The organism is Streptomyces sp. NPDC003635, from assembly GCF_053587635.1.
Genome location: NZ_JBSFOK010000013.1, coordinates 53,952 through 109,187, shown reverse-complemented (window position 1 = coordinate 109,187; position 55,236 = coordinate 53,952). Strand labels below are relative to the sequence as shown.

Annotated in this window: 50 protein-coding genes and 3 pseudogenes (1 of these 53 cut by a window edge); 24 read left to right on the top strand and 29 right to left on the bottom strand. The window is 71.9% G+C overall.

Annotated elements, in window-relative coordinates; translation table 11 throughout:
- The 3 genes from ACWDRW_RS15230 to ACWDRW_RS15220 all read left to right on the top strand — a co-directional run.
- A protein-coding gene (locus ACWDRW_RS15230; RefSeq protein ID WP_451723359.1) for a universal stress protein crosses the window boundary here: on the top strand, nucleotides 1-725 show its 3' portion. The gene continues 148 nt to the left of window position 1, outside the view; 725 of the gene's 873 nt are visible here — the last part of the coding sequence; its start codon lies off the left edge, out of view; it ends in the stop codon at nucleotides 723-725.
- Nucleotides 726-808: 83 nt separating this feature from the next.
- A complete protein-coding gene (locus tag ACWDRW_RS15225; RefSeq protein ID WP_451723356.1) occupies nucleotides 809-979 on the top strand; it encodes a hypothetical protein in 171 nt (56 codons plus the stop codon).
- Between the two features lie 39 nt (nucleotides 980-1,018).
- Nucleotides 1,019-1,321: a hypothetical protein gene (locus ACWDRW_RS15220; protein WP_451723354.1), complete on the top strand. Its 303-nt coding sequence runs from the start codon at nucleotides 1,019-1,021 to the stop codon at nucleotides 1,319-1,321.
- Between the two features lie 41 nt (nucleotides 1,322-1,362).
- Here the strand turns inward: ACWDRW_RS15220 and ACWDRW_RS15215 are convergent, their stop codons facing one another.
- Nucleotides 1,363-2,433, bottom strand: a complete 1,071-nt coding sequence (locus tag ACWDRW_RS15215) for a zinc-dependent alcohol dehydrogenase family protein (protein ID WP_451723353.1) — start codon at nucleotides 2,431-2,433, stop codon at nucleotides 1,363-1,365.
- 225 nt (nucleotides 2,434-2,658) lie between these two features.
- Here ACWDRW_RS15215 and ACWDRW_RS15210 point away from each other — a divergent pair, with 225 nt between their 5' ends.
- Nucleotides 2,659-3,072, top strand: a complete 414-nt coding sequence (locus ACWDRW_RS15210; RefSeq protein WP_451723351.1) for an STAS domain-containing protein — start codon at nucleotides 2,659-2,661, stop codon at nucleotides 3,070-3,072.
- 253 nt (nucleotides 3,073-3,325) lie between these two features.
- A complete protein-coding gene (locus ACWDRW_RS15205) occupies nucleotides 3,326-3,817 on the top strand; it encodes a hemerythrin domain-containing protein (protein ID WP_451723350.1) in 492 nt (163 codons plus the stop codon).
- A 400-nt stretch (nucleotides 3,818-4,217) separates the two neighbouring features.
- Here ACWDRW_RS15205 and ACWDRW_RS15200 read toward each other — a convergent pair whose 3' ends face one another.
- The 3 genes from ACWDRW_RS15200 to ACWDRW_RS15190 form a co-directional block, all read right to left on the bottom strand.
- Nucleotides 4,218-5,198 (bottom strand): acetate/propionate family kinase, encoded by a 981-nt coding sequence (locus ACWDRW_RS15200; RefSeq protein WP_451723348.1) that lies wholly within the window; start codon nucleotides 5,196-5,198, stop codon nucleotides 4,218-4,220.
- A gap of 569 nt (nucleotides 5,199-5,767) precedes the next feature.
- Nucleotides 5,768-7,942, bottom strand: a complete 2,175-nt coding sequence (locus ACWDRW_RS15195) for an FUSC family protein (protein WP_451723346.1) — start codon at nucleotides 7,940-7,942, stop codon at nucleotides 5,768-5,770.
- 80 nt (nucleotides 7,943-8,022) lie between these two features.
- Nucleotides 8,023-9,126 carry a hypothetical protein gene (locus ACWDRW_RS15190; protein ID WP_451723345.1) on the bottom strand — a complete coding sequence of 368 codons (1,104 nt, stop codon included), beginning with the start codon at nucleotides 9,124-9,126 and terminating at the stop codon, nucleotides 8,023-8,025.
- A 291-nt stretch (nucleotides 9,127-9,417) separates the two neighbouring features.
- Here ACWDRW_RS15190 and ACWDRW_RS15185 point away from each other — a divergent pair, with 291 nt between their 5' ends.
- Complete coding sequence (locus ACWDRW_RS15185) at nucleotides 9,418-9,867, top strand: DUF1931 family protein (RefSeq protein ID WP_451723344.1); 450 nt, start codon at nucleotides 9,418-9,420, stop codon at nucleotides 9,865-9,867.
- Between the two features lie 13 nt (nucleotides 9,868-9,880).
- Here the strand turns inward: ACWDRW_RS15185 and ACWDRW_RS15180 are convergent.
- The 11 genes and pseudogenes from ACWDRW_RS15180 to ACWDRW_RS15130 form a co-directional block, all read right to left on the bottom strand.
- Nucleotides 9,881-10,270, bottom strand: a pseudogene (locus ACWDRW_RS15180) (DUF2267 domain-containing protein); the annotation flags it as partial.
- Nucleotides 10,271-10,445: 175 nt separating this feature from the next.
- Complete coding sequence (locus ACWDRW_RS15175) at nucleotides 10,446-10,943, bottom strand: Hsp20/alpha crystallin family protein (RefSeq protein WP_451723342.1); 498 nt, start codon at nucleotides 10,941-10,943, stop codon at nucleotides 10,446-10,448.
- A gap of 85 nt (nucleotides 10,944-11,028) precedes the next feature.
- Entirely contained in the window at nucleotides 11,029-12,810 is a 1,782-nt protein-coding gene (locus tag ACWDRW_RS15170) for an FAD-dependent oxidoreductase (protein ID WP_451723341.1), read from the bottom strand.
- Nucleotides 12,810-13,073 carry a UBP-type zinc finger domain-containing protein gene (locus ACWDRW_RS15165; protein WP_451723340.1) on the bottom strand — a complete coding sequence of 88 codons (264 nt, stop codon included), beginning with the start codon at nucleotides 13,071-13,073 and terminating at the stop codon, nucleotides 12,810-12,812. Before ACWDRW_RS15165 ends, ACWDRW_RS15170 begins: the two co-directional genes overlap by 1 nt.
- Nucleotides 13,074-13,079: 6 nt before the next feature.
- A complete protein-coding gene (trxA, locus tag ACWDRW_RS15160) occupies nucleotides 13,080-13,535 on the bottom strand; it encodes a thioredoxin (protein ID WP_451723338.1) in 456 nt (151 codons plus the stop codon).
- Entirely contained in the window at nucleotides 13,532-16,171 is a 2,640-nt protein-coding gene (gene clpB / locus ACWDRW_RS15155; RefSeq protein WP_451723337.1) for an ATP-dependent chaperone ClpB, read from the bottom strand. The genes trxA and clpB overlap by 4 nt, the downstream gene beginning before the upstream one ends.
- Nucleotides 16,162-16,569 (bottom strand): chaperone modulator CbpM, encoded by a 408-nt coding sequence (locus ACWDRW_RS15150; RefSeq protein ID WP_451723336.1) that lies wholly within the window; start codon nucleotides 16,567-16,569, stop codon nucleotides 16,162-16,164. The genes clpB and ACWDRW_RS15150 overlap by 10 nt, the downstream gene beginning before the upstream one ends.
- Entirely contained in the window at nucleotides 16,569-17,522 is a 954-nt protein-coding gene (locus ACWDRW_RS15145; protein WP_451723334.1) for a DnaJ C-terminal domain-containing protein, read from the bottom strand. The genes ACWDRW_RS15150 and ACWDRW_RS15145 overlap by 1 nt, the downstream gene beginning before the upstream one ends.
- A gap of 6 nt (nucleotides 17,523-17,528) precedes the next feature.
- Entirely contained in the window at nucleotides 17,529-18,146 is a 618-nt protein-coding gene (locus ACWDRW_RS15140; RefSeq protein ID WP_451723332.1) for a nucleotide exchange factor GrpE, read from the bottom strand.
- Nucleotides 18,147-18,155: 9 nt separating this feature from the next.
- Nucleotides 18,156-20,057, bottom strand: a complete 1,902-nt coding sequence (gene dnaK / locus ACWDRW_RS15135; RefSeq protein WP_451723329.1) for a molecular chaperone DnaK — start codon at nucleotides 20,055-20,057, stop codon at nucleotides 18,156-18,158.
- A gap of 47 nt (nucleotides 20,058-20,104) precedes the next feature.
- A complete protein-coding gene (locus ACWDRW_RS15130; protein ID WP_451723328.1) occupies nucleotides 20,105-20,593 on the bottom strand; it encodes a general stress protein in 489 nt (162 codons plus the stop codon).
- Between the two features lie 219 nt (nucleotides 20,594-20,812).
- On the opposite strand from ACWDRW_RS15130, the gene ACWDRW_RS15125 reads away from it, so the two are divergent.
- Entirely contained in the window at nucleotides 20,813-22,591 is a 1,779-nt protein-coding gene (locus ACWDRW_RS15125; RefSeq protein ID WP_451723327.1) for a PucR family transcriptional regulator, read from the top strand.
- A gap of 157 nt (nucleotides 22,592-22,748) precedes the next feature.
- Here the strand turns inward: ACWDRW_RS15125 and ACWDRW_RS15120 are convergent, their stop codons facing one another.
- Nucleotides 22,749-23,927, bottom strand: a complete 1,179-nt coding sequence (locus ACWDRW_RS15120) for an acyl-CoA dehydrogenase family protein (protein ID WP_451723326.1) — start codon at nucleotides 23,925-23,927, stop codon at nucleotides 22,749-22,751.
- Between the two features lie 99 nt (nucleotides 23,928-24,026).
- Entirely contained in the window at nucleotides 24,027-24,401 is a 375-nt protein-coding gene (locus ACWDRW_RS15115) for a ferredoxin (protein ID WP_451723324.1), read from the bottom strand.
- Between the two features lie 71 nt (nucleotides 24,402-24,472).
- Between ACWDRW_RS15115 and ACWDRW_RS15110 the strand changes: the two genes are divergently transcribed.
- Complete coding sequence (locus ACWDRW_RS15110; protein ID WP_451723323.1) at nucleotides 24,473-24,838, top strand: DUF6479 family protein; 366 nt, start codon at nucleotides 24,473-24,475, stop codon at nucleotides 24,836-24,838.
- 132 nt (nucleotides 24,839-24,970) lie between these two features.
- On the opposite strand, the gene ppdK is transcribed toward ACWDRW_RS15110, so the two are convergent.
- A complete protein-coding gene (gene ppdK / locus ACWDRW_RS15105) occupies nucleotides 24,971-27,658 on the bottom strand; it encodes a pyruvate, phosphate dikinase (protein ID WP_451723322.1) in 2,688 nt (895 codons plus the stop codon).
- A gap of 14 nt (nucleotides 27,659-27,672) precedes the next feature.
- Entirely contained in the window at nucleotides 27,673-28,557 is an 885-nt protein-coding gene (locus ACWDRW_RS15100) for a universal stress protein (protein ID WP_451723321.1), read from the bottom strand.
- A 177-nt stretch (nucleotides 28,558-28,734) separates the two neighbouring features.
- Between ACWDRW_RS15100 and ACWDRW_RS15095 the strand changes: the two genes are divergently transcribed.
- From ACWDRW_RS15095 to hypE, 12 genes and pseudogenes are all read left to right on the top strand, one after another.
- Entirely contained in the window at nucleotides 28,735-29,550 is an 816-nt protein-coding gene (locus ACWDRW_RS15095) for a universal stress protein (RefSeq protein WP_451723319.1), read from the top strand.
- A 72-nt stretch (nucleotides 29,551-29,622) separates the two neighbouring features.
- Entirely contained in the window at nucleotides 29,623-30,102 is a 480-nt protein-coding gene (locus tag ACWDRW_RS15090) for a hydrogenase maturation protease (RefSeq protein ID WP_451723318.1), read from the top strand.
- Nucleotides 30,099-32,383 (top strand): annotated as a pseudogene (hypF, locus tag ACWDRW_RS15085) (carbamoyltransferase HypF). Before ACWDRW_RS15090 ends, hypF begins: the two are co-directional and overlap by 4 nt.
- A gap of 6 nt (nucleotides 32,384-32,389) precedes the next feature.
- Nucleotides 32,390-32,647 carry a HypC/HybG/HupF family hydrogenase formation chaperone gene (locus ACWDRW_RS15080; RefSeq protein ID WP_451723317.1) on the top strand — a complete coding sequence of 86 codons (258 nt, stop codon included), beginning with the start codon at nucleotides 32,390-32,392 and terminating at the stop codon, nucleotides 32,645-32,647.
- A 111-nt stretch (nucleotides 32,648-32,758) separates the two neighbouring features.
- The gene (locus ACWDRW_RS15075) at nucleotides 32,759-33,883 is read left to right on the top strand and encodes a 4Fe-4S dicluster domain-containing protein (protein ID WP_451723315.1); all 1,125 of its coding nucleotides are present in this window, start codon (nucleotides 32,759-32,761) and stop codon (nucleotides 33,881-33,883) included.
- Complete coding sequence (locus tag ACWDRW_RS15070) at nucleotides 33,883-34,347, top strand: Crp/Fnr family transcriptional regulator (protein ID WP_451723313.1); 465 nt, start codon at nucleotides 33,883-33,885, stop codon at nucleotides 34,345-34,347. Before ACWDRW_RS15075 ends, ACWDRW_RS15070 begins: the two co-directional genes overlap by 1 nt.
- Nucleotides 34,344-35,150 carry an FAD/NAD(P)-binding protein gene (locus ACWDRW_RS15065; protein ID WP_451723311.1) on the top strand — a complete coding sequence of 269 codons (807 nt, stop codon included), beginning with the start codon at nucleotides 34,344-34,346 and terminating at the stop codon, nucleotides 35,148-35,150. The genes ACWDRW_RS15070 and ACWDRW_RS15065 overlap by 4 nt, the downstream gene beginning before the upstream one ends.
- Nucleotides 35,150-35,953, top strand: a complete 804-nt coding sequence (locus ACWDRW_RS15060; RefSeq protein WP_451723309.1) for an NADH-quinone oxidoreductase subunit B family protein — start codon at nucleotides 35,150-35,152, stop codon at nucleotides 35,951-35,953. The genes ACWDRW_RS15065 and ACWDRW_RS15060 overlap by 1 nt, the downstream gene beginning before the upstream one ends.
- Nucleotides 35,950-37,311 carry a Ni/Fe hydrogenase subunit alpha gene (locus ACWDRW_RS15055; protein ID WP_451723307.1) on the top strand — a complete coding sequence of 454 codons (1,362 nt, stop codon included), beginning with the start codon at nucleotides 35,950-35,952 and terminating at the stop codon, nucleotides 37,309-37,311. Before ACWDRW_RS15060 ends, ACWDRW_RS15055 begins: the two co-directional genes overlap by 4 nt.
- Nucleotides 37,304-37,924, top strand: coding sequence for a CBS domain-containing protein (locus tag ACWDRW_RS15050; RefSeq protein ID WP_451723306.1), 621 nt, complete (start codon nucleotides 37,304-37,306; stop codon nucleotides 37,922-37,924). Before ACWDRW_RS15055 ends, ACWDRW_RS15050 begins: the two co-directional genes overlap by 8 nt.
- A 16-nt stretch (nucleotides 37,925-37,940) precedes the next feature.
- Nucleotides 37,941-39,044: a hydrogenase formation protein HypD gene (gene hypD / locus ACWDRW_RS15045; RefSeq protein WP_451723303.1), complete on the top strand. Its 1,104-nt coding sequence runs from the start codon at nucleotides 37,941-37,943 to the stop codon at nucleotides 39,042-39,044.
- Nucleotides 39,041-40,075 carry a hydrogenase expression/formation protein HypE gene (gene hypE, locus ACWDRW_RS15040; protein ID WP_451723301.1) on the top strand — a complete coding sequence of 345 codons (1,035 nt, stop codon included), beginning with the start codon at nucleotides 39,041-39,043 and terminating at the stop codon, nucleotides 40,073-40,075. Before hypD ends, hypE begins: the two co-directional genes overlap by 4 nt.
- Before the next feature lie 24 nt (nucleotides 40,076-40,099).
- Here the strand turns inward: hypE and ACWDRW_RS15035 are convergent.
- The 5 genes and pseudogenes from ACWDRW_RS15035 to ACWDRW_RS15015 form a co-directional block, all read right to left on the bottom strand.
- A pseudogene (locus ACWDRW_RS15035) lies at nucleotides 40,100-41,053 on the bottom strand (Acg family FMN-binding oxidoreductase); the annotation flags it as partial.
- A 19-nt stretch (nucleotides 41,054-41,072) separates the two neighbouring features.
- Nucleotides 41,073-41,570 (bottom strand): flavodoxin domain-containing protein, encoded by a 498-nt coding sequence (locus ACWDRW_RS15030; protein WP_451723299.1) that lies wholly within the window; start codon nucleotides 41,568-41,570, stop codon nucleotides 41,073-41,075.
- Nucleotides 41,571-41,595: 25 nt separating this feature from the next.
- A complete protein-coding gene (locus ACWDRW_RS15025; protein WP_451723298.1) occupies nucleotides 41,596-42,327 on the bottom strand; it encodes a CBS domain-containing protein in 732 nt (243 codons plus the stop codon).
- Nucleotides 42,328-42,339: 12 nt separating this feature from the next.
- Entirely contained in the window at nucleotides 42,340-45,030 is a 2,691-nt protein-coding gene (locus ACWDRW_RS15020; RefSeq protein ID WP_451723297.1) for a bifunctional acetate--CoA ligase family protein/GNAT family N-acetyltransferase, read from the bottom strand.
- A gap of 166 nt (nucleotides 45,031-45,196) precedes the next feature.
- Nucleotides 45,197-47,578, bottom strand: a complete 2,382-nt coding sequence (locus ACWDRW_RS15015) for a phosphoketolase family protein (RefSeq protein WP_451723295.1) — start codon at nucleotides 47,576-47,578, stop codon at nucleotides 45,197-45,199.
- Between the two features lie 50 nt (nucleotides 47,579-47,628).
- Here ACWDRW_RS15015 and ppk2 point away from each other — a divergent pair, with 50 nt between their 5' ends.
- Entirely contained in the window at nucleotides 47,629-48,432 is an 804-nt protein-coding gene (ppk2, locus tag ACWDRW_RS15010; RefSeq protein ID WP_451723293.1) for a polyphosphate kinase 2, read from the top strand.
- 5 nt (nucleotides 48,433-48,437) lie between these two features.
- Here ppk2 and ACWDRW_RS15005 read toward each other — a convergent pair whose 3' ends face one another.
- The 4 genes from ACWDRW_RS15005 to ACWDRW_RS14990 form a co-directional block, all read right to left on the bottom strand.
- Nucleotides 48,438-49,316 carry a universal stress protein gene (locus tag ACWDRW_RS15005; protein WP_451723291.1) on the bottom strand — a complete coding sequence of 293 codons (879 nt, stop codon included), beginning with the start codon at nucleotides 49,314-49,316 and terminating at the stop codon, nucleotides 48,438-48,440.
- The gene (locus ACWDRW_RS15000; protein WP_451723289.1) at nucleotides 49,313-50,335 is read right to left on the bottom strand and encodes a zinc-dependent alcohol dehydrogenase; all 1,023 of its coding nucleotides are present in this window, start codon (nucleotides 50,333-50,335) and stop codon (nucleotides 49,313-49,315) included. Before ACWDRW_RS15000 ends, ACWDRW_RS15005 begins: the two co-directional genes overlap by 4 nt.
- A 30-nt stretch (nucleotides 50,336-50,365) precedes the next feature.
- Complete coding sequence (locus ACWDRW_RS14995) at nucleotides 50,366-51,271, bottom strand: universal stress protein (RefSeq protein WP_451723287.1); 906 nt, start codon at nucleotides 51,269-51,271, stop codon at nucleotides 50,366-50,368.
- Between the two features lie 137 nt (nucleotides 51,272-51,408).
- Complete coding sequence (locus tag ACWDRW_RS14990) at nucleotides 51,409-52,038, bottom strand: hypothetical protein (protein WP_451723286.1); 630 nt, start codon at nucleotides 52,036-52,038, stop codon at nucleotides 51,409-51,411.
- Nucleotides 52,039-52,274: 236 nt separating this feature from the next.
- Here ACWDRW_RS14990 and ACWDRW_RS14985 point away from each other — a divergent pair, with 236 nt between their 5' ends.
- From ACWDRW_RS14985 to ACWDRW_RS14975, 3 genes are all read left to right on the top strand, one after another.
- The gene (locus ACWDRW_RS14985; RefSeq protein ID WP_451723285.1) at nucleotides 52,275-52,739 is read left to right on the top strand and encodes a cyclic nucleotide-binding domain-containing protein; all 465 of its coding nucleotides are present in this window, start codon (nucleotides 52,275-52,277) and stop codon (nucleotides 52,737-52,739) included.
- A 23-nt stretch (nucleotides 52,740-52,762) separates the two neighbouring features.
- Complete coding sequence (locus ACWDRW_RS14980; protein ID WP_451723284.1) at nucleotides 52,763-53,428, top strand: CBS domain-containing protein; 666 nt, start codon at nucleotides 52,763-52,765, stop codon at nucleotides 53,426-53,428.
- 83 nt (nucleotides 53,429-53,511) lie between these two features.
- Nucleotides 53,512-54,231 carry a response regulator gene (locus ACWDRW_RS14975; protein WP_451723283.1) on the top strand — a complete coding sequence of 240 codons (720 nt, stop codon included), beginning with the start codon at nucleotides 53,512-53,514 and terminating at the stop codon, nucleotides 54,229-54,231.
- Nucleotides 54,232-54,297: 66 nt separating this feature from the next.
- Here ACWDRW_RS14975 and ACWDRW_RS14970 read toward each other — a convergent pair whose 3' ends face one another.
- Nucleotides 54,298-55,179 (bottom strand): universal stress protein, encoded by an 882-nt coding sequence (locus tag ACWDRW_RS14970; RefSeq protein WP_451723282.1) that lies wholly within the window; start codon nucleotides 55,177-55,179, stop codon nucleotides 54,298-54,300.
- Between the last annotated feature and the right edge of the window lie 57 nt (nucleotides 55,180-55,236).

The following is a 55,236-nucleotide window of genomic DNA, read 5'->3' as shown; positions in this document are numbered from 1 at the left end:
CCTCGGAAGTCGATCAGAACTACTGGGCGAAGCGTTTTGTCCACAGCGCCCAGGCGGAACTCCAGGCACATCACCCGGGCCTGACCATCGTCGGGAACCTGGTCGCGGACGATGCCCAGAACGCCCTGCTCCAAGCGGCATCCGAGTCCGAGATACTCGTGCTCGGTTCACGGGGGCTGGAGCCCGTCCAGAGTTACTTCCTCGGCGACGTGAGCATGCCCGTCGTGGCACGGGCGGAGCGGCCAGTGGTCCTCGTCCGCGCCGGAACCGGGGAGGAAGGGGTGGTTCCGGCATCCGCAGGCCGTGTGGTGGTGGCCCTGAAAATGCACGGTTCGTCCGACGACCTGCTCGACTTCGCCTTCCATACCGCTGCCGCCAGAGGCCTTCCCCTCCAAGCCGTCCACGGCCGAAGCGTGCCGCTCCACGCGCACGTTCCCTGGGGTGTGGACCACAACGTCAGCGAGGAGATCACGCGGGACGCGTCGAACGAGCTGGGCAAGGCGCTCCACCCCTGGCGCGCGAAGTACCCGCAGGTGGACGTGGCCGACGACGTGCTTCTCGAAAGCCCCGCCAAGGCCGTCGTACGGGCTGCCGAAGGCGCCACTCTGCTGGTGGTCGGCCGACGCGCGCACCGTCCTGGAGGTATGGCTCCCCAATTGGGTCACGTGGCGCAGGCGGCCATCCATCACGGTCGCTGCCCCGTCGCCGTCGTACCGCATGACTGACCCCGCCGCCACGGGAGGCCAGTGGGACCAATGCCTTGAGCCAGGCGGGAACTCCGGCCCGGTGAACCTGGCGGAGCCGGAGGATGATCGCCGATCTGTCCGAGGGACCGGGTGCCGACATGGTCATCGAGGTATCAGGCGAACCGGACGGCTTCGTCCTGTGCACCCGCGCCGTCCGCGCGGGAGGGCACATCGACAACACCGGCACGCACGACAAGCCGGTCACGCTGCATTTCGAATCCCCTGTGGCGTAAGAACGTGATGATCAGCATGGGCCAGGTGGACGCGAACTGGTGAGGTTCGGCCGCCTGCACGTCTCACAGCTGGTCACGCACACCTTCGGCCTCGACCACACCCTGGAGTTGGCCGCCTGCGTCGCCCTCTACGCGGGACGTATCTGCACCGTCACGGCCCGCACCGCTCGGGCCGAGGCTCCCGACCGCCCGGATCGCGTCACGTCCGTGCGTGTCACCGTCGTCCCGCCGCCCGCCGCCTCCGCCCAGCGCCACGCGGCCATGTCGGCCGTCGCGTCCCCCTGCACGGTCCGCAGCACACTGCACCAACCGCCGGAGATCACCATCGCGCTGAAGGCGTGAAGCCCGATGGCCGGCACGGGCGGCCGGCAACACGTCGGTCGTCAGGCCGCCCGAGCCGGGACGACCTCGTGCTGCTCCCCGCCGAGCACAACCTTGAGCGCACCGGTGTCGGAGGCGTGGGCGAAGACGTCGTACGCCTCCTGCATGCGTGTCAGTGGGAAGGTGTGAGTGACCAGCTGCCCGGTGGGCAGCCGGCCGGCGGCCGCCATCCGGAGCAGGGTGGGGGTGGAGTACGTGTCGACCAGGCCCGTGGTGATGGTCACGTTCTTGATCCACAGGTCCTCCAGGTGCAGGGTCGCGGGCTTGCCGTGCACGCCGACGTTGGCCACGTGCCCGCCGGGCCGCACCATGCGCGTGCAGATCTCGAAGCTCTCCGGCACGCCGACGGCCTCGACGGCCACGTCCGCGCCGAGCCCGTCGGTGAGGTCCTCGATCAGCTGCTCGGGGACTTCCCGGGCGTCCGCCACCGCGTCCGCGCCGAGCTGCCTGGCCGCCTCCAGTCGCGCGGCGACGAGGTCCACGGCGACGATCCGCTCCGGTGCGAACAGCTTGGCCGTGGCGATGGCCGCGAGCCCGATGGGACCAGCGCCCACGATGACGACGGTGTCCCCGGGCCGTACGTGCCCGTTCAGCACACCGACCTCGTAGGCGGTCGGGAAGATGTCGGCCAGCAGCACCGCGTCCCTGCTGTCCAGGACGCTGGGCAGTGGGTGCACGGAGAGATCGGCGTACGGCACGCGCACGTACTCGGCCTGGGTGCCGTCGATCAGGTGGCCCAGGATCCAGCCTCCGCCGCCCCGGCACTGGCCGTACATGCTCTCCCGGCAGTACCGACAGCGGCCGCAGGCGGTGATGCATGAGACGAGAACTCGATCCCCCGGCCGCACGGTGCGCACGTCACCGCCGACGTCGACGATCTCACCGACCGCCTCGTGCCCCAGCACCGTGCCGGGGCGCACCTCGGGCACGTCGCCTTTGAGGATGTGCAGGTCCGTCCCGCAGATGGTGACGGTGTCGACGCGCACGATCGCGTCCGTCGCCTCCTTGATACCGGGGTCCGGGACGTCCTCCCAGGCGGACTGTCCGGGGCTGTGAAAAACGTAGCCCTTCATGGCGTTCCCACCTTCCGGCCGATGGCACGATGCCGGGACTGCACCGCCTATTCCAGCTTGTCGCGGCCCGGCGGACGGCGCATGGGCCGGACGGACCCGTCCGACGACCGACCGGAGTCTGTTCCGGCGGTCTGTCCACGGCCGCACCAGGCAGGCCCCACCGGACCCGGGTACCAGGACCGGTCGGCCCTGTCAGGGCACCTCTTCACCCGGTTTGCTGGGACCATGTCCGATCGTTCCATCGGAACCCCTCCGCATCTCACGGAGCGCGCGGTCGGCGGCACCACCGTGGTGACCGTGCGTGGTGAGATCGACCTGCTCACGGCACCGGGGCTGATGGCGCGCCTGGACGTACTGACCGCCGGTGGGCGCCCCGACCTGGTGCTGAACCTGGGTCCGGTGTCGTTCATGGACTGCGCCGGGCTGAGGGCCCTGTGCCGGGCACGGAACCGGGTCAGGGCACGACGCGGCCGACTACGCCTGGTCACCGACAGCACCTTCTTCCGGTGGACCCTCCGGCACGCCGGTCTGGCGGGCGTCTTCGAGTTGCTCCCGGCCCTGCCCGACGACGTGGCTGATACGCAGGCGGCGGACGCCGACAACGTCCCAACGGGCGGACGGACACCAGGGAGCCACTGAACGCCGGAGCTCCGGCCGGGTCTCCTTGGTGGTGAGACCCGAGCGCGTGGTCCCCGGAGGTCTTCGCCTCCGGCTTGGCGGGGATGCGGGGGCCGCGGTTCCGTGCAGTCGGACCGCCGTCTTCCCCCGAGGCTGTGCAGGCCGCCGTCCGAGGGATCGCTCGTCGTCCGATCGGGCAGTCCCGCTGAACCCCCGTGGACGGGGTAGCAGGATCTCGGCAAGCTCCCCCCGCACGAAAGTGAGGCTTGTTCCCATGGCGGAGACACGAGACGTCGTTGAACTCATTCTTCAGGACCACCGGAAGATGGAGGAGCTCTTTCGCCTGATGCGCAGCGTCGAAGCCGACCGGGCCGCCGCTTTGCGGGAGTTCTCCGATCTGCTGATCGCGCACGCACTGGCGGAAGAGGCGAAGGTCTATCCCGCGCTCAAGCGCTACAAGAAGATCGACGACGAAGAGGTGGAACACGGCGAGGAGGAGCACGAGGAGGGCAACAAGGCACTCCTGGAACTCCTGCAAGTCGACGAGGTCGGCTCCGAGGAGTGGGACGAGAAGCTGGAAGATCTCGTTCAGGCCGTCACCCATCACGCCGACGAGGAGGAGCGCACCATCCTCAACGGAGCGCGCGAGAACGTGGCCATGGAGCGCCGCGAGGAACTGGGCGAGGCGTTCGTGGAAGAGCGCGAGCGTCAGCTGAAGGAAGGTTGCGGTGCCGTCGACAACGTGCGCCGCATCGTCAACTCCTGACCGCAACGCCTGCCACGCCCCCGAACGGCCGGCGCTCCGTTCCCCGCTGGGTGCGGGGCGACGGCCGCAGACGGATCCGGATCCTCCTTGAGGTCAGGGCGGCCGGCCACGCGACGCTTCCCCGGTCGCCCAGGGCCGCCCGTCCGAGGAGGCCGCTTGACACAGCTCTGACCGGTGTGACGCTGGAGAAGAAGGGGCCAGGCACCCACCGGGTGAAAGTCTCCGGGACGCGAAGGGGGGCGATCGAATGGACCGGGTTCCCGAGGTGGCCGTAGTAGGAGCCGGCACGCGTACAGTGGCCTCGCCCAGGTGGTCGACCTCGAAGGCGACATCCGTTACCCGTTGACAACCCGACTGGCCATTCGCAAGGTGTGACAACAGACAGTCCGAATAGTGACAATTACCCCACCCCGTCAGCAATGCCGAGCACCCGTCGGGTCTCGGCGGCGATCTGGTGTGTCTCGCCGGTTGCGACCACGAGGACCGGGACACCTCTCCCCGCCTGATCGATGCGTCGGTGGCCTTCCCGCATCAGATCTTCCAGATCGGGGACGAGCAGCCCGCCTCGTACACCGAGAACGGTCAGGGCCGAGCAGATCTCCTCGCGTACCTCGGGCTGGTCCTCGCCGATCTCCCCGGTGAAGGCCAGCGCGTCCAGCCGATCCAGCGAGGCCGCCATCGAGGCGATGCCCCTGCGGCAGCTGAGTGTGAACGTCGCCAGCGCCAACGCGGCCGCGGCGTCGCCTTCCGCGCGGGCGCGCACCAGGTCCCGGGTGTCTCCCGAGGTGCCGGAGAGGCCGAGCAGACCGGAATGCCGGTGGAGTGCGTCATCCAGTTCGTCCGCGCTCAGACCGTGCCGCCGCTGCAGCCACAGCAGCGCGCCGGGGTCGACGCTGCCGCTGCGTCGGCTCATCACCAGGCCTTCCAGCGGAGTGAAGCCCATGGTGGTGTCCACGCTGCGTCCGTTCCGGACGGCGCAGGCCGAGCAGCCCCCTCCCAAGTGCACGAGCACGACCTGGAGATTGTCGAGGGGTCGGCCCAAAGCCTGCGCCGTCCTCCGCAGTGCCCACGAGTAGGAAAGCCCGTGGAAGCCGTACCGGCGCAGCCCGTATTCGGCTCGCCATCGCTCCGGCACAGCGTACGTGCGCGCCGGTGTCGGCAGATCCTTGTGAAAGACAGTGTCGAAGCAGGCGACATGAGGAACGTCGGGCAGGAGTTCTCGTGCGGCATCGACCATGTGCAGGGCAGGGGTCACATGCAGCGGCGCGAGATCGGCGACGTCCGCCAGCAGAGCCCGTACGCGTGCGTCGATCAGCGTGTGTCCAGTCAGGTGGGGACCGCTGTGAACGATGCGGTGACCCACCGCCGCGGGAGCGGGCACCTCGTTGAGGAGGTTCCGCAGTTCCGCCGCAGCAGCGGGCCCCGAGGGCTGTGAGGCGTCTCGATCCGCCACCCGTTCACCGTCCGCCGCGAACAGCGCGATGTGAAGGCTCGAAGAGCCGGCGTCGAGGACCAGTACGTCACCCTCACTCCTCTCGCGGTAGCGGTCAGCACTCATCACACACTCCCAGTGCGCCTGCGTCCTCCGGCACGGTGCGCCCGCCACGGAGTGCGACATCGTGCTCATGGTCGGCCTCGGCGCGTACCGGGCTGTGATCCGCGCGGCTCGGCAGGTCGGTGGAAAACACACTGAGGTCCCAGTCGCCGTCCTCCAGGCGGGTACCTCCGTTTCGGCCACGTCGGACTTCGGCCTGCTCCTTCGCCGCCAGGGCGGGCCGTAGGTTCCTGCCGTCCGTGTTCGAGTCGGGCTGCCTCATGACCCTCGTCCTGCCGCCTGGTAGGCCTCGGCGGTGATGTCGCGCCTCGCCGCTTCCCCCAAGGTGCCAGCACAGGGAGGGATCCGCTCGCCCAGCCGTTCAACAGCACGCCGCGCCCTCGTCGCCGGAGCCCTCACCCACTCCCTTGCGCCGGTCCTGATCGCGCACCTTCCGCAACCCCGGCAGCCCGCACCCGCCGCTCCTCGCGAGCGGAGCCGACGTCCCGTTCCAGAGGTGTACGACTTACGGCTGTCGCGAGGTTGTCCAAGGCCCTCTTCTGCAGTTTCGCACCGCGCCGCAGCACCGGGCTCCGGTCCCCGATGACGCCCTCCCACGCGTCGAGCGCCTTCGACAGGCGCCCCCAGTCCGGATTCCTGTGCTCGCGCACGTCTTCCGATGCCTGCGCGGTGTCCGCCTCCAAGGCCTCGGCGAACCGCTCCGCCTCGGGGACGAAACGGCTGTCGACCCGCGGGACTTGGCTCTCCATGAGCATCGCCGCCCGGTCGAACTCCTCGAGCGCCTCCTGCGCATCCGCCGCCTCGCGCGACGTCAGCCCCCTGGGGCCGACGGGTTCCTGCCTCGCCTGGTCATAAGCGTCCTGCCAGGCGGCACGTGCCTCCCTGCTCGCCAGCAGGGCCCTGCGCATGGCGGCTCGATGCTCCCGGGTCGGTTCGGCGTAGCTGCGGAGCACTGCGGCCGCGTAGCGGCCGTCGGCGGCGAGCCAGTCCGCCAGCCGGCCCGGCAGCCGAGGGGTCTCCCATGCGGGGAACACCACGTACGCCAGCATGGCCAGGGCCCCGCCGAGCAGGGTGAGCACTACCCGCTCCGGGACCGTCTGCTCCCATGCCTGGCCGCCCATGCCGAGCAAGAAGACGACGTACGCGGCGGTGAAGCACTGGGAGTAGGCGTAGCCGGTACGGAGCAGTGTGTACGACAGGGCCGCCGAGACCACCGCCAGCGCGCCGAACACCTGGGCGTCCGGGCCCAGGGCCCGCACCATCCCGGTGGCGAGCGCAACGCCCGCCAGCGTCCCCGCGAAACGCCCCACCGCACGCGCGTACGTCTGGTGGAAGTCCGGCCGCATCACCATCACCGAGGCGATGGGCGCCCAGTAGCCGTGTTCCAGGGGTAGCCGGGAAGCGAGCAGATAGCCGAGCGTGGCCACCGCCGCCAGGCGGACGGCGTGCCGGAACACCGGTGAGTCCCGCCGGAGTTCACGGCGGACCGCCCGAACGACGACCGGGAGCAGCCGGAACATGGTCGGGCGGACCAGGAACTGGGCGCTCGCGGGGCCGGGCGGCGTAGGCGCCTTGGCGCGCGCCTCGCCGCACCTGGCAATCTCCCACGCCTCGGCGAGCAGTTCCACGAGCCGTTCGGCGGCCTGCCGGGCGGGCCCCTCCAGCACCTCGCCCTCCTCGTCGAAGCACAGGACGTCCGCGCTCCGGGGCGGCATCTCGGCGGGAGTGCCGCGGCGGATCGAACGGGCGGCCGCGTCCAGGACGTCGGCGGCCGCGCCGAGCAACTCCCGTGCTCGGTCGCGCCCGGGTCCCTCCGCCGGGGCGCCGACGTCCGGATCGGCGAGCGCGGCGACCACCGGCAGAATGCGCTCGGCGAGGCCTCGGGGGCCGTGGAGGACGGGGGGCCGGGTGCGGGCCTGTGACGGCGTCACGGCGGCCGCGTCCCGGGCCGTCATCAGCGGCTCCGGGTCGAACGGGGCGGTCGGGTCGTGCCGCAGTCGGCGGGCGTGGTCGGCCACGGCGGCCAGAGCGTCGGCCAGCGCGTCCCGATGCGCCCCCCAGCGGCGAATCGGGAACAGCAGGATCAGCACGGCCTGCGCCACGCCTCCGAGCGCGATGACCCCGGCGTGTTCCAGAGCTCGCCCGATGCTCGTGGGCAGGGTGATGGTCACCAGCATGCTGCCCACCGTCGTCGCTGCGACGATCCCGGCGGTCGAGCCGAGGGCCCACGCCATCCCCGCGGCAAAGGCCCATACGGCCAGCAGCGGGAGGAACGTCACGAGTCGCCCGGCCGCCAGGTAGCCCACGAAGGTGCTGAGCGCCAGAACCGCGCCCGCGCCGAGCGCGATCACCTTGCGCGGACGCCAGGTGCGCTGGAAGGTGGCAGCACCCGCGGAGTAGGCACCGAGGGCGGCGGAGGCGGCGTACGCAGGGGAGACCAGCCACAGCGCCGGTCCGATGACGAGCGCCACCCCAGCGGCCGTGCGCAGCGCGAGGAGAGGCTCCAGCCGCGTCTCCTCGATCGTGAGCCCGGATCGCACGACCTCTCCGAAGGTCCGCAGCCACCTCACTCATGTGAGCCTAGCCGGAACCCCCTGCCGGGGCGCGTCGGCCGCGTCGCCGCCTCCTTGCTGCTTGTGCCGGTCTCGGTTCAGTTCGGGGGCTGGTCACCGTGGTCGCCCTGGAGCGTGTGACGACGTTCCTGTTCGCGCTTGGAGTAGGCGGCCGCCCTGATCGCCTCGTCGCTCTCCAGGCCTGATCCCAGTGCGCCGCCCACGGTGGCGACCGAAGCGACGAACCAGGCCAGCGTCACGTACTCCTCGGCGTTCAGCGGGTTTCGCGTCATGGAAGCGAACACCTGGTCGTTGAGGATGAACAGCGCCCACACCAAGTTGATGACCATCAGACCCACGTAGCAGACGAGCACCCCGATACCCACGGTCACGACCGTCGAGACGTTGTAGAGCCTGGTCCTCTGCCTCGCCTCAGGTGAGCCTTCTGTTGATCGATGCCACAGCTCCCCGTCCACGATCAGCCAGCCGATCATGAGCCCGACGGACCCGACCATGGCGATCACGAGGCGTGGCGCACTCAGGGCCTCGGCAAGGCTCCAGGTGGTGGAGTCCAGGGTGGCGATGGCCCCCGTCGCGAGTGCGGCCGCCAGGGCTTTCGACAGGCCCGTCACCAACCGCCACGGCCGGTTGGCGCGAACCATGCCGAAGAGCACTCGCAGGTAACCGCGCGGCCCGCTGACGACGTACCGAAGATCGTCGGTCTCCGCCTCGTCGGTCGGGCCCGGATGAACAGGCGCGAGACGATTGACGAAGGGCCTGAGCATCGTCTGACTTCGCGGAGGTGCCTCAGCCCCAGTGGTGTGCGGGCCCGCCAAGTCAAGGACTGCTTCTTCGACGGCTCGCCGGGCCCTCGTCAGCAGCCGCAGGCCCCCCAGTGAAGGAAGCGAGAGAAGGGCCAAGCCGTGTTCGTGATTCAGATTCACAGCGAGCCGGCGTCCGTGTGAGTGCAGCGGAAGGTCAGTGAGGGCCACAACGATGTCCCAGTTCTCCGCACTCCCACGCTCCATGATCCGGCGCATCAAAGTAGGCGGGTCCTCCGTCCCCGAGGTGAAGGGCTCGCTCACCACCTCGACGTCGAACCGTCGCGCCTGGCCCGACTGGTCGGCGAGCCGAGCGGAGAGTGTCCGGGCGATGCGCTGCGCGATCTCCGTCGGCGCATACGGATCCGCCAGCAGAGCCACGACCGTAGCGCCCTGAGACGACACCCGCATGCGTGGATCCTCCTCGTCGGCTGCCCCTCGATCCCAAGTGCCCACAGACGCCACCGGGGTAACGCCGAGGCCGCGTGGCGCGCTGACCTCCGTCTTCGGGTGCAACGACCCCGGGCAGCCGGTCACTAGGCCTGGCAGGGCAATACGGAGGGGCTAATTGGGCCCGGCATGCGCATGCGTTCGCGCGTCCGCGTCGGCCAGGCTGGCTGGGAAGCCCAGGGGCCGGGAGCCACCCGGGTCCCGCAGACGGAGGGTGCCACCATGACCGTGATGTCCATCGCCAGGTTCGAGAGGTTCTTCCGTGCGGCCGCGGGGCTGGACGTCGACAAGAACGATCTCAAGCGCTACAGCGACTTCGTCGATGCCAAGCTCTACGATCTGCTGACCGTCGCCCAGGCCACTGCCAAGGCCAACGGGCGCGACATCATCCAGACCTCTGACCTGCCGATCACGAAAGGCCTGCAGGAGAGCATTCACCATTTCCGGAAGATCGACCAGGAAGTGGAAATCAAGCCGATCCTGGAACAGCTCGCCACCCATCCCGCTCTGGACCGTACGCCCGACGAGGAGACCGAGGCGGCCTATCCGGACATCGTCGGCGGACTCAGCCTGGCCCTCGCCCAGAGTTTCAAGATCCTCCACCCCGACCTGAAAAATCCCCAGACTCAGCACTGGGACGAGGCTCGAGCCGTCTTCGACCTCCTGCTCTGAGGGGCGACGCTGAGTCCGCGAGGTCGGCCTTGCCGAACAGGACCGCGTAGCTGGAGGGGAGTTGACTGATGATCTGATTCAGTTCTCCGCCGGTGACGGCGTCGGCAACGGTGGTCAGGACCGCGCCGGCGTCCCACTCCGCCGTTCGCGGCCGGGCATTGGTGCGCTCGGCGACCCGGCGGTAGAACTCTTCGAGCCCGAAGCTCTGCGCCTGCTGCGGCGTGGCATGGTCCAGAACCCGTTTCAGCGGGCCGGGCAACTGGGATGCGAGGTCCTTGACCTCTCCCGGGCTGATCCGTTGGGCCAGCACTTCCAGCACGGCGTTGGTGACGTCCGCGGCTTCATCCTGGTCCTTGTATTCGCCTCGCTCGCGTACACGGGCGAGGAATCCGTCGTATTTCATCGCTGCCTCCTTCTGCCGCGCCTTGCGGTAGCTGCCGCCGGCAGGGATCTCGGGCCCTGGACTCCCGTTCGGACCCACGCGAGGCGCGGCGGAGTCGGCCGTGATGGTCATGCGACGCGATGCTCGGGCGCCGCGCGCGGGTGCGAAGCAGAGGAAGAGGCCCGGCGTTCGCGAGTCAGCCGCTGCTCCCGGGGCTTTCACTCGTCTCGCTGATCTCGACATGCCGGGGCTTTGCGACCTCGGCCTTGGGGACGTTGATGGTGAGCACCCCGTCCGACATCCGCGCGTTGATCTTTTCGGTGTCGACCTCTCCGGGCAGCCGCAGCCGGTACTCGAAGGCCCCGGTGCGGCGAGTGCTCCGGCGCAGGACACCTTTGCGTTCCTTCTCCTTGATCTCTCCGGTGACCACCAGCTCCTGGCCGTTCGCCTCGACGTCGATGTCCTTGCTCTTGACGCCGGGGAGTTCGATCTCGACGCGGAAGGCGTCGTCGGATTCCGTGACATCCGCGAGAGGTGTCCACGCGACCGCGGTCGCCGCGCTTCCCAGCGTGGATTCCATCAGCCCGCTCATTTCGCTGAGCAGTTGGTCGAACTCCGTCAGCGGATTGCGTGCCAAGCCGAGCGGCCTGGCCTGTATCGCGGCACCCCGTTGGTGCCGGACGGGCGCATTCATTCCCATCGCCTCCTGCTTCCTCGCCTTCTCCTTCGACTTCTCCCTCTCGACTTCTCCTTCTCTTGATCTCGTCGCTCTGGGGTGGTCATCCGAGCCAAGCGGACTCCCTCGGACGGGTGTGCGGGGAGCTGTCGGTGCCGCCGGGCGAGGCCGTGTGGCCCAGGTAGCGGTGCACGAAGTGGATGCTCATCGCGCCGTCGCCGACCGCGGAGGCCACGCGTTTGACCGAGCCGCTGCGGACGTCGCCGACGGCGAACACTCCAGGCAGGCTGGTCTCCAACGTCAGGCAGTCGCGGCCCTGGCTCTGCCACAGTCCGGGGACGGAACAGGCCTGCGCCTCCGCCCCGGTGAGCACGAAGCCGCGCGCGTCGAGGGCGAGCGCGCCTGACAGCCACTCGGTGTGGGGCTCGGCGCCGGTGAAGACGAACAGGGCCCGCACCGCGAGCCGGCGGTGCTCGCCCGTACGGTGGTCGACCACGGTGACCGCCTCCAGCACCTTGTCGCCGAGTGCCTCGGTCACCTCGGTGCGCAGCAGCACGCGCACCCGCGGGTGGCGCTCGACCTGATCGATCAGGTAGCGGGACATGTGCGCCTCGAGGCTCGGCCCGCGAACGAGCAGATACACCTGCGGTGCGAACCCGGCCAGGAAGAGTACGGCCTGGCCCGCTGAGTTGCCGCCGCCAACGACGGCCACCGGGTCGGTGCGGCACTGCTGGGCTTCGTAGACGGTCGCCGAGTAGTGGACGCTCGTTCCCTCCAGGCGTTCGATGCCGGGCGCATGGAGGCGGCGGTAGTGGGCGCCGGTGGCCAGGACGACGGTGCGGGCGGTGATCTCGCTGCCGTCGGCGAACCCGACGGCGTAGTGGCCGTCCCGCGGTTCGAGGCGGGCCGCCTCCGCCGGGACGCTGATCCGGGCGCCGAACTTGTCGGCCTGGAGCACGGCGCGGTCGGTGAGTTCGGCGCCGGAGATGCCGGAGGGGAAGCCGAGCAGATTCTCGATGCGGGACGACGTCCCGGCCTGGCCGCCGGTGGCCATCGCCTCGACCAGGGTCGTACCGAGGCCCTCCGAGGCGGCGTTTACCGCGGCGGCGAGACCGGCGGGTCCGGAGCCGACGATCAGGAGATCGCCGTGATGGTTTCCGGCGGGCAGCGAGGGCAGGCCGATGAGCCGGGCCAGTTCCGCGTTGCTGGGGTTGCGCAGCAGAGTGGTGTCCCGCCAGATCACGAGCGGTGTCTCTTCCGGCCCTACGCCGAAGCGGCGCAGCAGCTCCTCGGCCTCCTCATCCGTCTCCAGATCGATCCAGCGGTACGGCAGCCGGTTGCGGGCGGCGAACTCGCGCAGCCGCCGGGTGTCGGGTGAATAACGCGAGCCGACGATGCGGAAACCGGCGCCCTGCCCGACGAGCAGGGCACGGCGGCCCAGGCAGGCGCGCAGCACCAGATCGCCGAGGACGGAGTCCCGGGTCACCAGGTCACGCAGCTGATCCATGGACAGGGCGAGGACCTCACCGGGGTCCCTGACCGTAGCGGTGTAGAAGGCCACCTGCCCGTTCAGGAGGCCGAGTTCGCCGATGAAGCGGCCGGGGCCGTGTACACGCAGCAGACGTTCCTCGGGCGTGCCGTAGTCCTCGACGACGGCGACCGAGCCGCTGAGGACGACGTAGAACGTCTCGCACCGCTCCCCCTCCCGGATCAGCACATCGCCGGCGTCGACGGCTCGCCGCCGGCCACGCTGCGCCAGGCGGTCCATCTGGTCCTCCGGCAGCCGGGGATAGGCACCGTAGATGTCGGCGGTCTCGAAGGGGACGCTCGCCTCCGTCTCGTCCGGCACCTGTGCTGCGCTTGGCCGCCTCTTGTCGCCGGACATCACACGAACGCCTCGTGGACGAAGCACCAGCGCCAGTCCTCGCCGGGCTGGAATGACTGCACGATCGGATGGCCGTCGGTGGCGGCGTGACGGCGCGCGTGCCGGTTCGGCGAGGAGTCGCAGCAGCCGACGTGGCCGCAGGTCAGACAGAGCCTCAGGTGGACCCACGGGGAGCCGAGCAGCAGACACTCTTGACACCCTTCGGGGGTCAGTGGCTCGACCGGCCGAACGAGCGCGAGATGGGGGTCGGTTCGTACAGTCATGGCTGATCACCCTTTCCCGGGTTCGCGGCCCGCGATCGACTGCTCCACCCATCGCCGCAGCGCCGGGGCAGGCGCGGCACCCGCCTGCCGGGCGATGGTCTGTCCCTTGTCGAGGACCAACAGTGTCGGTACCGCCTGGACCTCGAAGCGCTGCGCCAGCCGAGGGTTCCTGTCGATGTCGACCTTGACGAGTTTGATCCGGCCGGCGAGATCGGCGGCGACCTTCTCCAGTGCGGGGCTCACCATGCGGCAGGGGCCGCACCAGGTGGCCCACAGGTCGACCACGACGGGCACGTCGGCCCGCTCGACGACCTCGGCGAAGTCGTCGTCACCCACGTCCACCAGCCACGGCAGCGGCTGCTTGCAGTTGCCGCACCGGGGGCGGCCCTCGGCGGACACGGGAACCCGGTTCCTGCGCCCGCAGTGCGGGCACGTGACGTTCGTGGCCCGAACGGTGCTCATGCCGCCTGCGCTCCCTTCACGTCCTCGGCCTGGTCATAGGTGACCACCAGCTCTCCCGCCTGGGCGTCGACTCGGACCGTGGCGCCGTCCTGTACGTCGCCGCGCAGCAGGGCGCGCCCGACCAGTGTCTCGACCTCGTGGGAGATGTAACGTCGCAGCGGCCGGGCCCCGTACACCGGGTCGTAGCCCTGGTGTGCGATCAACTCGCGCGCCGCCTCGGTGAGTTCAACGGTGATGCGGCGCTCGGCGAGGCGACGGCGCAGTTCGTCGAACTGCAGCTCCACGATCGTTTCGATCTGCCGCTCACCGAGCGGCTTGAACAGCACGATGTCGTCGACGCGGTTGAGGAACTCCGGGCGGAAGTGCCCGCGCAGCTCGCCCATCACCAGGGCGCGGGCGTCCGGCTTGATCTCACCTTCGGCGGTGGCGCCGTCGAGGAGGTGCTCGGAGCCGATATTGGACGTCATGATGATCACGGTGTTGCGGAAGTCGACGGTGCGGCCCTGGGCGTCGGTGATGCGGCCGTCGTCGAGGATCTGCAGCAGGGTGTTGAAGACGTCGGTGTGGGCCTTCTCGATCTCGTCGAACAGTACGACCGAGTACGGCTTGCGGCGTACGGCCTCCGTGAGCTGTCCGCCCTCCTCGTAGCCGACGTATCCGGGCGGTGCGCCCATCAGTCGGCTGACGGTGTGCCGCTCCTGGTACTCGCTCATGTCGAGGCGGACCATGTTCTCCTCGGAGTCGAACAGGGCCGCCGCGAGGGTCTTGGCCAGCTCGGTCTTCCCGACGCCGGTCGGGCCGAGGAAGATGAACGAGCCGATGGGGCGGCGCGGGTCCCGGATGCCGGAGCGGGCGCGGATGATGGCGTCGGCGACGAGCTGGACGGCTTCGTCCTGACCGATGACGCGCTCGCGCAGGATCTCGTCGAGGCGCAGCAGCTTCTCGCGCTCGCCCTCCTGGAGGCGGGCGACGGGAACGCCGGTCCAGGCGGCCACGATCTCGGCGATCTCCTCCTCGGTGACGACCTCGCGCAGCAGCCGGTTCTGCCCCTGCTTGGCGGCCAGTTGCTCCTCCTCGGCCTTCAGCCGTCGCTCCAGGTCCCGGAGGCGGCCGTAGCGGAGTTCGGCGGCGCGGTTGAGGTCGTAGGCGCGTTCGGCCTCCTCGGCTTCGTGGCGGACCTGTTCCAGTTCCTGGCGCAGTTCCTGCACGCGGCGGATCGCCTGCCGTTCGGCCTCCCACTGGGCGTGTTTGGCGTCGGCCTCGCCGCGCAGGTCGGCGAGTTCCTTGCGCAGTTCCTCCAGGCGGGTTTTGCTCGCCGGGTCGGTCTCCTTGGAGAGGGCGGCCTCCTCGATCTCCAGACGCGTGACGCGGCGGGTGATCTCGTCCAGTTCGGCGGGCATCGAGTCGATCTCGGTACGCAGCCGGGCGCAGGCCTCGTCGACGAGGTCGATGGCCTTGTCGGGCAGGAACCGATCGGTGATGTAGCGGTGGCTGAGGGTCGCCGCGGAGACCAGTGCGGTGTCCTGGATCTTCACTCCGTGGAAGATTTCCAGTCGTTCGCGCAGCCCGCGCAGGATGGAGATGGTGTCCTCCACGCTCGGCTCGTCGACCAGGACCTGCTGGAAGCGGCGTTCGAGGGCGGCGTCCTTCTCGATGTGCTTGCGGTACTCGTCGAGGGTGGTGGCGCCGATCATGTGGAGTTCGCCGCGGGCGAGCATCGGCTTGAGCATGTTGCCCGCGTCCATGGCTCCTTCGGCGGCGCCCGCGCCGACGACGGTGTGGAGTTCGTCGACGAAGAGCAGGATGCGCCCCTGGGCTGCCTTCACCTCGGACAGCACGGCCTTGAGGCGTTCCTCGAACTCGCCGCGGTACTTGGCTCCGGCGACCAGAGAGCCCATGTCGAGAGCGAACACGGTCTTGTCGCGCAGTCCTTCAGGCACGTCGCCGCGGACGATGCGCTGGGCCAGACCCTCGACGATGGCGGTCTTGCCGACGCCGGGGTCGCCGATGAGGACGGGGTTGTTCTTGGTCTTGCGGCTGAGGATCTGGGTGACGCGGCGGATCTCGGCGTCCCGGCCGATGACCGGGTCCAGCTTGCCGTTCCTGGCCTCGGCGACCAGGTCGCGGCCGTACTTCTCGAGCGCCTCGTACGCCACTTCGGGGTTGGCCGAGGTCACGCGCTGGTTGCCGCGGATCTGGGTCAGCGCGCTCAGGAACGAGTCCCGGGTGATGCCGTGCTCCTTGAGCAGGCGTCCGGCGGCGGTCGCCGACCCCTCTTCGGCCAGGGCCAACAGGAGGTGTTCCACGGACACGTACTCGTCCTTGAGGCGTTTGGCCTCCCGCTCGGCGGTGTCCAGCAGCCGGGACAGGCGCTGGGTGACGAACACCTGGCCCGGTGCCGCACCCGGGCCGGTCACCTTGGGCCGGCGGGAAAGCTCGTCACGCACGGCCGCACGGAGTTCCTCGGGCTCCCTTCCCGCCTGTTGCAGCAGCCGCGGGATCAGGCCGTCCTCCTGGTCGAGGAGCGCGAGCAGCAGGTGCTCACCGTCGACCTCGGTCTGGCCCATGCGGACCGCGGCGGTCTGCGCCTCCTGGAGGGCTTCCTGTGACTTCTGGGTGAGACGGTTCATGTCCATGGCGGTATGTCACTCCTCGTACCGGCGCGGCGCAGTGCGGCTTCGAGCAGGCTGATGCGGTCCAGCAGATCGAGCACCAGACCGATGGATGCGTAGTTGAGACAGAGACCGGAGCGCAGCCGCTGCACGCGGGCGATGACCGCCGGGGCCGCTGAGTCGAACACCAGGCGCCCCGCGGCGTCGCGCTCGGCGTCGACCAGGCCCAGGGCTACGAACCGGCGGACCAGGTCGGGATGGACGCCGGCGCGGCGGGCCACGGTGTCCAGGGAAAGCCTGGGAACGGGGACGAGCGCGTAACGCACGGCCGTTGAGCCGGAGCTCGTCCGTACGGGACGCCCGCCCGCGTCGGCCCGGGCGGTCCGACCGCCGGCGGCTGCCCCTGAGGGTCGTTCGCTCATCACGTCCTCCTGGGGTCGTACGAAGAGGTGGCGGCGAGCTCCTCGAACAGCTCGCGCTCCCGGTCGCTGAGCTTGGGAGGCACCATGACGCGGAGTTCGGCGTAGAGGTTGCCGTCGGCACCGCGCGGGTTCGGCATGCCCTCGCCGCGCAGCCGCAGCCGCCGACCGCTGGACGAGCCCGCGGGCACCGTGACCTTGGCCGTGCCGCCGCCCGGGGTGGGCACCGGCACCGTCGCGCCCAGGGCCGCCTCCCAGGGGGTGACGGGGACCTGTACGTGGATGTCGCGGCCGTCCAGCCGGAAGCGGGGGTGCGGTTGCATACGCACCCGCAGATACAGATCCCCCGCGGCGGCGTCACCGCTGCCCCGTCCGCCCTCGCCCGCGAGCCGGACGCGCTGCCCGTCGGTGACGCCGGGCGGTACGTCGACCTCGTACCGTCGCGGCTGCCCGGTGGGGCCGGCGAGCGTGACGGTGCGGCGGCCGCCCCGGTAGGCCTCCTCGACGGTGAGCGGCAGCTCGGCCTCCTGGTCGGCCCCCGGTACACCGCCGGGGGCGGCGCCTGCTCCGAAGAGCGAGCCGAACAGGTCCTCGATGTCGATGCCCTCACCTGCGAAGTCGTCGCCGAAGCCGGTGTACCGGACACGGGGGCCGCCCGCACCAGCGGTCCTGTGAGCGCGGAAGCCGCCACCGGGTCCCGCTCCGGCACCGACCCGCTCCTCCCAGTCCTCGGGGACCTTCCGGAAGTCCTCGCCGAAGCGGTCGTAACGGGCCCGGGTCTTGGGGTCCGAGAGGACGCTGTACGCCTCGTTGAGGTCCTTGAAGCGTTCCTCCGCCCCCGGGTCCTTGTTGACGTCGGGGTGGTACTTGCGGGCGAGTTTGCGATACGCCTGCTGGATCTCGTCCTGGCTCGCGGTCCGTGACACGCCCAGCGCGTCGTAGAAGTCCTGTGCCATGACCGGTCACTCCCGCTTCGCGACCGTCACGGCGGCGGGCCTGAGCTGGCGTTCGCCGTCCCCGTAGCCCGGCCGGAGCACCTGGACCACCGTGCCCGGTGGGGCGTCAGGGTCCTGGACGACGCCGATCACCTCGTGCCGGGCCGGGTCGAAGGCGACGCCGGTCTCCGCGTGCCGCGGGTAGCCCAGCAGTTCGAGGACGTTCACCCCCTGGTCGCGGACGGCCCGGACGCCTTCCACGATCGCGCCGGGGTCGGATCCGGCATGCGTCAGGGCGAGTTCGAGGTTGTCCAGGACGGGCAGGAAGGCGGCGGCCGTGCGGGACCGCTCGGACGTCCGCTCCCGCTCCAGTTCCCTGATGTGGCGCTTGCGGAGGTTGTCGAGGTCGGCGAGCGCGCGCCGCCAGCGGTCCTCCAGTTCCCTGAGCTCGGCCGTGTGCTCGTCCTCGGTCGGGGTGGGGCCGCCGGCCGCGTCGGGGCCGGGTTCCGCGTCCGTGTCGGGCCCCGGCCCGGTCGGCGGGCCCGAGCCCGGAAGATCCCGTCCGGGAGGGTGTACGGCGCCCTCCGGAGCCGGGTCGACCGGGTCCGGCACGGCCGGGTCGGATTCCCTGGGGTGGATCGGCATGGCGGTTCCTCAGTCCTTGTCGAACTCGGCATCGATGACGTCGTCGTCACCGCCACCGCCGGTCGTCCCGCCGTCGCTCGCGCCGCCCACCTGACCGGGACCGCCCGTAGTGGCGGCCCCCTGATGGGCCGCCAGCCCCGCCAGCACCTGCTGGAGTTCGGAGGTCAGGGGACGCACCCGCTCCACGCCTGCCTCCTCCTTGACCGCCGTCCGGGCGTCCGACACCAGCATCTCGGCGCGTGCCTTCTCGTGCGCGGGTGCGGCGTCACCCAGCTCGGCGAGGAGCTTGTCGACCTGGTAGGCGACGGCGTCGAGCTCATTGCGGGCGTCGACGGCCTCGCGCAGGGCCTGGTCCTCGCCCTGGTTGCGCTCGGCCTCCTGGACCATGCGTTCGACTTCGCCGCGGTCCAGGTTGGAGCTCTCGGTGATGGTGATGCCCTGTTCCTTGCCGGTGTCCTGGTCTCGGGCCTTGACGTTGAGAATGCCGTTGGCGTCGACGTCGAAGGTGACCTCGATCTGCGGTTCGCCGCGCGGCGCCGGGCGGATGTCGGTGAGCTGGAAGCGGCCGAGCACGCGGTTGTCGGCGGCCCGTTCGCGCTCGCCCTGGAGGACGACGATGTCGACGGCGGGCTGGTTGTCCTCGGCGGTGGAGAAGGTCTCGGTGCGGCGCACGGGGATGGTGGTGTTCCGTTCGATGATCTTCGTCATCACGCCGCCCCGTGTCTCGACGCCCAGCGACAGGGGCGTGACGTCGAGCAGCAGGACGTCCTTGACCTCGCCCTTGAGCACCCCGGCCTGGATCGCGGCGCCCAGGGCCACGACCTCGTCGGGGTTGACGCTCATGTTGGGTTCCTTGCCGCCGGTCAGCCGACGCACCAGCGCCTGGACGGCGGGAATGCGGGTGGAACCCCCGACCAGGATCACCTCGTCGATGTCGCTCTCGCCGACCTTGGCATCGGCCATGGCCTGCTGGACCGGCCCCAGGCACCGCTCCACCAGATCGCTGGTGATCTGCTCGAACGTGGACCGCATGACCGAGTCGGTCAGATGCTTGGGGCCGGAGGCATCGGCGGTGATGAACGGCAGGCTGACCTGTGTCTGCGTCACCAAGCTCAGCTCGGTCTTGGCCTTCTCCGCCGCCTCGAACAGGCGTTGCAGGGCCTGCGGGTCCTTGCGCAGGTCGATGCCGTTCTCCTTCTGGAAGTCGTCCGCGAGGTAATCGACCAGACGCCGGTCGAAGTCGTCACCGCCCAGGTGACTGTCGCCCGCCGTCGAACGCACCTCCACCACGCCGTCACCCACGTCGAGGATGCTCACGTCGAACGTGCCGCCGCCGAGGTCGAAGACCAGCACCGTCTCGTGCTGCTTCTTGTCCATGCCGTACGCGAGGGCGGCCGCGGTCGGCTCGTTGATGATCCGCAGTACCTCGAGGCCCGCGATCCGCCCGGCGTCCTTGGTGGCGGTGCGCTGGGCGTCGTTGAAGTAGGCGGGCACGGTGATGACCGCCTCCGTGACCCGTTCCCCGAGTTGCTTGGAGGCGTCGTCGGCGAGCTTGCGCAGTACCTGAGCGCTGATCTCCTCGGGCGCGTAGAGCTTGTCGCGCACGTTGAAGCGGGCGACGCCGCCCTCACCCTCGACGACGTCGTACGCCACCGCCCTGGCCTCGTCCGAGATTTCGTCGAAGTGCCGGCCGATGAACCGCTTCGCCGAGTAGATGGTGCCCTTGGGATTGAGGATCGCCTGGCGCCGGGCCAGCTGGCCCACCAACCGTTCCCCTGTGTCGGTGAAGGCCACCACGGACGGTGTCGTACGGTTGCCCTCGGTGTTGGGCACGACGGACGGCTCGCCGCCCTCCCACACGGCGATCACCGAGTTCGTGGTGCCCAGGTCGATGCCCACTGCCTTGGCCATGGGGACTCCTCCCGGTACGGCGGCGTGCGCCGTGCGGCTCCGATCGTTCATGTATGGGTGGGACGTCCGCCGGCGCCGGTGGCCCGCAGCCCGCCGAGCAGCCGTACGGCCTCATCGGCGACCGCTTCGTCCACGGCGACCTCGTACCGGCTGGGCTCCATCGAGCGGACCGAGGCGAAGTCCCGGCGGCCGCCCTGCAGGGCGTACAGCAGCAGACCGAACAGCGCGCCCACGATGGCCCCGAAAATCAGGCCGTAGAGGGCGACGAGCAGGGCGGAGACGAGCGGGTCCACCCAGTCGGCCAAGCCGAAGAGCCAGCCGATCAGCGCACCGGGAAGGGCACCGCTCGCCGCACCGTGCAGGGCGGCCCGGCCGTAGTCCATACGTCCGACGACCTGCTCGACGAGGCGGACGTCCTGGCCGATGATGGCCACCCGTTCCACGGGAAACCCCTGGTCCGAGAGGTGGTCGACGGCGCGTTCGGCTTCCTGGTACGTCTCGTACGTGGCAACGGGCCTGCGAGGCTGCTCGGTCATCGCGCCGTCCTTCCTCTCGGTATGCACGGCGGCCCCCGACAGGCCCCAGACTGGCGAACCGAGCGGCTCCACGCCTGCGCCCGGCAGGTCAAAGACTGCGAAACCGGTCGCCCCGCGAGCATGAGGTGGAAACTCCGAAGCTTGGGTGAGCCGGTGGCAGAGGGGTACACGAAGTCCACTCACTTCACTCTGTGAGGGCTCGGGAAAGGGAGTGACCCCATGGCCGGCCGCTGGGCCCGGAACATGCGCCGAGGCCGTCCCGTCCCGGAGGGCAGACTTCCACGGGGCCGTTCCGGGCGGCGCCCGACGGCCTCGTGGAGAGGCCCCCGCCCACACCTTCCCGGCCCGGCCGGCCCTCCCCACGAACTGCTGGCGGTCTCCCGCACCCTGTTCGACACCCGGAGCGAAGGCGAGATCCTGCGCCTGGCCATGGCCCATGTGTCAGCCGTCGGCCCGTACAGAGCAGAGGCGGGATACCTCAGGGTGCACGGTCACCTGGTCCCCAGCCCCCAGGACGGACGGGCCCATGCGTCAGCCCTCGACCGCACGGTGCGAGAGCTGACGGGGCGGGACGGCCCCGTGGCCGTTCCCGGCCGGTCACGGGGCCGGGCCCTGGCCCTGCACGGACCCGGTGGACTGCACGGCTACCTCGTGGTGACGTCTCGCTCGCGGCCCACCCAGGCCCAGGACGTCCTGCTCGCCACACTGGTACGACTCACCGCCGCGGCCCTTTCGGTCGCCGTCGCGCACCACCGCCGTCAGGAAGACGCGCTGGAGTTGCACCGACTGCGACGAGAGCGTGCAACCCTCCAGCGACGGCTGATCTCCCTCATGGTCGAGGCGGGATATCAACGGGCCGTGCACGAGGCGCTCGCCCAGATCGCGACCTCGGGCGGCGGCGAGGAGGCCATCACCAGCGCACTGCATGAGCTCACCGGATTCCCGGTACTGGTGGAGGACCGCTTCGGCCGATTGCGGTCCTGGACCGGCCCCGGCCGGCCCGACCCCTATCCGGACCCGGACCCCGCACGCCATGAGGAGATGCTCCAGGGGGTCGCCCGGAGAGGCGGACCCGTGCGCATCAAGGACCGGCTCACCTGCGTGATACGCCCCCGCGGTGAGGTCCTCGGAGTGCTGGCCCTGGTCGACCCCCGCGACGAGGCCGACGATTACACCGTGTTCGCCCTGGAACACGCCGCCACGTCACTCACCCTGGAACTGTCGCACCTGCGCCATCTCGCGGGGGTGGAGTCGCGACTACGCCGCGAACTGGTCGACGATCTCCTGGCGGGCACGGACGAGGCGAGCGCCTACGCCCGGTCCGAGGCGTTCGGACACGACCTGCACCGCATCCAGTACGTGGTCGTCGTGCAGTGGAGGAGCCAGGTCTCCGACGACGCTTTCGCGCGGACCGTGGGCCGGGCGGCTTCGGCCGTGGGCATGCCGTCATTGGTGGCTCGGCGTTCCGGACACGTGGTCCTGGTCGCCGAGGGCAGGCCCGACGACCACGCCTTGTACGCGGCGCTCGCCCGGGCGACCGGAACAACTGACGGGACCATCGGGGTGAGCGCCCGCTGCGACACCCCGGTCGGTATCCCCAGCGGCTACCAAGAGGCACTGCGTGCCCTGGAGGTACGCCGACGGTCCCGAAGCCGGTACGGCACGACGTTCTTCGACGATCTGGGCCTCTACCGCATCCTGGGGCCTGGGAACGACTACCAGCAGCTGGAGGGGTTTGTCCGGGAATGGCTCGGACAGCTCGTCGACTACGACAGCCGGCACAGTGCGGCGCTCGTGGAGACCCTGGCCCGGTACTTCGACTGCGGCGGCAACTACGCCGAGACCGCCGAAGCCCTCGCGATCCACCGCAGCACGCTTCGCTACCGGCTCCAGCGCATCCGCGAGATCAGCGGGCATGACCTCACGAACGTGGAGGACCGCCTCAACCTGCAAGTCGCGACCCGGGTATGGAAGATCATGCTGGGCGGACCCGGTTGAGGAGCCCACGGCGACGGGCCCGGCTCAGCTGTGCCCGTCGCCGTCGGGAGCAGGCCGCTCTCCGCCGGCCGCACAGACCCCGCGCCCTGCTTCGAGCGGTTCCTCCGCGCCACGGAACTCGTAGCCTCGCACGGCAGTGCTCGACACAGCCGGTCACTCACCGCCGCACCCGAGGCATCCCCAGGCCGATCCAGGAGATGATCTCCCGCTGGATCTCGTTGTTGCCGCCGCCGAAGGTGAAGATGACGGCGGAGCGGTAGCCGCGTTCGAGTTCGCCGTGCAGGACCGCGCCCGCGGAACCCTCCTTCAGGGCACCCGGCGCGGCGACGATCTCCAGGAGCCAGGCGTAGGCGTCGCGGCGGGCCTCGGAGCCGTAGACCTTGACGGCGGAGGCGTCCTGGGGGGTGAGGGTGCCGTCCTGGACGGCTTGCACCATCTGCCAGTTGAGGAGCTTGAGGGCGTCGAGGCGGACGTGGGTCTGCGCCAGGCGGCGGCGCACCCAGGGCAGGTCGACGACCCGGCGGCCGTCGGCGAGCTTGGTCTCCGTCGCCCAGCGCTGGACGTCGTGGAAGGCGCGGATCGCCATCGTGCCGTGGGCGGCGAGGGTGACGCGCTCGTGGTTGAGCTGGTTGGTGATCAGCCGCCAGCCCTGGTTCTCGGCGCCGACCCGGCGGGAGACGGGCACGCGGACGTTCTCGTAGTAGCTGGCGGTCGTGTCGTGGCCGGCGAGGGTGTTGATCAGGGTGCAGGAGTAACCGGGGGCGCTCGTCGGGACCAGGAGCATGGTGATGCCCTTGTGCGCCGGGGCGGACGGATCGGTGCGCACCGCCAGCCAGACCCAGTCGGCCGTGTCGCCGTTGGTCGTCCAGATCTTCTGGCCGTTGATCACGTACTCGTCGCCGTCGTGGACCGCACGGGTGCGCAGGGACGCGAGGTCGGTCCCGGCATCGGGCTCGCTGTAGCCGATCGCGAAGTCGATCTCGCCGGAGAGGATCCGGGGCAGGAAGTACGCCTTCTGTTCATCGGTGCCGAACTGCATGATCGTCGGGCCCACGGTGTTCAGTGCCATCAGCGGCAGCGGTACACCCGCCTGTGCGGCCTCGTCGAAGAAGATGAACTGGTCCATCGCGCTCAGGCCACGGCCGCCGTACTCCTCGGGCCAGCCGACGCCGAGCCAGCCGTCGCCGCCGAGGCGCCGGATCGTCTCGCGGTAGAACCGCTTCTGGGCGGCCGGGTCCGCGTGCCGTGCGTGGGCGGTGTCCGGCACCAGTTCGGCGAAGTAGGCGCGCAGTTCGGTGCGCAGCCGCTGCTGCTCGGGCGTGTGGTCGAGATGCACGGCGCCTCCAGGTCTCCCTCGGCCGGTCCTGACGGCGCACACCGTAGAACGTGTTCCAGAAATAGGGAATGCCGGGGACGCCCGCACTCGAGCACAGGTTCAGTTCAGCGACTCCAGGAAGTCCGTGCAGGCCTGCGCGCACTCCCGGCAGGCCTTCGCGCCGTCCTCGGCGCCGAGACGTCCGTCGAAGGCGTGCGCGCACTCCAGGCACACCGTGCGGCACCACTCCAGTTGCACGCGGATGCTCTCCTCGTCCATGAGGCCGTGCTCGGAGAGCACCCGGCAGGTGGCGTCGCACACCTCCGCGCACATGATGCCCTTACGCCGAACGAGTTCCTCCTCCGCCGACCCGTCGGGTGCCGCTTGGCTCGCGCGCAGCGCACAGGTGCGCGCGCACTCGGTGCACGCCTGCGCACACGCGAAGCGGTCCTCCAGGTACTGGAAGAGCTGCTGCTGCGAAGTCGTCGAGGTCACAGGGTGCGGGTAGCCGCCCCAAACGGCGTCAAACCCGGTTCGCGAGGTGCGCCGGGGGTACTCGCGCCCCCATGAACAACACCTGGCTGAACTTGGCCGCCGAGAGCGGCGCACTCGGGATCGGACTCATCGTCGCGGGCGTGGTCGTCGTGGCGCTGCTGCTGGGCGCCTTCGTCCTGGGCGCCCGGGTACGGCGCCGGGAACCGGGGCCGCCGCGCCCCGAGGACCAGCCCCATCTGCCCCCTGAGGGTGCCACGCGCGAGACGACCGAGATGCGGGAGCCGGACGAGATGCCCCGCAGCGACCACCGCACCCTGCCGCACGAGATGCCCGCCCACGGCAACATCCCCTCCCGCCCGAGCCCGTCGAAGAAGCGCCCGCGCTGGGGCGGGAGCAGCAGCGGCTCGTTCGGCAGCGGCGGCCCCGGACAGACGTGACCGCGGCGGGGACCGGCGGCGAGCCGGTCCCCGCACTTTCGCGGGCGTTTCTGCCACGCACCCCGGCCTGGCGCGGCCAGCCGAAGGGTGATCACAGGTGACTCTCCGTAGCGCTCTGTCGCCGCGTACGCCTCACCTGCTGTCGCTGGTCCCGGTGGTGTCGGCGAGGGCCGCCCGGCCCGCCTCCAGCCGGGCCGCCGGGATCCGGAACGGCGAGCAGGAGACGTAGTCCAGACCCGCCCCGTGGAAGAAGTGGATCGACTCGGGGTCTCCGCCGTGCTCTCCGCACACCCCGGTCTCCAGGCGGGGGTTGACGGCCCGTCCGGCCTCGACGGCGATCTCCACCAGCCTCCCGACACCTTCCCGGTCGATCGTCTCGAACGGCGACACCGCGAAGACGCCCTTCTCCAGGTACAGCGGGAAGAAGGAGGCCTCGGCGTCGTCGCGGGAGAGTCCCCAGGCCGTCTGGGTGAGGTCGTTGGTGCCGAAGGAGAAGAAGTCGGCGGCCTCGGCGATACGCCCGGCGGTCAGGGCCGCGCGCGGCAGTTCGATCATCGTGCCGATCGGGCAGTCGAGAGCCGTACCGGTCTCGGCGGCGACCTCGGCGAGAACGCGTTCCGCCTCGGCACGGGCCAGGCGCAACTCCTCGACCGTGCCGACCAGCGGGATCATGATCTCGGCGCGCGGAGCGCCGCCGGCCCGCAGCCGGGCGGTCACGGCCTCGGCGACGGCCCGCACCTGCATGGCCGTCAGGCCGGGTACGGCCAGGCCCAGGCGGACGCCGCGCAACCCGAGCATCGGGTTCTGCTCGTCCATCCGCTCGACGGCCGCGAGCAGTTCCCGGTCGCGCGGATCGGGGTCGTCGGCGGAGGCCAGGCGCACGGCCAGGTCGGTGCGGTCGGGCAGGAACTCGTGCAGCGGCGGGTCGAGCAGCCGGATCGTCACCGGCAGTCCGTCCATCGCCGCCAGGATCCCGGTGAAGTCCTCCCGTTGCAGCGGCAGCAGCGCGGCCAGCGCCCGCTCGCGTGCCGCGTCGTCACCGGCCAGGATCATGGCCTCCACCAGTCCCTTGCGCTCGCCGAGGAACATGTGCTCGGTGCGGCACAGGCCGATGCCCTGGGCGCCCAGGGCACGCGCGCGTACGGCGTCCTCGGGGGTGTCGGCGTTGGCGCGGACCTCCAGGCGGCGTACGGCGTCGGCGTGGGCGAGGGCGCCGAGGACCGCGTCGGTGAGCGCTCCGGTGGAGGTGCCCGACTCCAGGGCGCGGCCCACGTCGGAGGCGGTGAGCGGGAGTTCGCCGAGGTGGACGGTGCCGGCCGTGCCGTCGACGGAGATGGTGTCGCCCTCGCGGACGACGGTCCCGTCCGGGGTGGTGAAACGACGGGCGGCCGGGTCGACGGTGAGGGCCTCGGCACCGCACACGCACACCTTGCCCATTCCGCGGGCGACCACGGCGGCGTGGCTGGTCTTGCCGCCCCGGCTGGTCAGCACGGCCTCGGCGGCGATCATGCCGGGCAGGTCGTCGGGGGTGGTCTCCCGTCGGACCAGGACGGTGTGCTCCCCGGCCGCGGCACGCCGCACGGCTTCGGCGGAGTCGAACACGGCGACGCCGACGGCCGCGCCGGGCGAGGCGGGCACCCCGTGCGCGAGGGGCACGTCGTCCGCGCCGGTGTCGAAGCGGGGGAACATCAGCCGGGTCAGTTCGGCGCCGTCCACCCGGATCAGGGCCTCGTCGGCGCTGATCGCACCTTCCTCAGCGAGGTCGTGGGCGATGCGGAAGGCGGCCTCGGCGGTGCGCTTGCCGACGCGGGTCTGAAGGATCCACAACCGGCCGCGTTCGACGGTGAACTCGACATCGCACAGGTCGCGGTAGTGCTCCTCCAGGGTGCGCAGGTGGTCGCCGAGTTCGACGTACGCGCGCGGGTCGAGCGACTTCAGTTCGGTCAGCGGCAGCGCGTCGCGGACGCCCGCGACGACGTCCTCGCCCTGGGCGTCGGGCAGGTAGTCGCCGTACACACCGCGTTCTCCGGTGGCGGGGTCGCGGGTGAAGGCGACGCCGGTGCCGGAGTCGGATCCGAGGTTGCCGAAGACCATCGCCTGGACGTTGACGGCGGTGCCGAGGTCCTCGGGAATGTGTTCGCGGTGCCGGTAGATCCGGGCGCGTTCGCCGTTCCAGGAGTCGAAGACCGCGCGTACGGCGCGGGTGAGCTGGTCGGCCGGGTCCTGCGGGAAGTCCTCGCCGGTCACGTCGCGGACGATGGCCTTGAACTCCTCGGTGAGCTGGATGAGTTCGCCCGTGTCCAGGTCATGGTCGGTGGCGACCTCGCGCCGGGCCTTGTGGGCGGCGATGGCCTGTTCGAACAGCTCGCCGTCGACGCCCATCACGGTCCGGCCGAACATCTGGATGAGCCGACGGTAGGAGTCCCAGGCGAACCGCTCCTGCCCGGACGCCTTGGCGAGCCCGGCGACCGAGTCGTCGTTCAGCCCGATGTCGAGGATGGTCTCCATCATGCCGGGCATGGAGAAGCGGGCGCCCGAGCGCACGGACACCAGCAGCGGGTCGTCGGGGGCGCCCAGGGCGCGACCCATGGCCCGCTCCAGGCGGGCGAGGGCTCGGGCGGTCTCGACGCCGAGTTCGGCGGGCTCCTCCCCGGTGGCCAGGTAGAGCTTGCAGGCCTCGGTGGTGACGGTGAACCCGGGCGGCACGGGCAGCCCGAGCCGCGTCATCTCGGCGAGCCCGGCCCCCTTCCCGCCGAGCAGATCGGCCAGGTCCCGGCTGCCTTCGGCGAATTCGTACACGTACTTGATCGGCGCGGTCATCGTCGGTCGGCCTCTCACTCGTGGGGTACGACGGCCACGGGGCAGCCGACGTGATGGACGGCGGCGTGGGTGACGGGGCCGGTGCGCGGGCCGGTCCGGCGCGCACCGGTCCGGCGCCCGACGACGAGGAGGCTCGCCCCGGACCCGGCCCGCACCAGCACGGACTGGGCGCGCCCCTCGGTGACCGTCTCCACGACCTCCACGTCCGGGTACTTGTCGCGCCACACCCTGAGCACGGCGGTCATGAACCCCAGCCACTCCTCGGCCTGCCGGGGACCGTCGGCCAGGCCGATCTCACCGGGACCCAGCCCGAGCGGGGACGGGGACTGCCAGGCGTGGGCGACCTTGAGGCGGGCGCCGCGCAGCTGCGCCGCCTCGAAGGCGAACGCGATCACCTCGTCGCAGGGGTCCGCGAGGTCGAGGCCGAGCACGACGTCCCGGTAGCCGGTCCGGACGGAGGCGGTGCCGTCCGGTGCGGGCAGGTGCTCGTCGGCCGCCTCCTCGCCGGCGCGGACCAGGACGACGGGCCCGGTGGCACGACCCACCACGTCGAGGGCGACGGAGCCGACCAGGAACCCGGTGAAGCCGCTGAGGCCACGGGAGCCGAGGACGAGCAGCTCGGCTCCCTCGGCGGCACGCAGCAGGGCCGCGGGGGCGGGGCCCTCGACGTACGCGTCGTCGAGGGTGACGGTGGGGGTGGTGCGGCTGACCCGGTCCGCGGCCTCGCGCAGGGCACGCCGGCCCAGCTGGCGCCGGGCGGCGGGATGGCCGTACTCACGGCTCGACGCGTGCACCAGGCGCAGCGGTCGGCCCCGGCGTACCGCCTCGCGGGCGGCCCACTCGGCTGCGGCGAGGCTCTCGGCGGAACCGTCGACTCCGGCGACTACGGGCACCAGCATGGCGCGCACCTCCTGTGGTCGGTCTGCTCCTGGTGACCAGCCTGGGGCCGCGGCCCGCGGCCCGGCAGGGGCCACAGGGTGCCCGCCGGGGCCCGTTCGGCCCCTGCCCCGCGGCGGGCCGCGGGATCAGGCTGGCACCGTTCGGGCGACGCTCCCCCGGCCGGAAGGCGGCAGACCATGGAACAAGTGATCATCGCCGGTGTCGACCGGTCGGCCCGGAGCCGCGCGGCGGCCGACTGGGCCGCGCGGGAGGCGCTGCTGCGCGGACGGTCCCTCTCCATCGTGCACGCCGGGCCGCGTCGGGACGAACGGTGGCCCTATGGGCCCGAAGCCGTGGTGGACCACGCACTGGCCGAACTGCGCGAGCGGCACCCCGATGTGGTGGCCCGCGGCATGCTGCTGGCCGGGGCACCCGTGCCCGCGCTGCGGGCCGCGACCGTGGACGCGGAACTGCTCGTCGTGGGCCTGCGCGGCGAGAGCGAGCACGCCGGGGTCGCCGTCGGATCGACGGCCGCGGCCCTCGCCGCGGCCTCCGACGGGCCCGTGGTCCTGGTGCCCGGCACCCGCCTCTCCCCGGACCTTCCGCATCGCCCCGACGGGGTGGTCGTGGGCGTCGACGCGCGCGACCCCTCGGTCCCCGCCCTCGACTTCGCCTTCTCGGCGGCCCGGCACCACGGCAGGCGCCTGCACGCGGTGCACGGCTGGCGGCTTCCGGAGAACCGCGCGTGCCTGCCCTGGCCCGTGCCCGAGGAGACGCGCGCGACCTGGGAGGACCACGAGGTGCAGCTGCTGTCGGACGCGCTGAGGCCGTGGCGGGAGAAGTACCCCGACGTCGAGATCCTGGAGGACGTGGTCCTCCTCCCGGTGGCCGAAGCCCTCGCTCACGCCTCCTTGAACGCGGGGCTCGTGGTGCTCGGCCGGCACACCGGCCGCACCGCCGCGGCACTGCTGCCGCACGCCCGCTGCCCGGTCGCCGTGGTGCCGTCCCGGTGAGGGCACACCGGCCCCGGGGGTGGGTCGTTCGGCCCCTGTGACTCCGGGGAACCGCGGCACAGGGTGGAAGACATGACCCGGAGTGCGCGCATCGCCGTGATCGGCGTCGGGAACGACTACCGGCGCGACGACGGCGTGGGCTGGGCGGTGATCGCCGGGCTGCGGGAGCGGCCGCTGCCGCCGGGCACCGTGCTGGCCACCTGTGACGGCGACCCCGGCCGGCTGATCGGCCTGTGGGAGGGAGCCCGGCTCGCGGTGGTCGTGGACGCCGCCCACGCGCATCCGGCGGCCCCCGGCCGGGTGCACCGCCTCGCCGTCGACTCCGGCCGGCTCGCACAGCGGTCGGCCACCAGCTCCCACGGGCTGGGGCTCGGCGAGGCGGTCGAGCTCGCGAGGGTCCTCGGGCTGCTGCCGGAACGGCTCGTCGTGTACGCCGTCGAAGGCGCCGACAGCGACTTGGGCACCGGTCTGTCGCCCGCCGTCGCGGCGACCGTGGCGGATCTGGTCGAGGCGGTCGAGGCGGAGATCGAGGCAGGCGGGGAGCGGTCATGAGCGTGCGCCGGTTCCGCGTGGACGGCATCGTGCAGGGGGTCGGCTTCCGGCCCTTCGTCCATCGCACCGCCCGTGCCCTCGGCCTGGACGGCTGGGTGGCCAACGTCAACGGCCATGTGGAGGGCGAGGTCGCCGGCCCGAGCGCCGGGATCGAGGAGTTCGCCGCCCGGCTGCGCAGCGGCGCCCCGGCCCTCGCCCGCGTCCGCCAGGTCCGGCTCACCCAGGGCTCGGCGCCTTTGCCCTACGGCAGCGGCTTCGAGGTCCGCCCGAGCGCCCCAGGACCCGCGGACCCCTCCGTACGCGAGATCCCGCCCGACACGGCCCTGTGCGAGGCGTGTCTGCGCGAGCTGCGCGACCCGCGCGACCGCCGCTTCCGTTACCCGTTCATCAACTGCACCGACTGCGGACCGCGCGCCACGATCATCGAGGACCTGCCCTACGACCGTGTGCGCACGACCATGCACCGCTTCCCGCTCTGCCCGGCCTGCGCGGCCGAGTACGCCGACCCCGCCGACCGGCGCTTCCACGCCGAGCCCGTGGCCTGCCCCGTCTGCGGGCCCCGGCTCGCCTGGGAGGACCTGCGCGGCGAGGAGGCCCTGCGGGAAGCGGTGAAGTCGGTGGAGGGGGGCGGGATCATCGCTCTGAAGGGGCTCGGGGGCTACCAGCTGGTGTGTGACGCGGGCGACGCACAGGCGGTGGCGGAGCTGCGCCGACGCAAGCGACGCCCCGCGAAACCCCTCGCCGTGATGGTCCCGACCTGGCGACGGCGGCCCGTCTGGCCTCCATCGGCGCCGCGGAGCGGCAGACCCTGCTCTCCCCCGAACGCCCGGTGGTGCTCCTGGCCAGGCGCCGCCGCGGCAGCGCGCCGCTCGCCCCCGGAATACATCCGGGCCTGCACCGGATCGGCCTGTTCCTGCCCACCACGGGCCTGCACCACCTCCTGCTCGCCGACCTGGCCCGCCCCCTGGTGGTGACCAGCGGCAACCTCAGCGACGAGCCGATCGCGGTGGACGACGCCGAGGCCCGGCGGGCGCTGGGCCCGGTCGCGGACGGCTTCCTCACCCACGACCGGCCCATCCGGTCCCGCTACGACGACTCGGTGGTGCAGTTCGCCGGCCGGACCCGGATCACCGTCCGCCGGGCCCGGGGCCTCGCCCCGGCCCCGTTGCCCCTGCCCGCCCGGCAGCCGGTCGCGGGGGCCGGCGCGCAGCTCAAGCACACCTTCACCCTGGCCGCCGACGGACGAGCGCTGCTCGGACCGCACACCGGCGATCTGTCCGACCTGACGACGCACGAAGCGTTCCTGACCGCGTGGGACCACTTGAAGCGGCTCAGCGGAATCGAACCGACCGTCCTCGCCCACGATCTGCATCCCGGCTATCTCTCCACCCAGTGGGCCGAGGCACAGCCGCTGCGGCGGATGCCGGTGCAGCACCATCACGCGCACGTGGCCGCCTGCGCGGCCGAGCACGAGGTGCGGGGCGCGTTCCTGGGCGTCGCGTACGACGGCCTGGGCCTGGGGGACGACGGCACCCTGTGGGGCGGCGAGATCCTCGTCGCCGACCTGACCAGCTACCGCCGCGTGGGCAGGTTCGCGACAGCGCCCCTGCCGGGAGGCGACGCGGCGGTACGCCATCCCTCCCGCACCGCGCTCGGCCACCTGCTGGGCGGCGAGACCCTCGGCTCCCCGCGCCCCTACCCCTGGCTGACCCGCCCCTTCACCGAGCGACTCGACCCGGCCGAGGTGGCCGCCGTGGGCGCCATGGTCGCCCGGAACGTCAACTGCCCGCGGGCGTCCAGCGCGGGACGCCTCTTCGACACCGTGGCCGCGCTGCTCGGCCTCGCGGACGAGGTGAGCTACGAGGGCGAGGCCGCGGTCCTGGTCGAGGCGGCGGCGGGCGACACGCACGCCGTACCGCTCGCCCACCGCGTCGTACGAGCGCAGGGGCTGTGGGCGTACGACACGACGTCGACCCTGGCCGACCTGCTGGCGCGGCGGCTGGCCGGGGAGCCCGTGGCACGGCTGGCCGCGGCCTTCCACGTGACCCTGGCGATCGTCACCGCCGAACTCGTCGAGCGGGCCGTCGCGGAGGGCGCGCCGCGCACGGTGTGCCTGGGCGGCGGCTGCTTCGTCAACCGGCGACTGCTGACCGAGGTCCGGCGCCGGCTGCGCGCCCAGGGGCTGCGGGTCCTCGTCGGCGAACAGGTCCCGGTCGGGGACGGCGGCATCAGTTACGGCCAGGCCGCGGTGGCCGCCGCACGGCTGGCCGGGGAGAGGTGAGCGCGGATGTGTCTGGGTATCCCGGGGCGGGTGCTGGAGGTCCACGACGACGCCGGACTGCGCATGGCCACGGTCGATTTCGGCGGCATCCGGCGCGAGGTCTGCCTCGACTGCACGCCCGGGGCCGACGTCGGGTCGTACGTCATCGTGCACGTGGGGTTCGCGATCACCGAGGTGGACGAGGTGGAGGCGCACCGGACGCTCGCGGTGCTGCGGGCCATGGCCGACGCCGTCGAGCGGGAACTCGGGGAACCCCTCCCCTGATCGCCGACGGGACCCGGTCGGCCCCTCGACGGGGCCGGTCAGCCCCTGCCGGACGCCCCCTGCGAGGGCGGACGCTGAAGGTGAAGGACCACCTGTGTCAGGAGGACCGTCATGACCGTCACCGCAGGCCCGGCCGTACTCGACCGCGAAGGGCTGAACGCGCTGGTCACGGCTCTGGTCGCGCAGGGGCGGACGGTCGTGGGGCCGACCGTGCGGGACGGGGCGATCGTGCTCGCCGAGCTGGCGTCGGCGGACGAACTCCCCTTCGGCTGGGGCGTCGAGCTGGACGCCGGGCGCTACCGGCTGGTCCGCCGCGAGGACGGTGCCGCCTTCGCGCACAGCGCGGGACCGCAGTCCTGGAAGAACTTCCTGCACCCCGCGCGGGAACGGCTGTGGAGCGCGGACCGTACGCCGGACGGTGACGTGTCCTTCACCGCCGACGAACCGGACCCCCCGTCCTACGCCTTCCTCGGTGTCCGCCCCTGTGACCTGCGGGCCATCGCGATCCAGGACCGCGTACTGACCGGCGGACGGCACGAGGACACCCGTTACGGCGGGCGCAGGTCGAAAGCGTTCCTGATCGTCGCCGAGTGCACCGAGCCGGGCGGGACCTGCTTCTGCGTCTCCACCGGCGGGGGCCCCGCGGCCGATCCCGGGTACGACCTGGCGCTCACCGAGACGCAGGGCCGCTTCCTGGTGCGGGTGGGCAGCGAGGCGGGCGCGGCAGTGCTGGAGGGACTGCCGCACCGCGCGGCCGATCCGGACACGGAGGAAGCGGCCCGGTCCGCCGTGGACGCGGCGCGCGAGCGTATGGGACGCGCGCTGCCTCCGGTGAGTCTGCGGGACCTGCTGGGCGCGAGCCTGGACGCCGAGCGCTGGGACGACGTCGCCGCCCGCTGTCTGACGTGCGGGAACTGCACGATGGTCTGCCCGACCTGCTTCTGCACCACCACGGAGGAGGTCACCGATCTGACCGGTGACCACACCGAGCGGTGGCAGCGCTGGGACTCCTGTTTCGACCTGGACTTCTCCTACCTGCACGGCGGTCCGGTCCGCGCTTCCGGCCGCAGTCGCTACCGGCAGTGGCTCACTCACAAGCTCGGCACCTGGCACGACCAGTTCGGCACGTCCGGCTGCGTGGGCTGCGGGCGCTGCATCGCCTGGTGCCCGGCCGGCATCGACATCACCGAGGAAGTGGCGGCGCTGGACGCCGAACAACGGACGGAGACCCACTGATGCCCCCCTCGATCGCCCTGCGCATGAACCACGCGTTGCCCGCCGAGCACCGCGAGCGGCTGCTGCGGGTCGGCCGCGAGGTGGACTTCCCGCCCGGCACCCGGCTCTTCGACGAGGGCGGGCGCGCCGACCGGTTCTGGATCATCCGCTCCGGCACCCTCGCCCTCGACGTGCATGTGCCCGGCCGCCGACCGCCGGTGGTCGAGACGCTCGGCGTCGGCGATCTGGTCGGCTGGTCCTGGCTGTTCGAGCCGTACACCTGGCAGTTCGGCGCCGAGTGCGTGACCCCGCTGCGGGCCTACGAGTTCGACGCGGTGGCCGTCCGGCTGATGTGCCTGGACGACCCCGCGTTCGGGCGGGCCGTCGAGCACTGGGTCGGCCGGGTGCTGGCCCACCGGCTGCGCGCGGCGCGGACCCGGCTGCTCGATCTGTACGGGCCCGCGGGCGGAGGAGGTGCGCGATGACCGCCGTGCCCGCGCCCTACCGTGTGGTCGCCCGCAGGGCGGAGACCGCCGACACGGTGACGCTGCGACTGGAGCCGGTCGGCACGGCGCTCGGTGACTTCGCGCCGGGCCAGTTCGCGATGGTGCACTGCTTCGGACGCGGCGAGATCCCCGTGTCGGTGAGCTCGGTGCAGGCCACCGGCGGCCTCGCGCACACGATCCGCTCGGTGGGAGCCGTCTCGGCGGGGCTGTGCGCGCTGCGGGTCGGCGATGTCCTCGGCATCCGCGGGCCGTACGGCACGGGCTGGGACCTCGAGCGGGCGCGCGGCGGTGACGTGCTGATCGTCGCGGGCGGCATCGGTCTGGCCCCGCTGCGGCCGCTGATCCTGCGGGCGCTGGCCGAGCCCGAGCGGTACGGCCGCGTCAACGTGCTGATCGGGGCGCGCACCCCGGCCGATCTGATCGCACGCGAGGAGGTCGCCGGCTGGGCCACGGCATACACCGGCGTCACCGTCGACCGGCCCGACGACGACTGGCGCGGGGACGTCGGGGTGGTCACCGACCTGCTGGACCGGGCCGACTTCACGCCGACCGACGCCTGGGCGTTCGTGTGCGGCCCGGAGCCGATGATCCGGGCCACCGCCCGAGAGCTCGCCGCCGGGGGCATGGCCGCGGACCGGATCGGGCTGTCGCTGGAGCGGAACATGCGCTGCGCGACCGGCCACTGCGGGCACTGCCAGCTCGGGCCGCTGCTGCTGTGCCGGGACGGCCCGGTCGTCGCCTGGGAGCGGGTCGAACCCCTGCTGACCGTGAGGGAGTTGTGATGGCCCCGCAAGAGATGGTGCCTCCGAAAGCGAAGGCGCCTCCGAAGAAGAAGGCCCCCACGCTCGCGGTGTTCAAGCTGGCCTCCTGCGACGGCTGCCAGCTCACCCTGCTGGACTGCGAGGACGAACTCCTGGCGCTGGCGGGCGAGGTGGAGATCGTCCACTTCCTGGAGGCGTCCAGCGCGGTCGCACCGGGCCCCTACGACCTGTCGCTGGTGGAGGGCTCGGTCACCACGGCCGAGGACGCCGAACGGATCCGCGCGATCCGGGCCGCCTCCCGCCACCTGGTGACCATCGGGGCGTGCGCGACGGCGGGCGGTGTCCAGGCGCTGCGCAACTACGCGGACGTGGACGAATACCGGCGCGCGGTGTACGCCCACCCCGAGTACATCTCCACGCTCGCCGACTCCACCCCCGTCTCCGCCCATGTGGACGTCGACTTCGAGCTGCGCGGCTGCCCGATCGACAAGCGGCAGCTCATCGAAGTGATCACCGCGTTCCTGGCGGGGCGCAGGCCCGACGTGCCGAATCACAGCGTGTGCTTCGAGTGCAAGCGGCGCGGCACGGTGTGCGTGACCGTCGCCCACGGCACCCCCTGTCTCGGGCCGGTCACGCACGCCGGCTGCGGCGCGTTGTGCCCGGCCTACCAGCGCGGCTGCTTCGGCTGCTTCGGCCCGTCGGGGTCGGTGAACCTGCCCGCCCTGATCCCTCTGCTGCGCCGCGACGGCATGGATGAGGCCGCCGTGCTCCGGTTCCTGCACACCTTCAACGCCACCGCCTTCGAAGAGGAGTTGAGGAAGTGACTCACCGAGGCTCCCGTGTGCTGCACGTCGGCTCGCTGTCCCGGGTCGAGGGCGAGGGCGCGCTGTACCTCGGCGTGCACGACGGCACGGTCACCGAGGCACGGCTGGACATCTACGAACCGCCCCGGTTCTTCGAGGCGCTGCTGCGCGGCCGCTCCTACACCGAACCGCCCGACATCACCGCCCGGGTGTGCGGGATCTGCCCGGTCGCCTACCAGATGAGCGCCTGCGCGGCGATCGAGGACGCCTGCGCCGTGGTGGTCGACCCGGCCGTCCGAGGCCTGCGCCGGCTGCTGTACTGCGGTGAGTGGATCGAGAGCCAGGCCCTGCACATCTACCTGCTGCACGCCCCGGACTTCCTGGGTCGGGCGAGCGCGATCGAGCTGGCCCGCACGCACCGGGCCGACGTCGAACGGGGGCTGCGGCTGAAGAAGGCCGGCAACTCGCTGATGGAGCTGCTCGGCGGACGTGCCGTACACCCGGTCAACGTCCGCCTCGGCGGCTTCCACCGGGTGCCCGCGCGCGCGGAGCTGCGTCCGGTGGCCGAGGAGTTGAGGCGGGCGCTGGACGACGCGTGGGACACCGTGCGCTGGGTGTCCGGTTTCGAGTTCCCCGACGCCGAAGTGGAGGCCGACCTGCTGGCGCTGGCCGAGCCGGACACCTATGCCATCGAGGGCGGCACACCGACCGTCCTGCGCGCCGACGGCACCCGGGACCGCTTCCCGGTACGGGACTTCACCGAGCACGTCACCGAGATTCACGTGCCGCACTCCACCGCCCTGCACTCGCGGCTCGACGGGCGGTTGCACCTGACCGGCTCCCTCGCCCGGTTCGCGATCAGCGGGCCACGGCTGTCCGAGGTCGCCCGGCAGGCGGCCGTGGCGTCCGGACTGGGCGACCCGCTCACCGGCGCCGTCTGCCGCAACCCCTTCCGCTCCATCCTGGTGCGGGCCGTGGAGACGGTGTACGCCGTCACCGAGGCCCTGCGGCTGATCGACGCCTACGAGCCGCCCGCACTCCCGTACACCGAGGTCCCGCCGGTCGCGGGCGTCGGACACGGCGCCACCGAGGCCCCCCGCGGGGTGCTCTATCACCGCTACGCGCTCGCGGCGGACGGAACGGTGACCGACGCCGTACTGCTGCCGCCCACCGCGCAGAACCAGGGCGCGATCGAGGACGACCTGCGGCGTCTGGCCCAGCGGGCGATCAGCGAGAACGACCTGGACGACCAGGAGTTGACGGGTCTGTGCGAGCGGGCGATCCGCAACCACGACCCGTGCATCTCGTGCTCCACCCATTTCCTCGACCTGACGGTCGTGAGGACCTCGGGCCCGACCACAGGAGGCAGCGATGCCTGATTCCCCGTACACCGTGAGCGATGTGATGACGCACACCGTCGTCGCCGTCGGCAGCGAGGCACCCTTCAAGGAGATCGTCGCGCTGCTCGACGAGTGGAAGGTCAGCGCCCTGCCGGTGCTGGCCGGTGAGGGGCGGGTCGTCGGAGTGGTCTCCGAGGCGGACCTGCTGCTCAAGGAGGAGTTCCGGGACACCGAGGAAGGCGATCTGGCGGACCGTCTGAAGGCGGGCGCGGTGACCGCGGGCGAGCTGATGAGCGCCCCGGCCGTGACCGTGCACGCGGACGCCACGCTCGCCGAGGCGGCCCGGATCATGGCCCGTCGGCATGTCAAGCGGCTGCCCGTCGTGGACGGTGTCGGCCTGCTCCAGGGCGTCGTCAGCCGCAGCGACCTGCTGAAGGTGTTCCTGCGTGCCGACGAAGAGATCGCCGAGGAGATCCGCGGCGAGATCGTCGGACGGCTGCCGTTCACCACGCCGCTGACGGTCTCGGTGACCGAGGGTGTGGTCACGCTCGGCGGCGCCCTGCCCGACCGGACGCTCGTGCCCGTGCTGGCCCGGGCGGTGCGGGCCGTGGAGGGGGTCGTGGACATCCGGCTCGACCTGACCCACCGATGAAGGATCACGACCGCTGATGAAGTACCTCGACGAGTACCGCGATCCCGTGCTCGCCCGGCAGTTGCTGGAGGAGCTCCGGCGGACCGCCACGCGCCCCTGGCGGATCATGGAGGTGTGCGGTGGTCAGACCCACACCCTGGTCCGTCAGGGCATCGACGAGCTGCTGCCGGCCGGGATGCGGATGATCCACGGCCCGGGCTGTCCGGTGTGCGTGACCCCGCTGGAGACCCTGGACCGGGCCATGGCGGTCGCCGCCCGCCCCGGCGTGATCCTCACCAGCTTCGGCGACATGCTGCGGGTGCCCGGCACGGAAACCGACCTGCTGTCGCTGCGGGCGCGCGGCGCGGACGTACGGGTGGTCTACACCCCGATGGACGCCGTACGCCTGGCCGCCGCGCACCCCGAGCGGGAGGTCGTCTTCCTCGCAGTCGGCTTCGAGACGACCGCGCCCGCGAACGCGACGGCGGTGCTGCACGCGGCGCGTCTGGGGCTGACCAACTTCTCGATGCTGGTCAGCCATGTCCTCGTCCCGCCCGCGATGACCGCGCTGCTGGACGACCCGGACTGCGAGGTGCAGGCCTTCCTGGCGGCCGGGCATGTGTGCGCGGTGATGGGCTGGCGCGAGTACGAGCCGATCGCCGCCGCCCACCGGGTGCCGATCGTGGTCACCGGCTTCGAGCCGCTGGACCTGCTGGAGGGAATCCTCATGGCGGTACGGCAGTTGGAGTCCGGCCGGTTCGAAGTGGAGAACCAGTACGTGCGAGCCGTACGCCGCTGCGGCAACACCGAGGCCCAGGACGCGGTCCGTGAGGTCTTCCGGGTCACCGGCCGGGCCTGGCGCGGCATCGGGGCGCTTCCGGACAGCGGCCTCGCACTGGCAGAGAAGTACCAGGACTTCGATGCGGCCCGCCGCTTCGACGTCGGCGGGCTCAGCCCCGTCGAGGACCCGGAGTGCATCGCTGGCGCGATCCTCACCGGGGCCAGACTGCCCACCGACTGCACGGCGTACGGCACCCGCTGCACGCCCCGCCACCCTCTCGGCGCGCCGATGGTGTCGTCCGAGGGCACCTGCGCCGCCTTCCACGCGGCTGGACGCCACCGTACGAGGAGCCCGTCATGACCCTCGACTGCCCCACCCCCTACCACGAGGACGAGGTCGTCCTGCTCGGCCACGGCGCCGGCGGACGGCTGACCGCGGAGCTGCTGGACCGTTCGATCCTGCCCGCCCTGGCCGGGCCTCCGGGCCCGCTGGAGGACGCGGCCCTGCTGCCCGGTCACCGGGAACTGGTGGTCAGCACCGACAGCTTCGTCGTCAGTCCGTTGTTCTTCCCCGGCGGGGACATCGGCTCTCTCGCCGTCCACGGCACGGTCAACGACCTCGCGATGCGAGGCGCGTGGCCGATCGCGCTGACCGTGTCCCTCATCGTCGAGGAGGGGCTGGCGGTGGCCGAACTGCGGTCCGTGATGGACTCGTTGGGCAAGGCGGCCCAGGAGGCCGGGGTGCCGGTGATCACCGGGGACACCAAGGTCGTGGGCCGGGGCGCCGCCGACCGGCTGTTCGTCAACACCACCGGCATCGGGCAGCGGCACGGCTCGTTGCATCCGTCGGCCGCACTGGCCCGCCCCGGCGACGCGGTGCTGCTGTCGGGGCCGATCGGGCTGCACGGAACGACCGTGCTCAGCACCCGGGAAGGCCTTGGCTTCGAGGGCGACATCGCCTCCGACACCCGGCCGCTGCACCGGCTGGTGAGCGCGCTGGTGCCGCTCGGCGCCGACGTCCACGTGCTGCGCGATCCGACCCGGGGCGGGCTCGCGGCGGCCCTCAACGAGATCGCCCGCGACTCCCGGGTGGCCGTGGAGATCGAGGAGGGCGCCGTGCCGGTGCCCGAGGCGGTCGCCTCCGCCTGCGATCTGCTCGGCCTGGATCCGTTGATCGTCGCCAACGAGGGCTGCCTGGTCGCCTTCGTCGCCGCGGACGCGGCCGAGGCCGCGCTGACCGCCCTGCGGTCACGACCCGAGGGTGAGAGGGCCGTACGGATCGGCGAGGTGCTGCCAGGAGGGCCGCACGGCAGGGTGACCCTGCGGACACTGGTCGGCGCCCGGCGCATCGTGGACATGCCGCTGGGGGAACAACTGCCGCGGATCTGCTGACGGCCCGGCACGAAGGACATCGGCTGTCGGGCGCCGGGAAGCCGGGTACACCTGGGTCGTACGGCCCAGGCGCAGGATCACCTGGGGGAAGCGGCCCCCGGTCACGCGCCTGCGCAACTCGGCACGCGGTTCGCGCAGTTCCAGGGGTTGCGTGTGGAAGGCGGCCACCGTGTCGCGGGCGGTTGCGTGCAGCAGCACGCGCTGCAGAGCCTGTCCCGAGCGCAGCCAGTCGGTGCGGGTGTCGCGGAGGGTCGTGAGGACGACGGCGGTGCCGGTACCGGGGCGGCACCAGGTCCGCCGGTCCGGGAGCACGATCCGCTGGGCGAGTCCGAGATAGTCGCGGCCGGGCAGGAAGGTCCGGTCAGGGTGGTGCCGGCAGGCGTCGAAGGGCACTCCGCGCGGGCCCACGCAGCGGGCGAGTTCGGCGCAGTGGGGGTACGTCGCGCGGTGGCGGTGTTCCGCCGTGCGCACCAGCTCCGCGAGCAGGTCGAGCGGCTCGGGTTCGTCGACGATCTGCAGGTCGGCGCCCTCGGCCCGGGCCTGGTCCCGCAGTTCGTCCAGCAGCGTCTCGGGCAGCGGTTCCGGTTCGAAGGATCCTCGGTGGGTGTGCCGCCCGGGTATCGCGAGGGCCAGTCGTGTCTCGGCGGGCGTGGCCGGGGCGTGGGCCGCGTAGCCGACGTGGGCCACGAGAGCGGGGTCGCGGGGATCCGGCAGCAACGTGACGGTGGGCCGGAAGCCGAGGTGGCGTACCGCGATCCGCACGTTGAACAGGGCCGCCCCGCAGGCGATGACCGCCTGGCGGCCACCGGGGTCGGTGCGGGGCAGGCGCCTGCCGTGGTCGAGGTGGATCTCGAAACCGTGGTCGTGGCCCTCCTCGGTGAAGAACCACGGCTGCGTGTTGTGCGGCGAAGGCGCGAGCCCGGCCGCGCGGGCCAGGTGGAGCGCCGCGCGGCCGGGGCTCGCGCAGGGCAGGTTCATGTCGCTCCCCTCTGAGCGGTCACTCCCGGGTCAGATCGGCGGCGACCTCGGCCGCCCATTCCTCGATCCGGTCGAAGTCGCGGAAGTCACCGCCCTTTCCGTTGCGCAGGATCATCGTGGCGATGCGGCCCTTGGCGCCCTCCCGCAGGCAGCCGCCGAAGGTCTCGTGCCCGCGGGCGTCGAGACGGGCCATGGCCCTGCGCACACCGGGTACGGGCGGGATGTCCCGCTCGGAGGCGGAGGGGTCCAGCGGGCCGCTGCTGAACAGCCACAGCGGGCGGTCGGCGAGGGCCGCGCGGTGGTGGCGCAGGAAGCGGCGGGCGTCCTTGTGCCAGCGTCCGGCGTAGAGTCCGCCACCGACCACGACGGCGTCGTAGTCCGTCACCCCGTTGACCGTGCTCGCGGGCAGCGCCCGCGCGGCGCAGCCCTCCTTCGTCAGGACCGCGGCCACCGCTTCCGCGATCTCGGCGGTCGATCCGTTCGTCGTCCCGTAGGCGACCAGCACCTTCGCGGTCATGGCGGACTCCTCTCTCAGCGGCCTGTCACAGCTTGCGCAGCCAGTCGTCGGCCACGCCGTGCAGGGCCTGGGCGTCGGGCTGGAGCCGGGAGTCGTCCAGCCGGTGGGTGAGCCTGTCGACGACGGCGACCACACCGTCGATCTGCCGGGTCATGGAGAGGGCGATCTCCGTCTCGCTCTTGCGTTCCAGCTGCCCGGAGAGCGTGACGACGCCCTCGGTGACCGAGACGTCCACGGCGCGGGGGGCCAGCCACATGGCCCGCACCAGCACCTCGTCGATGACCTCGGCGCGGATGTCCGCGTCCGGCCGCAGGAAGACCGTCAGCAGGTCCCGGCGGGTGACGATGCCGACGAGACGGTCTTCCTCGTCCAGGACAGGCAGCCGCTCCACCCGGTTCTGGGCCATGGTCCGCGCGGCCTCGACGATGGTGTCGTCCGCGTGGACGGTGACCGGCGGTGCGGTCATCAACTGGCCGGCGGTACGGGCCCTGGCCTTGACGGCCCGCACCCGACCCGCCCGGGTCAGACCCGCGAGCCACGAGCGCTTCCTCGGCTCGTACGGGTCCGGTGCCTCGGCCTGACGGATCAGCAGGTCCGTCTCGGAGATGACGCCGATGACCTCCTCGCCCTCGTCGACCACCGGCAGTCCGCTGATGCGGTGGTCACCGAGCAGCCGGGCCACCTCCTTGAACGGCGTGCCGTACGTGGCGCGGACGACCTCCGTGGTCATCACGGAGCCGACCTTGTCGTGCCTCATGTCTGTCCCTCCTCAGCGGAGCCTGCGCAGATACGGGTCTTGCGGCCTGCGGGGGAGCAGGCGTACGCGCGCATCGAGCACGGTGACTCCGCCCGGTGTCGCGAGAACGGGGTTGAAGTCGGCCTCGGCGAGCTGCGGCAGATCGCTCGCCATCCGGGACAGCCGCAGCAGCAGCTGCTCCAGGCCCGCGAGGTCGACGGGCCCGCCGCCGTGTGCGCCGAACAGCAGCGGGGCGCAGCGCGGGGCCGTGATCAGGTCGTGCACGTCGTGGTCGGTGAGCGGGGCGAGCCGGGCGGCGTGGTCGGCGAGCACCTCGGTGGCGGTGCCCCCGAGTCCGAACAGGACCAGGGGTCCGAAGACCTCGTCCTGGACGACACCCGCGAACAGTTCGGTGCCGCGCTGGGCGAGGGGCTGCACGATCACGCCGGTCAACAGGCCGCCGAAGCGGGTCTCCAGGTCGCGGAAGGCGGCGCGCACCTGCTGATCGCCCCTGAGGTCGAGGTGCACGGCGTGCTGGGCGCTCTTGTGCAGCAGGCCCGGCCAGTGCCCCTTCATGACGACCCGGCCGTCGGCGCCGCGGAGCCGGTCGGCGGCGAGCACGGCGTCGTCCTCGGTCTCGGCCCAGGCCCACGGCAGTTGCGGGATGCCGTAGCAGTCCAGGAGTTCGGCGCACACGCGGGGCTCCGGCCAGCCGCCGTCCGGATGAGCTTCCAGGTAGGCGTCGACGACGGCGTGGGCGCGGGCGGTGTCGATGCCGTCCAGGTCGGGGACGGTTCCGGCGGGTCGGGCCAGCCAGGCGGCGCGACGGGCGGCGTGGGCCAGTGCCCGGGCCGCCGCCTGCGGTTCGGCGTACGCCGGGACGGTGCCGCCGCCCTCGGCGGGCAGCAACTCGACGGGCAGGCCCTGTTCGAGCCGGATCGCGAGGACCGGCTTGGTCCGTGTTCCGGCGCGGGTGAGGGAGCGGATCAGGTCGTCGCCGGTGGCCACGGCGACCGCGGTGGGCACCAGGGCCACGAGGACGGCGTCGATGCCGCCGTACCGCATGATCCGGTCCACGCACGCCGTGAGCTGTTCCTCGGTCACCGCGGCGGTGGCGTCGACGGGGTTGCCCACGGCGGCCCCGTCGGGGAGCACGGCGAGCAGGTCGTCGACGAGTTCGGGGGTGGGCGCGGGGAGCGCGAGCCCGGCTTCGGCGCACGCGTCGGCGGCGAGGACACCGGCACCGCCCGCGTTGGTGACGATGGCGACGCGGGACCCGGCGGGCAGCGGCTGGGCGTGCATCAGGGCCGCTGCCTCGAGGAGTTCGCCGCACGAGTGGGTGGCGGTGATGCCGGCCTGGGTGAACAGCGCGCCGCGGGTCATGGTGCGGGTGGCCGCGGCCGCGGTGTGGGAGGCGGCGGCCCGACGGCCGGCGTCGGTGCGGCCGGCGTCCACGGTGAGCACGGGCATCCGGCGGGTGACGCGGCGCGCGGTGCGGGAGAACGCACGCGGGTTGCCGAAGGACTCCAGGTGCAGCAGGGCCAGGTCGGTGTGCCCGTCGCTCTCCCACCACTGGAGCAGGTCGTTGCCGCTGACGTCGTACTTGTCGCCCAGGGAGGCGAAGGAGGAGACGCCGATGCCGAGCCGGGACAGACCGTCCAGGAGGGCGATGCCGACGCCGCCGGACTGGACGGCGACACCGGCGGTGCCGGGGGCCGGCGGGGTCGCGGCGAAGGTGGCGTCCAGGCGGACGGCGGGGTCGGTGTTGCTGATGCCGAGGCAGTTGGGGCCGACCAGGCGCATGCCGTGCGTGCGGCAGGCCGTCAGCAGTGCCTCGGCCTGCCCGGCGTCCAGGCCCGCCGTGACGACCAGAAGGGCGTGGACGCCCGCCTTGCCGCATTCCTCGGCGGTGCGGGGCACCGCGGCGGCGGGCACCGCGACCACCACGAGGTCGGGGGTGGCGGGCAGCGAGCCGACGGACGAGTAGCACGGAACGCCGAGGATCGCGTGCGCACCGGGGTTCACCGCGAACAGGCGGCCGGTGTAGCCGCCCCGGTGCAGTTGGTGCAGGACCGCCCGGCCGACGGATCCGGGCTTGCGGCCGGCGCCGACGACGGCGACCGTCCGGGGCCGCAGCAACGGCTCGAGGCTGACCACGTCGGCGGTCCTGCCGCGCTCCTCCACGGCGGTGAGGTAGGTGTCGCTCTCGTCGAGGGCGATGGTGCAGCGCACCTCCGGGCCCTCGAAACGGCGGGCGGTGCGCAGGCCGAGGTCGGCGAAGAGCCGCAGCACCTCGTGGTTCTCGCTGAGGGCGTCCGCGGTGAAGCTCGTGATGCCCTCGGCGCGGGCCGCCGAGACCAGGTGCTCCACGAGGAGCGTGCCGACGCCCCGGTGGTGCAGGCCGTCGGCGACCGCGAGGGAGATCTCGGCGTCGCTTCCCGCGCCCCCGGTGTCGTACTCGGCGAGTCCGATGACCTGGCCCGCGGTCTCGGCGAGCAGCACCCGGTAGCCGGGGCGCGTCGTTCCGCAGGCCCGATCGGCGGCCAGGCCCGCGGAACGGCGGCTCGCGGCGAAGAACCTCAGCCGCAGGTTCTCCGGGGACATCTCCTCGTACAGGCCCTGGACCCGGTCGTGATCGGACCGGCGCACCGGGCGGATGCACACCGTGGTGCCGTCCGCGAGCAGGGCGTGGACCGAGGACCGGCTGAGCGCGTCATCCGTCATCGCGGATCTCCTTCGCGTCTTCTCGTCACTTAGAGCGTCCTGCGGATCGGCGCGCGATCCCATGGGCTGTACGGGCGCGAGGGGTGGGCCAGTCGGCCCTTGGTGGCCGGTCCGGGCGCATGACGAAGGGGCGGGCCCGGCGGACCCCCCCTGTGTCGTGGCTCTCCTACGCGTTCCAGCTCCACTCGGCGATCTCCGGCAGGTCCGTGCCGTGTTCGCGGATCCAGGCGTGGTGGCGGGTGCGGGCGTCGACCATGTGCTGGCGTACGGTCGCGGCCCGTACCGCGAGGCCGGGGACGCGGTCGATGACGTCCATGACCAGGCGGTAGCGGTCGAGGTCGTTGCGGACGACCATGTCGAAGGGGGTCGTGGTGGTGCCGGACTCCTTGTAGCCGCGGACGTGCAGATGGCGGTGGCCGCCGCGACGGTAGGCGAGGCGGTGGATCAGCCACGGGTAGCCGTGGTAGGCGAAGATCACCGGCTTGTCGGCGGTGAAGAGGCCGTCGTACTCGAAGTCCGTCATCCCGTGCGGGTGCTCCTCGCGGGGCATCAGCCGGGCGATGTCGACCACGTTGACCACCCGGACGGCCAGCTCGGGCAGATGACGGCGCAGCAACTGCGCGGCGCCCAGCACCTCCTGCGTCGGCACGTCGCCGGCGCACGCGAGGACGACGTCGGGTTCGCCGCCGTTCTCGCTGCCCGCCCAGTCCCAGATCCCCGCTCCCCGGGCGCAGTGGACGCGGGCGGCGTCCATGGACAGCCAGTCGAAGCAGGGCTGCTTGCCGGCCACGATGACGTTGACGTAGTCCCGGCTGCGCAGGGCGTGGTCGGCGACCGACAGGAGCGTGTTGGCGTCCGGCGGCAGGTAGACCCGTACGACCTCGGGGCTCTTGTTGAGGACGTGGTCGACGAAGCCGGGGTCCTGGTGGGAGAAGCCGTTGTGGTCCTGGCGCCACACATGTGACGTCAACAGGTAGTTGAGGGAGGCGATGGGGGCGCGCCAGGGCAGTTCCCGGGACGTCTTCAGCCACTTGATGTGCTGGTTGACCATCGAGTCGACGATGTGCACGAACGCCTCGTAGCAGGAGAACAGGCCGTGCCGGCCGGTGAGGAGATATCCCTCCAGCCAGCCCTGGCAGGTGTGCTCGGAGAGGATCTCCAGGACCCGGCCGTGCCGGTCGAGGTGTTCGTCCACGGGGAGGACTTCGGCCTGCCAGGCCTTGCCGCTGCCGTCGAACACGGCCTGGAGGCGGTTGGAGGCGGTCTCGTCGGGGCCCACCACGCGGAAGTCACGCCGGTCCGCGGTGTCCTTCATGACCTGGGCCATCAGGTCGCCGAGCACGCGGGTCGGTTCGTGCAGGGTCGTGCCGGGTTTGTCGACCGGTACGGCGAACCGGTCGAGGGAGTCGATCGGCAGCTCGCGCACGAGCAGGCCGCCGTTGGCGCGCGGGGTGGAGCCGAGGCGCCGGGCGCCTTCCGGCAAGCAGGCGAGGACGTCCGGCACGGGCCGTCCCTCGGCGTCGAACAGTTCCTCGGGGCGGTAGGAGCGCAGCCACTGTTCGAGCTGGCGCAGGTGCTCGGGGTTCTCGCGCACCCCTGCGAGCGGCACCTGGTGGGCGCGCCAGGTGCCCTCGACCGGGACGCCGTCGACCTCGGCGGGGCCGGTCCACCCCTTGGGGGTGCGCAGCACGATGACGGGCCACCTGGGGCGCTCGCCGCCGCCCTCCTGCCGGGCGGCGCGCTGGAACCCGGCGATGCGGTCCAGGGCGGTGTCGAGGGCCTCGGCCATCGCGCGGTGCACGGCGGCCGGGTCGTCGCCGGTCACGTGCAGGGGCTCGTGGCCGTAGCCACGCAGCAGCTCGTCGAGCTCCTGCTCGGGCAGCCGGGCGAGGACGGTCGGGTTGGCGATCTTGTAGCCGTTCAGATGCAGGATCGGCAGCACGGCGCCGTCGTGCACGGGGTCGAGGAACTTGTTGGAGTGCCAGGAGGCGGCGAGCGGCCCGGTCTCGGCCTCACCGTCGCCGATCACACAGGCCACGACCAGGTCGGGGTTGTCGAAGGCGGCACCGTAGGCGTGCGAGAGCGCGTAGCCCAGCTCGCCGCCCTCGTGGATGGAGCCCGGCGTCTCCGGCGCCACATGGCTCGGCACCCCGCCGGGGAAGGAGAACTGCCGGAACAGCCGTCCCATGCCGTCCGCGTCCCGCCCGACGTCCGGGTAGGTCTCGCTGTAGCTGCCCTCCAGCCAGGAGTTCGCGACGACGGAGGGGCCACCGTGCCCGGGACCCCAGATGCACAGCGCGTCGAGCCCTCGTCCCTTGATGACCCGGTTGAGGTGGGTGTACACCAGGTTCAGGCCCGGTGAGGTGCCCCAGTGGCCGAGCAGGCGCGGCTTGATGTGCTCGGCCTTCAGCGGCTCCCTCAGCAGCGGGTTGGCCAGCAGGTAGATCTGTCCGGCGGCCAGGTAGTTGGCGGCGCGCCAGTGGGCGTCCAGGGTGCGCAGTTCGTCGTCGGTGAGTACGGTGCTGGTCTGGTGTTCGACCTTGGACATGGATGACTCCGTAGGTCTGTGACAGGGGTCGTCGGGCGGTGGGAGGCGGCATGGCCGGCAACAGGGCGGAGAAGCTGCCGCGCAAGGTCTACGAGAAGGAGCTCCTGCGGCTGCAAACGGAGTTGGCCAAGTTGCAGGAGTGGGTACGCGCCGAGGGTGCCCGTCTCGTCGTCATCTTCGAGGGACGGGACGCGGCGGGCAAGGGTGGCACCATCAAACGGGTCACGGAGCACCTGAATCCGCGCGTGGCGCGGATCGCGGCGCTGCCGACGCCGACCGAGCGGGAACGCACCCAGTGGTACTTCCAGCGGTACGTGCAGCATCTGCCGACCGCCGGGGAGATCGTGCTGTTCGACCGCAGCTGGTACAACCGGGCCGGTGTCGAGCATGTGATGGGTTTCTGCACCAAGGCGGAGTACCAACTCTTCCTCCGCCAATGCCCCGTCTTCGAGCGCATGCTCGTCGAGGACGGGATTCTTCTGCGCAAGTACTGGTTCTCGGTCAGCGACGAGGAGCAGCAGGAGCGCTTCCGCAAGCGCCTCGAGGATCCGCTGCGGCGGTGGAAACTGTCGCCGATGGACCTGGAGTCGATCGCCCGGTGGGAGGACTACTCCCGGGCCAAGGACGAGATGCTGGTGCACACCGACATCACCGAGGCGCCCTGGTACGTCGTCGAGAGCGACGACAAGCGCCGCGCCCGGGTGAACATGATCGCCCACCTGCTGGGTTCGGTGCCGTACCAGGACGCGCTGCCGCCGGTGATGGAACTGCCGGAGCGGCCGCCGTCGAGCGGTTACGAACGCCCGCCGCGTGAGCTCCAGAACTACGTCCCGGATCACGCGGCGCGCCTGTAACCCGCTCACACGGGCTGCGGTACGACGACGACCGGGCATGCGGAGTGGTGCAGGGCCGTGTGCGCGACCCGGCCGAGCTGGAGCCCGAGGCGCCCTTCGCGCCGCCTGGCCCCGACGACCAGCAGATCGGCGCGGTGCGAGGCGTCCACCAGCACCCGGCGGGCGTGGCCCTCGGCGGTACGGCGGTGCAGCTCCAAGCCGGGCGGGGCGTCGCGCAGGGCCTCCTCCAGCATCTTCGCGGCCTGTTCCTCGTGCAGCCGCGCGGGGGCGTCGGTGAGCAGGGGATGGTCGGTGCTCTCGTGCGCGGGGCACCGCCAGGTCCGTACGGCTTCCAGGGGTACGTCCCGGCGCAGTGCCTCGGCGACGGCGAAGCTTACGGCCGCCGAGTGCTCGGGGTCGTCGCCGACGCCCACGACGACCCGGCGCCGCACCGGGGGTGTGGCCTGGTTGTCGTGGCTGCCGCGCAGCACGATCACGGGGCAGTCCGCGTGGGCGGCCACCGACAGGCTGACCGAGCCGAGCAGCAGTTCGGTGATGCCGCCACGGCCACGGGTGCCCACGACCAGGGCCGAGGCCTGGCGTCCCGCGTGCACGAGGGCGTACTCGGGGTCCTCGAACACCACCGTCGAGGACACCTTCAGACCGGGCTGACGGGCATGGGCGCGCTGCACGGCGGCGCCGACGAGTTCCTGCGGGGTCGGTTCGGTGTGGCCGCCGAGGTCGCGCGCGAGGGCGGCGCCCTCGTAGCGGTCCCACAGACAGGCGTACACCAGCCTGAGCGGCACTGCGCGCAGTACGGCCTCGTCGGCCGCCCAGTCCACGGCGCGCAGGCTCGGTTCGGAGCCGTCGACGCCCACGACCAGGGGCCGGTCCACGGCGCTCACCGTCCCGCACCGAGGTCGAAGACGATGCGGGCGGGCACCTGGCCGCGCACGACGTCGTCGATGGAGGCGTTGACGCAGTCCAGCGGCCGGGTCTCGCGGATGACCTTGGTGCGGCCGGCCGCGTGCAGCTGGAAGACCTCGGCGAGGTCCTGCCGGGTACCGACGATGGAGCCGATCACGGAGGTGCCGTTCAGGACGGTGTCGAAGATCGGCACCTGAATCGTGCCGTGCGCGGGCAGGGCGACCATGACGAGCTTTCCGCCGCGCCGCAGACCGGAGTTGACGGCGGCGAAGGCAGCCTCGTCCACGGCGAGGGCGAGGGCCGCGTGGGCGCCGCCGTATCGCTTGAGGACCTCGCCGACGTCGTGCTTGCGGGCGTCGATGGTCAGATCCGCGCCCAGCTCGGCGGCCAGCTCCAGCTTCTCGTCGGTGACGTCGATCGCGGCGACGGTCGCGCCGGCGATCTTCGCGTACTGCACGGCCAGATGCCCGAGTCCGCCGACGCCGGAGATCGCCACGAGCTGCGTGGGCCGCACGTCGGCGACCTTCAGGGCCTTGTACGTGGTCACGCCGGCGCAGGTCAGCGCGGCGGCGTCGAGCGGGTCGACGCCCTCCGGCACGGGCTGCGCGAAGTCGGCCCAGGCGAGCATCTTCTCGGCGAAGCCGCCGTCGCAGCCGTAACCGGTGTTGACCTGCTGCTCGCACAGGGTCTCCCACCCCGACAGGCAGTGCTCGCAGCGGCCGCAGGCCTTGCCGAGCCAGGGCACGGCGACCCGCTGCCCGACCGAAAGACGGGTGACTCCCTCGCCGAGCTTCTCGACGAGGCCGACGCCCTCGTGGCCGGGCACGAACGGCGGGTTCGGCTTGACGGGCCAGTCGCCGTGGGCGGCGTGGATGTCGGTGTGGCACAGCCCGGAGGCCTCCAGCCGGACACGGACCTGTCCGGGGCCCGGCTCGGGGTCGGGGCGCTCCTCGATGACGAGGGGCTCGCCAAAGGCTCGTACGACCGCTGCCTTCATGGTTGCTGCTCCTGGGTCCTTGGGGGTGGCTCAGTCGTGGGCGACGACTGCGACGGGGGCGCCGGCGTGGTGCAGCACGGCGTGGGCGACCGGGCCGATGTGGGCGCCGAACGGGCTGCGCCGGATGCGGCGGCCGATCACGACCAGCGAGGCCTGGCGGGCCGCGTCGACCAGCCGGATGCCGGGGCTGCCGGACGGCGTCTCCTCGACGACCGGGACGTTCGGGTACTTCTCTCGCCAGGGGCGCAGGGCCTCGGCGAGGAGCGCGGCCTGCTGCCCGACGATCTCGTCGCGGAACCCGACGTCGGCGGCGAGGCCGTAGACGTAGTACGGCGGAAGGTTCCAGCCGTGCAGCACGCGCAAGGCCGTGCCACGCCGGGCGGCCGCCTCGAAGGCGAACTCGATGACGGTGCCGTTCGGGTGAGCGGCGTCGAGGCCGAGGAGGACGGGTCGGTAGGGCGTGGCGGCCGACGGGATGCCGACCGGGTCCGGCTCGTGTTCGTCGGCGGCCTGCTCACCGGCGCGGACGAGCACGACGGGGCGTGCGGTGTGGGCCACGACGGCGAGGGCCACGGAGCCGACCATGAACCCGCCGATGCCACTCATCCCACGGGAACCGAGGACGAGCAGATCCGCCTCCTCGCCCGCCTTGGCCAGGACCTCTGCGGGCGTGCCGTGCAGCTGTTCGGTGGTGACCTCGACTCCGGGGTGGCGCAACCGCAACCCCTCGGCAGCCTCGCGGGGGATGCGCTCGGTCCAGTGCTGGTGCGTCTCGGCGCCGAGCAGCGGAGCCTGAGCCACGGGTTCCGGAACGGGCTCCCAGACGTGGACGATCTTCAGTGGCAGGTCGAGCAGCTTCGCCTCGCGGGCCGCCCATTCGGCTGCGGCGCGGCTCTCGGGCGAGCCGTCGAGACCTGCGACGACAGTGCGGACCATGGTGATGCCTCCTGATCGGTTGATCTGTCTCCAGCGTCGGCCGGGATTGCTTCCGCGGGCAGGGGCCGCAGGTCCCGGAGAGGGACCGACCGGCCCACGCGGCGGGCCCGGCAAGGGGCCCGCCGTACCGCTCGTGGTCACCGCAGCCAGGGATTGCGGCTGACGAAGGGGAGCTTGGCCCAGGCCTTGCCCAGGCCCCAGACGGCGCCGGCGCCGGTGGCCGCGAGGGCGATCAGGACGACGGCGTAGATCAGGTGGTAGTCGGCGAACGGGTTCGTCGACATGCTGGCCGAGCCGTCCGACAGATGCTTGGCCGGAGGCCATTCGGCGATCCACATCAGTGCCATCATGGCGGTGCCCGAGAGGGCGGCGAGGCGCAGTCCTATGCCCGCCACCAGCGCGAGCCCGATGCCGAGCAGGCCGAGCATGAACAGCCAGTCCGCCCAGGCGTCCCCGGCCCAGTCGTGGAAGGTGGACTCCATCGGCCCGACGGCGACATGGCCGAGGAAGCCCTCGGTCGGCGAGCCGCCGTCGATCCAGGCGTTCCCGGACTGGGTGGCGTAGCCGAGGCCGAAGGTCTTGTCGAGGAAGGCCCACAGGAAGACGAACCCGGTCAGCAGCCGCAGGGACGCCAGTGCGTAGCCGGCCGCTGCGGTGGTGACGAGGGTGTCCTGCGCGGTGCCGGCGGTGGGGGACGCCGTACGGTTCCTGCGGAGCGCGGGCAGATGGAACCCGCGGCTCCGGTGAGGGTGCTCGTGCACGGCCATGATCTGGTCCCTTCAGGCGGATTCGTTGTGCTGACGGGATTACTGTCGTGGCCCCGCCAAGGTCTCCGCCGGGTGCCGAAGGTCGGCCGCCGGTGGGCTGAACGGCCCTTTCCGCGGGCCCGGTCGGGCCGGACCGCCGATCGGCCCTGCGACAGGGCCGGGCGGCCCATGGCACGGGCGAGGGCGCCTGGACACGCTGGTGGTGGTAGCTCCGTACGTCCTGCTGGAGGCCCGCCATGAACGCTCCCGCCACCATGAGCCTGCCGAAGGCTCTGCCCGCCGAGCACCGGCAGCGGCTGATGTCGATCGCCCGCGACGTGTCGTTCCCCGCCGGGACACGGCTGTTCGAGGAGGGCGGTCACGCCGACCGCTTCTGGATCGTGCGGACCGGGACGGTCGAACTGGACATGCGGGTACCGGGCCGCCGGGCCGCCGTGATCGAGTCCCTCGGGCACAACGAACTGATCGGCTGGTCCTGGCTGTTCGCCCCGCACGTCTGGCATCTGGGCGCCGAGGCGGCGACACCGCTGCGCGCCTACGAGTTCGACGCCGAGACCGTCCGGTCCCTGTGCCGGGCCGACCCCGAGTTCGGCCGCACCGTCGCCCGCTGGGTGGGCGAGGTCGTGGCCCATCGCCTCCAGTCCGCCCGCACCCGGCTGCTGGACCTGTACGCGCCCTACGGCAGTGGTGAACGGCGTTGACCGCGCCGGACCGAGGAGGCACCGTGTCCGCAAGCCCGCACGTCGTCAGCGATGTGATGACCCGCGACGTCGCCGTCGTCCGCCGTGACGCCGCCTTCAAGGACATCGTGCGTACCCTGCGCGAGCGGAGGGTCAGCGCCCTGCCCGTGGTGGACGGCGGACACCGGGTCGTCGGGGTCGTCTCCGAGGCGGACCTGCTGCCCAAGGAGGAGTTCCGCGACAGCGATCCGGACCGCTACACCCAGCTGCGCCGCCTCTCCGACCTCGCCAAGGCCGGTTCGCTGACCGCCGGTGAGCTGATGACCTCCCCCGCCGTCACCGTCCGGGCGGACGCCACCCTGGCGCAGGCGGCCCGGGTCATGGCGCGAGCCCGCGTGAAGCGGCTCCCCGTCGTCGGTGACACGGACGGTCTGGAGGGCGTGGTCAGCCGGGCGGATCTGCTGAAGGTGTTCCTCCGTGACGACGAGGAGATCGCCGAGGAGGTCCGCCGGGAGGTCGTGGCCCGCCTCTTCCCGGGCCCCGCGTCGGCGGTGCGGGTATCGGTCACCGACGGCGTCGTACGGCTCGCGGGCCGGGTCCGTGACACCTCGCTCGTCCCCGTGGCGGCCCGGCTGGCCCGAGCGGTGGAGGGGGTCGTGGACGTCGGCTTCGACCTCGGCGAGCGATCGGACGAAAGATCCGCCCGGTAGGGCCGGTCGGCCCTGGTGTCCTGGGCCCTCAGGGGTGACGATCGTCCTGTGGGCGACCGTGCACCGGGGACCGAGGGGTCGAGATGAGCGAGCCGCGTACTTTCACCGCGCAGAATCCGATCCGCGTCTTCCTGCTGGACGACCACGAGGTCGTCCGGCGCGGTCTGACCGATCTGCTCGACGCCGAGCAGGACATCAGCGTCGTCGGCGACGCCGGGAACGTCGAGCACGCCCTGGTCCGCGCCCCCGCCGTACGGCCGCACGTGGCCGTCCTCGACGTGCGTCTGCCCGACGGCAACGGCATCACCGTCTGCCGCGAGCTGCGCGACCGCATGCCGGAGCTCGCCGTGCTGATGCTGACGTCGTTCGACGACGAGGACGCCCTCCTGGACGCCATCATGGCCGGGGCGGCCGGCTATGTCCTCAAGCAGATCCGCGGTTCGGACCTTGTCTCGGCGGTGCGCACGGTGGCCTCCGGTCAGTCGATGCTGGATCCCTCGACGACGGCCCGGCTGATGAGGTCCCTGCGCACCGAACCCGCGGCGGAACCGGCCGAGGCTCCCGAGCTGGCCGGCCTGTCGCCGCGCGAGCGGGAGATCCTGGCGCTCATCGGGGACGGCCTGACCAACCGTGAGATCGGCAAGCGGCTGTACCTGTCGGAGAAGACCGTCAAGAACCACATCTCCCGCCTGCTGGCCAAGCTGGGAGTGCAGCGGCGGGTGCAGGCGGCGGTCCTCGCGACCCATCTGGAGCACCCTGACGAGCCGGAACGCCACCCGACCGGGGGCCACACCGGCCACTGACCGGGGATCGGGGACACCCCGGCCCGGGGCCCACCCGGACCGCGTCGGCCCCGCACCGCTGCGCGGTCAGTCCCCTTCGGTGCGTACGACGGCCACCGGGCAGTGGGCGTGGTGCAGTACGGCCTGGCTGACCGAGCCGAGCAGCAGCCCCGTGAAGCCTCCCCGGCCGCGGGCGCCGACCACGACCAGACCGGCCTCGGCGCTGGCCTCGATCAGCGTGTGCCGGACCCGACCGCGCACCAGTCGTCGCCGCACCTCCACCTCCGGGTACTTCTCGCGCAGTCCGCCGAGCGCCTCGGCGAGGACCCGCTCCTCCTCGTCGTGCAGCCGGTTCTCGTCGTAGGTGACGAAGGGCGGGTCGCCCGGAGCCTCGTAGACCCGTTCGGTGTGGGTGTGCCAGGCGTGCAGCGCCTCCAGGCCGATGCCGTGCAGCGCGGCGTGGGCGAAGGCGAACTCGACCGCCGCCTCGGAGCGGGGCGAGCCGTCCACGGCCAGCAGGACCGGGCCGCCCGTGCGGGGCCTGCCCCGGACGACCAGCACGGGGCAGCGGGCGTGGGCGGCGAGGTGAGCGGCGGTGGAGCCGAGCAGCAGGCTGCCGAAGCGGCTCATGCCCCGGCTGCCGACGACGGCGAGGGACGCGGTGCGCGTCTCGAGTTCCAGGACCATCACGGGCTCGCCGACGACCACTTCACGGCTGACGTCCAAGTGGGGCGCGAGCGCCCGCACCCGCCGTTCGGCGTCGGCGAGCGTGCCGTCGATCAGGTCGCGCACTCCCGCGCTCGCCCCGCTCCAGGGCGGCACCCGGGGCGGCACGTGCCCCGACGGCCAGCCGAAGGCGTGCACCAGCCGGAGTCCGACACCGCGCAGGGCGGCCTCCCGGGTGGCGAGCTCCACGGCGGTCAGGCTCGGCTCCGATCCGTCCACTCCCACGACTACAGGACCGCTCATCGCCGGTCTCCCTTCTGCGGGCTCTGCCGGTGTCCGGGTTTCCGGGAGTCCGGATTC

What these genes read in the sequence shown, in the direction of transcription:
- ACWDRW_RS15225 (WP_451723356.1), top strand. Translation starts at nt 809, where the DNA reads ATGATCGCCGATCTGTCCGAGGGACCGGGTGCCGACATGGTCATCGAG.
- ACWDRW_RS15215 (WP_451723353.1), bottom strand. Translation starts at nt 2,433, where the DNA reads ATGAAGGGCTACGTTTTTCACAGCCCCGGACAGTCCGCCTGGGAGGAC.
- ACWDRW_RS15210 (WP_451723351.1), top strand. Translation starts at nt 2,659, where the DNA reads ATGTCCGATCGTTCCATCGGAACCCCTCCGCATCTCACGGAGCGCGCG.
- ACWDRW_RS15205 (WP_451723350.1), top strand. Translation starts at nt 3,326, where the DNA reads ATGGCGGAGACACGAGACGTCGTTGAACTCATTCTTCAGGACCACCGG.
- ACWDRW_RS15185 (WP_451723344.1), top strand. Translation starts at nt 9,418, where the DNA reads ATGACCGTGATGTCCATCGCCAGGTTCGAGAGGTTCTTCCGTGCGGCC.
- ACWDRW_RS15175 (WP_451723342.1), bottom strand. Translation starts at nt 10,943, where the DNA reads ATGAATGCGCCCGTCCGGCACCAACGGGGTGCCGCGATACAGGCCAGG.
- ACWDRW_RS15170 (WP_451723341.1), bottom strand. Translation starts at nt 12,810, where the DNA reads ATGTCCGGCGACAAGAGGCGGCCAAGCGCAGCACAGGTGCCGGACGAG.
- ACWDRW_RS15165 (WP_451723340.1), bottom strand. Translation starts at nt 13,073, where the DNA reads ATGACTGTACGAACCGACCCCCATCTCGCGCTCGTTCGGCCGGTCGAG.
- trxA (WP_451723338.1), bottom strand. Translation starts at nt 13,535, where the DNA reads ATGAGCACCGTTCGGGCCACGAACGTCACGTGCCCGCACTGCGGGCGC.
- clpB (WP_451723337.1), bottom strand. Translation starts at nt 16,171, where the DNA reads ATGGACATGAACCGTCTCACCCAGAAGTCACAGGAAGCCCTCCAGGAG.
- ACWDRW_RS15150 (WP_451723336.1), bottom strand. Translation starts at nt 16,569, where the DNA reads ATGAGCGAACGACCCTCAGGGGCAGCCGCCGGCGGTCGGACCGCCCGG.
- ACWDRW_RS15145 (WP_451723334.1), bottom strand. Translation starts at nt 17,522, where the DNA reads ATGGCACAGGACTTCTACGACGCGCTGGGCGTGTCACGGACCGCGAGC.
- ACWDRW_RS15140 (WP_451723332.1), bottom strand. Translation starts at nt 18,146, where the DNA reads ATGCCGATCCACCCCAGGGAATCCGACCCGGCCGTGCCGGACCCGGTC.
- dnaK (WP_451723329.1), bottom strand. Translation starts at nt 20,057, where the DNA reads ATGGCCAAGGCAGTGGGCATCGACCTGGGCACCACGAACTCGGTGATC.
- ACWDRW_RS15130 (WP_451723328.1), bottom strand. Translation starts at nt 20,593, where the DNA reads ATGACCGAGCAGCCTCGCAGGCCCGTTGCCACGTACGAGACGTACCAG.
- ACWDRW_RS15125 (WP_451723327.1), top strand. Translation starts at nt 20,813, where the DNA reads ATGGCCGGCCGCTGGGCCCGGAACATGCGCCGAGGCCGTCCCGTCCCG.
- ACWDRW_RS15110 (WP_451723323.1), top strand. Translation starts at nt 24,473, where the DNA reads ATGAACAACACCTGGCTGAACTTGGCCGCCGAGAGCGGCGCACTCGGG.
- ppdK (WP_451723322.1), bottom strand. Translation starts at nt 27,658, where the DNA reads ATGACCGCGCCGATCAAGTACGTGTACGAATTCGCCGAAGGCAGCCGG.
- ACWDRW_RS15100 (WP_451723321.1), bottom strand. Translation starts at nt 28,557, where the DNA reads ATGCTGGTGCCCGTAGTCGCCGGAGTCGACGGTTCCGCCGAGAGCCTC.
- ACWDRW_RS15095 (WP_451723319.1), top strand. Translation starts at nt 28,735, where the DNA reads ATGGAACAAGTGATCATCGCCGGTGTCGACCGGTCGGCCCGGAGCCGC.
- ACWDRW_RS15090 (WP_451723318.1), top strand. Translation starts at nt 29,623, where the DNA reads ATGACCCGGAGTGCGCGCATCGCCGTGATCGGCGTCGGGAACGACTAC.
- ACWDRW_RS15080 (WP_451723317.1), top strand. Translation starts at nt 32,390, where the DNA reads ATGTGTCTGGGTATCCCGGGGCGGGTGCTGGAGGTCCACGACGACGCC.
- ACWDRW_RS15075 (WP_451723315.1), top strand. Translation starts at nt 32,759, where the DNA reads ATGACCGTCACCGCAGGCCCGGCCGTACTCGACCGCGAAGGGCTGAAC.
- ACWDRW_RS15070 (WP_451723313.1), top strand. Translation starts at nt 33,883, where the DNA reads ATGCCCCCCTCGATCGCCCTGCGCATGAACCACGCGTTGCCCGCCGAG.
- ACWDRW_RS15065 (WP_451723311.1), top strand. Translation starts at nt 34,344, where the DNA reads ATGACCGCCGTGCCCGCGCCCTACCGTGTGGTCGCCCGCAGGGCGGAG.
- ACWDRW_RS15060 (WP_451723309.1), top strand. Translation starts at nt 35,150, where the DNA reads ATGGCCCCGCAAGAGATGGTGCCTCCGAAAGCGAAGGCGCCTCCGAAG.
- ACWDRW_RS15050 (WP_451723306.1), top strand. Translation starts at nt 37,304, where the DNA reads ATGCCTGATTCCCCGTACACCGTGAGCGATGTGATGACGCACACCGTC.
- hypD (WP_451723303.1), top strand. Translation starts at nt 37,941, where the DNA reads ATGAAGTACCTCGACGAGTACCGCGATCCCGTGCTCGCCCGGCAGTTG.
- hypE (WP_451723301.1), top strand. Translation starts at nt 39,041, where the DNA reads ATGACCCTCGACTGCCCCACCCCCTACCACGAGGACGAGGTCGTCCTG.
- ACWDRW_RS15030 (WP_451723299.1), bottom strand. Translation starts at nt 41,570, where the DNA reads ATGACCGCGAAGGTGCTGGTCGCCTACGGGACGACGAACGGATCGACC.
- ACWDRW_RS15025 (WP_451723298.1), bottom strand. Translation starts at nt 42,327, where the DNA reads ATGAGGCACGACAAGGTCGGCTCCGTGATGACCACGGAGGTCGTCCGC.
- ACWDRW_RS15020 (WP_451723297.1), bottom strand. Translation starts at nt 45,030, where the DNA reads ATGACGGATGACGCGCTCAGCCGGTCCTCGGTCCACGCCCTGCTCGCG.
- ACWDRW_RS15015 (WP_451723295.1), bottom strand. Translation starts at nt 47,578, where the DNA reads ATGTCCAAGGTCGAACACCAGACCAGCACCGTACTCACCGACGACGAA.
- ppk2 (WP_451723293.1), top strand. Translation starts at nt 47,629, where the DNA reads ATGGCCGGCAACAGGGCGGAGAAGCTGCCGCGCAAGGTCTACGAGAAG.
- ACWDRW_RS15000 (WP_451723289.1), bottom strand. Translation starts at nt 50,335, where the DNA reads ATGAAGGCAGCGGTCGTACGAGCCTTTGGCGAGCCCCTCGTCATCGAG.
- ACWDRW_RS14995 (WP_451723287.1), bottom strand. Translation starts at nt 51,271, where the DNA reads ATGGTCCGCACTGTCGTCGCAGGTCTCGACGGCTCGCCCGAGAGCCGC.
- ACWDRW_RS14990 (WP_451723286.1), bottom strand. Translation starts at nt 52,038, where the DNA reads ATGGCCGTGCACGAGCACCCTCACCGGAGCCGCGGGTTCCATCTGCCC.
- ACWDRW_RS14985 (WP_451723285.1), top strand. Translation starts at nt 52,275, where the DNA reads ATGAACGCTCCCGCCACCATGAGCCTGCCGAAGGCTCTGCCCGCCGAG.
- ACWDRW_RS14975 (WP_451723283.1), top strand. Translation starts at nt 53,512, where the DNA reads ATGAGCGAGCCGCGTACTTTCACCGCGCAGAATCCGATCCGCGTCTTC.
- ACWDRW_RS14970 (WP_451723282.1), bottom strand. Translation starts at nt 55,179, where the DNA reads ATGAGCGGTCCTGTAGTCGTGGGAGTGGACGGATCGGAGCCGAGCCTG.